The sequence below is a fragment of the Spiroplasma chrysopicola DF-1 genome (genome assembly GCF_000400935.1).
GTDB lineage: Bacteria > Bacillota_I > Bacilli_A > Mycoplasmatales > Mycoplasmataceae > Spiroplasma > Spiroplasma chrysopicola.
Genome location: NC_021280.1, coordinates 980,415 through 1,038,085, shown reverse-complemented (window position 1 = coordinate 1,038,085; position 57,671 = coordinate 980,415). Strand labels below are relative to the sequence as shown.

Annotated in this window: 62 protein-coding genes and 1 riboswitch (2 of these 63 cut by a window edge); of the genes, 55 read left to right on the top strand and 7 right to left on the bottom strand. The window is 26.2% G+C overall.

Going from position 1 to position 57,671, the window contains the following annotated elements:
* The 5 genes from SCHRY_RS04880 to SCHRY_RS04860 form a co-directional block, all read left to right on the top strand.
* Positions 1-459: the 3' portion of a 5-formyltetrahydrofolate cyclo-ligase gene (locus SCHRY_RS04880; RefSeq protein ID WP_016339349.1), read on the top strand. It extends 96 nt beyond the left edge of the window; 459 of the gene's 555 nt are visible here — the last part of the coding sequence; the start codon falls outside the window, past its left edge; its stop codon occupies positions 457-459.
* Between the two features lie 34 nt (positions 460-493).
* Positions 494-654, top strand: a riboswitch (cobalamin riboswitch).
* 152 nt (positions 655-806) lie between these two features.
* The gene (locus SCHRY_RS04875; protein WP_016339348.1) at positions 807-1,601 is read left to right on the top strand and encodes a hypothetical protein; all 795 of its coding nucleotides are present in this window, start codon (positions 807-809) and stop codon (positions 1,599-1,601) included.
* A 55-nt stretch (positions 1,602-1,656) separates the two neighbouring features.
* Complete coding sequence (locus SCHRY_RS04870) at positions 1,657-2,646, top strand: hypothetical protein (protein WP_016339347.1); 990 nt, start codon at positions 1,657-1,659, stop codon at positions 2,644-2,646.
* Between the two features lie 53 nt (positions 2,647-2,699).
* Complete coding sequence (locus tag SCHRY_RS04865) at positions 2,700-3,065, top strand: hypothetical protein (RefSeq protein ID WP_016339346.1); 366 nt, start codon at positions 2,700-2,702, stop codon at positions 3,063-3,065.
* Positions 3,066-3,168: 103 nt separating this feature from the next.
* Positions 3,169-3,675, top strand: coding sequence for a methylated-DNA--[protein]-cysteine S-methyltransferase (locus tag SCHRY_RS04860; RefSeq protein WP_016339345.1), 507 nt, complete (start codon positions 3,169-3,171; stop codon positions 3,673-3,675).
* 1 nt (position 3,676) lies between these two features.
* On the opposite strand, the gene SCHRY_RS04855 is transcribed toward SCHRY_RS04860, so the two are convergent.
* Complete coding sequence (locus SCHRY_RS04855; RefSeq protein WP_016339344.1) at positions 3,677-4,798, bottom strand: hypothetical protein; 1,122 nt, start codon at positions 4,796-4,798, stop codon at positions 3,677-3,679.
* Positions 4,799-5,490: 692 nt separating this feature from the next.
* Here SCHRY_RS04855 and SCHRY_RS04850 point away from each other — a divergent pair.
* The 11 genes from SCHRY_RS04850 (at position 5,491) to SCHRY_RS04795 (ending at position 16,920) form a co-directional block, all read left to right on the top strand.
* On the top strand, positions 5,491-6,279 hold the full coding sequence (locus tag SCHRY_RS04850) for a TMEM164 family acyltransferase (protein WP_016339342.1): 789 nt from the start codon (positions 5,491-5,493) through the stop codon (positions 6,277-6,279).
* A 536-nt stretch (positions 6,280-6,815) separates the two neighbouring features.
* Positions 6,816-9,305, top strand: coding sequence for a pilus assembly protein N-terminal domain-containing protein (locus SCHRY_RS04845; protein WP_041611916.1), 2,490 nt, complete (start codon positions 6,816-6,818; stop codon positions 9,303-9,305).
* Positions 9,306-9,858: 553 nt separating this feature from the next.
* Positions 9,859-10,296, top strand: coding sequence for a 50S ribosomal protein L11 (rplK, locus tag SCHRY_RS04840; RefSeq protein WP_016339340.1), 438 nt, complete (start codon positions 9,859-9,861; stop codon positions 10,294-10,296).
* Entirely contained in the window at positions 10,296-10,982 is a 687-nt protein-coding gene (rplA, locus tag SCHRY_RS04835) for a 50S ribosomal protein L1 (RefSeq protein ID WP_016339339.1), read from the top strand. Before rplK ends, rplA begins: the two co-directional genes overlap by 1 nt.
* Positions 10,983-11,121: 139 nt before the next feature.
* Positions 11,122-12,333: an AEC family transporter gene (locus tag SCHRY_RS04830; RefSeq protein WP_016339338.1), complete on the top strand. Its 1,212-nt coding sequence runs from the start codon at positions 11,122-11,124 to the stop codon at positions 12,331-12,333.
* A 9-nt stretch (positions 12,334-12,342) separates the two neighbouring features.
* Positions 12,343-13,347 (top strand): NAD(P)-dependent oxidoreductase, encoded by a 1,005-nt coding sequence (locus SCHRY_RS04825; RefSeq protein ID WP_016339337.1) that lies wholly within the window; start codon positions 12,343-12,345, stop codon positions 13,345-13,347.
* Between the two features lie 555 nt (positions 13,348-13,902).
* Positions 13,903-14,094: a hypothetical protein gene (locus tag SCHRY_RS04820; protein ID WP_016339336.1), complete on the top strand. Its 192-nt coding sequence runs from the start codon at positions 13,903-13,905 to the stop codon at positions 14,092-14,094.
* Positions 14,095-14,479: 385 nt separating this feature from the next.
* Positions 14,480-14,884, top strand: coding sequence for a hypothetical protein (locus SCHRY_RS04815; RefSeq protein WP_016339335.1), 405 nt, complete (start codon positions 14,480-14,482; stop codon positions 14,882-14,884).
* A 16-nt stretch (positions 14,885-14,900) separates the two neighbouring features.
* Positions 14,901-15,344, top strand: a complete 444-nt coding sequence (locus SCHRY_RS04810; RefSeq protein ID WP_016339334.1) for a hypothetical protein — start codon at positions 14,901-14,903, stop codon at positions 15,342-15,344.
* Positions 15,345-15,346: 2 nt separating this feature from the next.
* The gene (locus tag SCHRY_RS04805; protein WP_016338982.1) at positions 15,347-15,778 is read left to right on the top strand and encodes a hypothetical protein; all 432 of its coding nucleotides are present in this window, start codon (positions 15,347-15,349) and stop codon (positions 15,776-15,778) included.
* A 503-nt stretch (positions 15,779-16,281) separates the two neighbouring features.
* On the top strand, positions 16,282-16,920 hold the full coding sequence (locus SCHRY_RS04795) for a hypothetical protein (RefSeq protein WP_016339333.1): 639 nt from the start codon (positions 16,282-16,284) through the stop codon (positions 16,918-16,920).
* Here the strand turns inward: SCHRY_RS04795 and SCHRY_RS04790 are convergent.
* Both SCHRY_RS04790 and SCHRY_RS04785 read right to left on the bottom strand, forming a co-directional pair.
* The gene (locus SCHRY_RS04790) at positions 16,898-17,644 is read right to left on the bottom strand and encodes a hypothetical protein (protein ID WP_016338979.1); all 747 of its coding nucleotides are present in this window, start codon (positions 17,642-17,644) and stop codon (positions 16,898-16,900) included. The genes SCHRY_RS04795 and SCHRY_RS04790 overlap by 23 nt on opposite strands.
* Positions 17,645-17,893: 249 nt before the next feature.
* A complete protein-coding gene (locus SCHRY_RS04785; protein ID WP_016339332.1) occupies positions 17,894-18,334 on the bottom strand; it encodes a hypothetical protein in 441 nt (146 codons plus the stop codon).
* Positions 18,335-18,392: 58 nt separating this feature from the next.
* On the opposite strand from SCHRY_RS04785, the gene topA reads away from it, so the two are divergent.
* From topA to SCHRY_RS04610, 37 genes are all read left to right on the top strand, one after another.
* A complete protein-coding gene (gene topA / locus SCHRY_RS04780) occupies positions 18,393-20,183 on the top strand; it encodes a type I DNA topoisomerase (RefSeq protein WP_016339331.1) in 1,791 nt (596 codons plus the stop codon).
* A gap of 256 nt (positions 20,184-20,439) precedes the next feature.
* Positions 20,440-21,228 carry a DNA adenine methylase gene (locus tag SCHRY_RS04775; RefSeq protein WP_016339330.1) on the top strand — a complete coding sequence of 263 codons (789 nt, stop codon included), beginning with the start codon at positions 20,440-20,442 and terminating at the stop codon, positions 21,226-21,228.
* 24 nt (positions 21,229-21,252) lie between these two features.
* On the top strand, positions 21,253-21,798 hold the full coding sequence (locus SCHRY_RS05300; protein ID WP_016339329.1) for a hypothetical protein: 546 nt from the start codon (positions 21,253-21,255) through the stop codon (positions 21,796-21,798).
* Between the two features lie 4 nt (positions 21,799-21,802).
* The gene (gene dcm, locus SCHRY_RS04765; protein ID WP_016339328.1) at positions 21,803-23,422 is read left to right on the top strand and encodes a DNA cytosine methyltransferase; all 1,620 of its coding nucleotides are present in this window, start codon (positions 21,803-21,805) and stop codon (positions 23,420-23,422) included.
* 126 nt (positions 23,423-23,548) lie between these two features.
* A complete protein-coding gene (locus tag SCHRY_RS04760) occupies positions 23,549-23,743 on the top strand; it encodes a hypothetical protein (RefSeq protein ID WP_016339326.1) in 195 nt (64 codons plus the stop codon).
* A gap of 229 nt (positions 23,744-23,972) precedes the next feature.
* Positions 23,973-24,266, top strand: coding sequence for a nucleoside triphosphate pyrophosphohydrolase family protein (locus SCHRY_RS04755; protein ID WP_016339325.1), 294 nt, complete (start codon positions 23,973-23,975; stop codon positions 24,264-24,266).
* A 3-nt stretch (positions 24,267-24,269) separates the two neighbouring features.
* Positions 24,270-24,527: a hypothetical protein gene (locus SCHRY_RS04750; protein ID WP_016339324.1), complete on the top strand. Its 258-nt coding sequence runs from the start codon at positions 24,270-24,272 to the stop codon at positions 24,525-24,527.
* A 201-nt stretch (positions 24,528-24,728) separates the two neighbouring features.
* Positions 24,729-26,096 (top strand): P-loop NTPase fold protein, encoded by a 1,368-nt coding sequence (locus SCHRY_RS04745; protein ID WP_016339323.1) that lies wholly within the window; start codon positions 24,729-24,731, stop codon positions 26,094-26,096.
* 111 nt (positions 26,097-26,207) lie between these two features.
* Positions 26,208-26,501: a hypothetical protein gene (locus SCHRY_RS04740; RefSeq protein WP_016339322.1), complete on the top strand. Its 294-nt coding sequence runs from the start codon at positions 26,208-26,210 to the stop codon at positions 26,499-26,501.
* The gene (locus tag SCHRY_RS04735) at positions 26,494-28,767 is read left to right on the top strand and encodes a type IV secretory system conjugative DNA transfer family protein (RefSeq protein ID WP_016339321.1); all 2,274 of its coding nucleotides are present in this window, start codon (positions 26,494-26,496) and stop codon (positions 28,765-28,767) included. Before SCHRY_RS04740 ends, SCHRY_RS04735 begins: the two co-directional genes overlap by 8 nt.
* A 46-nt stretch (positions 28,768-28,813) precedes the next feature.
* The gene (locus SCHRY_RS05435) at positions 28,814-28,984 is read left to right on the top strand and encodes a hypothetical protein (RefSeq protein WP_016339320.1); all 171 of its coding nucleotides are present in this window, start codon (positions 28,814-28,816) and stop codon (positions 28,982-28,984) included.
* A gap of 314 nt (positions 28,985-29,298) precedes the next feature.
* The gene (locus tag SCHRY_RS04730) at positions 29,299-29,928 is read left to right on the top strand and encodes a hypothetical protein (RefSeq protein WP_016339319.1); all 630 of its coding nucleotides are present in this window, start codon (positions 29,299-29,301) and stop codon (positions 29,926-29,928) included.
* Between the two features lie 524 nt (positions 29,929-30,452).
* Complete coding sequence (locus SCHRY_RS04725; protein WP_016339318.1) at positions 30,453-31,181, top strand: hypothetical protein; 729 nt, start codon at positions 30,453-30,455, stop codon at positions 31,179-31,181.
* A 2-nt stretch (positions 31,182-31,183) separates the two neighbouring features.
* A complete protein-coding gene (locus tag SCHRY_RS04720; protein WP_016339317.1) occupies positions 31,184-33,856 on the top strand; it encodes an Mbov_0397 family ICE element conjugal transfer ATPase in 2,673 nt (890 codons plus the stop codon).
* Positions 33,857-33,975: 119 nt separating this feature from the next.
* Complete coding sequence (locus tag SCHRY_RS05430) at positions 33,976-34,152, top strand: hypothetical protein (protein WP_016339316.1); 177 nt, start codon at positions 33,976-33,978, stop codon at positions 34,150-34,152.
* Positions 34,133-34,441: an HU family DNA-binding protein gene (locus tag SCHRY_RS04715; protein ID WP_016339315.1), complete on the top strand. Its 309-nt coding sequence runs from the start codon at positions 34,133-34,135 to the stop codon at positions 34,439-34,441. The genes SCHRY_RS05430 and SCHRY_RS04715 overlap by 20 nt, the downstream gene beginning before the upstream one ends.
* The gene (locus SCHRY_RS04710) at positions 34,416-34,889 is read left to right on the top strand and encodes a hypothetical protein (RefSeq protein WP_016339314.1); all 474 of its coding nucleotides are present in this window, start codon (positions 34,416-34,418) and stop codon (positions 34,887-34,889) included. Before SCHRY_RS04715 ends, SCHRY_RS04710 begins: the two co-directional genes overlap by 26 nt.
* Positions 34,889-35,464, top strand: coding sequence for a bZIP transcription factor (locus tag SCHRY_RS04705; protein ID WP_016339313.1), 576 nt, complete (start codon positions 34,889-34,891; stop codon positions 35,462-35,464). Before SCHRY_RS04710 ends, SCHRY_RS04705 begins: the two co-directional genes overlap by 1 nt.
* 299 nt (positions 35,465-35,763) lie before the next feature.
* Positions 35,764-36,480: a hypothetical protein gene (locus SCHRY_RS04700; protein ID WP_016339312.1), complete on the top strand. Its 717-nt coding sequence runs from the start codon at positions 35,764-35,766 to the stop codon at positions 36,478-36,480.
* 141 nt (positions 36,481-36,621) lie between these two features.
* A complete protein-coding gene (locus tag SCHRY_RS04695) occupies positions 36,622-37,116 on the top strand; it encodes a hypothetical protein (RefSeq protein WP_016339311.1) in 495 nt (164 codons plus the stop codon).
* A gap of 119 nt (positions 37,117-37,235) precedes the next feature.
* Positions 37,236-37,787: a lipoprotein gene (locus tag SCHRY_RS04690; RefSeq protein WP_016339310.1), complete on the top strand. Its 552-nt coding sequence runs from the start codon at positions 37,236-37,238 to the stop codon at positions 37,785-37,787.
* A 1-nt stretch (position 37,788) separates the two neighbouring features.
* A complete protein-coding gene (locus tag SCHRY_RS04685; RefSeq protein ID WP_016339309.1) occupies positions 37,789-38,184 on the top strand; it encodes a hypothetical protein in 396 nt (131 codons plus the stop codon).
* 94 nt (positions 38,185-38,278) lie between these two features.
* Positions 38,279-38,644, top strand: a complete 366-nt coding sequence (locus SCHRY_RS04680; RefSeq protein WP_016339308.1) for a hypothetical protein — start codon at positions 38,279-38,281, stop codon at positions 38,642-38,644.
* Between the two features lie 161 nt (positions 38,645-38,805).
* Positions 38,806-39,342, top strand: a complete 537-nt coding sequence (locus SCHRY_RS04675; RefSeq protein WP_016339307.1) for a type II toxin-antitoxin system antitoxin SocA domain-containing protein — start codon at positions 38,806-38,808, stop codon at positions 39,340-39,342.
* The gene (locus SCHRY_RS04670; RefSeq protein ID WP_016339306.1) at positions 39,332-39,772 is read left to right on the top strand and encodes a hypothetical protein; all 441 of its coding nucleotides are present in this window, start codon (positions 39,332-39,334) and stop codon (positions 39,770-39,772) included. The genes SCHRY_RS04675 and SCHRY_RS04670 overlap by 11 nt, the downstream gene beginning before the upstream one ends.
* 100 nt (positions 39,773-39,872) lie before the next feature.
* Positions 39,873-40,133 carry a hypothetical protein gene (locus SCHRY_RS04665; protein ID WP_016339305.1) on the top strand — a complete coding sequence of 87 codons (261 nt, stop codon included), beginning with the start codon at positions 39,873-39,875 and terminating at the stop codon, positions 40,131-40,133.
* Between the two features lie 11 nt (positions 40,134-40,144).
* Positions 40,145-40,348: a hypothetical protein gene (locus SCHRY_RS04660; protein ID WP_016339304.1), complete on the top strand. Its 204-nt coding sequence runs from the start codon at positions 40,145-40,147 to the stop codon at positions 40,346-40,348.
* Between the two features lie 13 nt (positions 40,349-40,361).
* The gene (locus tag SCHRY_RS04655) at positions 40,362-40,709 is read left to right on the top strand and encodes a hypothetical protein (RefSeq protein WP_016339303.1); all 348 of its coding nucleotides are present in this window, start codon (positions 40,362-40,364) and stop codon (positions 40,707-40,709) included.
* A 5-nt stretch (positions 40,710-40,714) separates the two neighbouring features.
* Positions 40,715-41,347 carry a hypothetical protein gene (locus SCHRY_RS04650; protein ID WP_016339302.1) on the top strand — a complete coding sequence of 211 codons (633 nt, stop codon included), beginning with the start codon at positions 40,715-40,717 and terminating at the stop codon, positions 41,345-41,347.
* Between the two features lies 1 nt (position 41,348).
* Positions 41,349-41,663, top strand: a complete 315-nt coding sequence (locus tag SCHRY_RS04645) for a pilin (protein ID WP_016339301.1) — start codon at positions 41,349-41,351, stop codon at positions 41,661-41,663.
* A 3-nt stretch (positions 41,664-41,666) separates the two neighbouring features.
* Entirely contained in the window at positions 41,667-43,274 is a 1,608-nt protein-coding gene (locus tag SCHRY_RS04640) for an Mbov_0396 family ICE element transmembrane protein (RefSeq protein WP_016339300.1), read from the top strand.
* Between the two features lie 89 nt (positions 43,275-43,363).
* Positions 43,364-43,750, top strand: a complete 387-nt coding sequence (locus SCHRY_RS04635) for a hypothetical protein (RefSeq protein WP_016339299.1) — start codon at positions 43,364-43,366, stop codon at positions 43,748-43,750.
* A gap of 7 nt (positions 43,751-43,757) precedes the next feature.
* Positions 43,758-45,716, top strand: a complete 1,959-nt coding sequence (locus SCHRY_RS04630) for an AAA family ATPase (RefSeq protein ID WP_016339298.1) — start codon at positions 43,758-43,760, stop codon at positions 45,714-45,716.
* 136 nt (positions 45,717-45,852) lie between these two features.
* Positions 45,853-46,554, top strand: a complete 702-nt coding sequence (locus tag SCHRY_RS04625; protein WP_016339297.1) for a hypothetical protein — start codon at positions 45,853-45,855, stop codon at positions 46,552-46,554.
* A gap of 215 nt (positions 46,555-46,769) precedes the next feature.
* Positions 46,770-47,807, top strand: coding sequence for a DNA primase (gene dnaG, locus SCHRY_RS04620; RefSeq protein WP_016339296.1), 1,038 nt, complete (start codon positions 46,770-46,772; stop codon positions 47,805-47,807).
* Positions 47,800-49,119: a relaxase MobL gene (locus SCHRY_RS04615; RefSeq protein ID WP_016339295.1), complete on the top strand. Its 1,320-nt coding sequence runs from the start codon at positions 47,800-47,802 to the stop codon at positions 49,117-49,119. Before dnaG ends, SCHRY_RS04615 begins: the two co-directional genes overlap by 8 nt.
* Before the next feature lie 3 nt (positions 49,120-49,122).
* Positions 49,123-51,984 carry an Mbov_0399 family ICE element protein gene (locus SCHRY_RS04610; protein WP_016339294.1) on the top strand — a complete coding sequence of 954 codons (2,862 nt, stop codon included), beginning with the start codon at positions 49,123-49,125 and terminating at the stop codon, positions 51,982-51,984.
* 12 nt (positions 51,985-51,996) lie between these two features.
* Here the strand turns inward: SCHRY_RS04610 and SCHRY_RS04605 are convergent, their stop codons facing one another.
* The gene (locus SCHRY_RS04605; protein ID WP_016339293.1) at positions 51,997-52,425 is read right to left on the bottom strand and encodes a hypothetical protein; all 429 of its coding nucleotides are present in this window, start codon (positions 52,423-52,425) and stop codon (positions 51,997-51,999) included.
* Between the two features lie 189 nt (positions 52,426-52,614).
* On the opposite strand from SCHRY_RS04605, the gene SCHRY_RS04600 reads away from it, so the two are divergent.
* Together SCHRY_RS04600 and SCHRY_RS04595 are read left to right on the top strand one after the other, a co-directional pair.
* On the top strand, positions 52,615-54,120 hold the full coding sequence (locus SCHRY_RS04600; RefSeq protein ID WP_016339292.1) for an Mbov_0401 family ICE element transposase-like protein: 1,506 nt from the start codon (positions 52,615-52,617) through the stop codon (positions 54,118-54,120).
* A gap of 282 nt (positions 54,121-54,402) precedes the next feature.
* The gene (locus tag SCHRY_RS04595; RefSeq protein WP_016339291.1) at positions 54,403-54,873 is read left to right on the top strand and encodes a hypothetical protein; all 471 of its coding nucleotides are present in this window, start codon (positions 54,403-54,405) and stop codon (positions 54,871-54,873) included.
* A 47-nt stretch (positions 54,874-54,920) separates the two neighbouring features.
* Here the strand turns inward: SCHRY_RS04595 and glpK are convergent, their stop codons facing one another.
* The 3 genes in view from glpK to SCHRY_RS04580 are tightly spaced (at most 24 nt apart) and all read right to left on the bottom strand, a layout consistent with a single transcriptional unit that may run on beyond the window.
* Positions 54,921-56,432, bottom strand: coding sequence for a glycerol kinase GlpK (gene glpK / locus SCHRY_RS04590; protein WP_016339290.1), 1,512 nt, complete (start codon positions 56,430-56,432; stop codon positions 54,921-54,923).
* Positions 56,433-56,448: 16 nt separating this feature from the next.
* Positions 56,449-57,624 carry a type 2 glycerol-3-phosphate oxidase gene (gene glpO / locus SCHRY_RS04585; RefSeq protein WP_016339289.1) on the bottom strand — a complete coding sequence of 392 codons (1,176 nt, stop codon included), beginning with the start codon at positions 57,622-57,624 and terminating at the stop codon, positions 56,449-56,451.
* Positions 57,625-57,648: 24 nt separating this feature from the next.
* A protein-coding gene (locus SCHRY_RS04580; RefSeq protein WP_016339288.1) for an MIP/aquaporin family protein crosses the window boundary here: on the bottom strand, positions 57,649-57,671 show its end. Its footprint extends 727 nt past the window's final position; the window shows 23 of its 750 coding nt (coding positions 728-750); its start codon lies off the right edge, out of view — the gene reads right to left on this strand; it ends in the stop codon at positions 57,649-57,651.

The following is a 57,671-nucleotide window of genomic DNA, read 5'->3' as shown; positions in this document are numbered from 1 at the left end:
AAAAAAGTTTTAGCCCATCCACTTGTTAAAAAAGCTAAAATAATTGGCGTTTATTATTCTATTAATAATGAAGTTGGGACAGTTGATTTAATCAAAGCTCTTTTAGCGCAGGATAAAATCGTTTGTTTACCACGAATTGATGACCAGGAATTAATCTTTTGTGTAATTAATAATCTTTTAAATACTTTAGAACCACATCCAGTCTATCATAACTTACTTGAACCAAAGGAAAGTAATCCTAAAATAAGCGACAAAAATCAGTTAGATGTCATTATTGCTCCCATTGTTAGTTATGATGATAACAATAATCGCTTGGGCTATGGTGGGGGCTTTTATGATCGTTATTTTGCAGATTATCAGGGATTTAAATTAGGTCTAGCGTTTTATGAGCAAAAGCATTCAGCGTTATTGCCAACAGAGCAAACAGATGTCAAATTAGATGAGATTATTGTTGGGTAAAGAAAAAGTATGATATGATAAATAAGACAATTTAATAAAAATAGTTATGTTAGAACCAGGGAAATAAGTGAAATTCTTATGCTGTCCCAGCAACTGTAATACGGATGAAAGCCATTAGCCACTGAAAGTAATTTTGGGAAGGGGGTAAGTAAAGTGATGTTAAGCCAGAAGACCTCTCTAATAATAATTAGCCTATTATATAACTCCTGGGTGTGAGTCATGTAATTATTTTTTGAATAATTTAATGATATAAAGTTATATAAAGCATTTTAATTAAATGCTTTTTTCTTTGTTAGGTTATTAAATTGGTCGCTCATAAAAATATGATATTTTAGAAGGGACTTAAAATGAAATTACCATTACTCCGTGTTCTTTGTAAATATTGATTTACTTCGTGGCACACTTATCTATTATCGTTTGTTTTACCAGTTGCCTTATATTTTATTAGTACGCGTGTTACAAATATGTTTAATAGTAATGCTAGTTTTTTAGCATTGCCAGGTAGTATCCTTTTAGCGGTTGTTATTAATGGGTTGGTTGATTTACCAATTGCTTTTTTTGAGTTTAAACAAACAACCTTTGCTCGGCAATTACATTTGCTACGGGCTTCAACAGGACACTTAATTATTACGTTATTATTTATTAATTTTTGTGTAAGTATAACAGCGGGGTTTTGATTAATGTTAGTAGCAATATCCAGTTATTATCAAGCAATCCATTTGTCATGAATTAATTGGATAACATTAGGGTGAACAATTATTTTAGCAAGTAGTGTTAGTGGTTTAATTGGAATCATGATTGGCTATTTTCATCGTGATTTAAAAATAATTTTAGTATTAGCAATTAGTGTCTTTTTAATCTTGGCTTTTTTAACGGGAATGTTATTTCCGTTAGGAGTTATTCGTAGTGATCAAAGTTTAAATTTTTTAGGTTATTTTTTCCCGACAACTTTTTTAGCTAATTTAATGAATAGTAGTTTCTTTTGAAATGTTCCGAGCTGAATCTTGGATTCAAATTTATATCCGAACTTAACTTATTTTTCGCAATTACATAATATTTGGTTACCAACAATTATTATTTTTGCCTGAATCTTAGTTTTCACAACAATTATTTTCTGACAAAATAGTTACCAGGATAAATAATCAGACAAGAAAATTACAATAAATAATAATCTTTAAAATTAGAAGGAGGAAAAGAATGAAAAAACTTTTATTATTAATGTTAAGTACAACGATTACTGTCAGTCCATCATTATTATTGGTGGCATGTCAGACTAAAAAAACAGTTAATGATCAAGTTCCGATTCCACAATGATTAGGGAATTTAAAAACATCAGTCACAAATGGAATTGGGGTTGGTTATAATGGTTATTTATTACCATCAGTCACAAATCCGTATCAACAAACTAATTGGGTTGATCTAGAGGATAATCATTATCTGTATTTATATTTAGAACAAGCAACAACGTTATCAGAAGCGGCTAAATATTTAAAATTTAGTGATTCTGCTAATTTAGAATTAACAACGCATATTTTAGAACCAATTATTTTGCAAGAGAATGAAAACTATTATGGTTCTGAGTCCTTTTTAACTCAAAATACATGAGTTAATGGCCGTTCAGTTTTTCCTAATCAAAAATGAGCAGATATTAAAAATAGTAAAAATATGAAACAGTTAAATGATAAATTTCAAGCAGAATTTAAGAACCATGGAACAATTAGTGATGGTCATCCAATTCAACCGGGTTCAGATGGTGAACAATTTGTTTGGTGGAATTCTAATAAATGAGACAAGCTTTTAACAACAAAGACTCAGCAAGATATTTATGGGGTTTGAAGTAACACAAGTAACCCCCTAACTGTTGGAATGAATGTTCCGCTTAGTTTAATTACAGAAGATTCAATTAAATTACAAATCACCCCAGAAGAGCATGTTTTTGCCTTAACGCTTAATTTTAAGGAGCATTGAATTGATAATAACTTTAACATTGTAGAATATGATTCACCACACTGGGGATATTATTTTTCAATTTTAGATGCTAAGGGTGAGAAAGCTTATACTTCAAGTCAATTAATTCCTTATCGTTCAAAAACTTTTGCTTCTACAGAATTTAATCAATATTTGCAAGAACGGGATTTTTATTCGTTTAATGCCAAAGGTTACCAAAATAGTACTAGTTTAAAATAAATTGTGCTCTGATTGGCTTTGCGGTATAATTAAATATTAAAGGAGAAAAAATAATGAAAACACTTACTTGACCAAAAATATTGATGCTAATTGGTGCTACTTGAATTATCTTAATTGGAATTTTATCAGCTGCCGGGGTTGCGGTATCATTATCAATTTACGGATGGGGAAATGACAAAGTGTCATTAATTTGACCGTTATTATTAATTTTAGGGATTTTATATATTTTAATTCCATTTTCAGTTAAACCGGGCATTTGATCATTTATTTGAGGATCAGTTATTACTGGCTTAGCGATAATCTTTTTAATTGGTTTTTTTGTTAATGCCGATTATAAATCAGTATGAACATATTTGGGAGCAGTTCCTAATTTACTAATTGGAATTGGAGCTCTTGGTTGAGTTTTAATTCGTAAATAAAAAATTAATAAAAATTAAAATAAAAAAATAGATGATTATAAAGATCATCTATTTTTTTATTTTGATACAATGTATTTAATTATATTATAAAGGTGGGATAACAATGCAACCAGTAGTATCATGATATTATCAAAAAATAACAATTAATACTGAGCCTTGAATATTAGCATGTTCGGAACAAGGATTGACTTTTGTTGGTCAAACGGAACAAGAATTAATTAATTATGTGAATAAGGTGAAAGGCCAGGAAATTGTTTTAATCGAAAATGAAAGCAAAGTAGCACCATATATCCAACAATTTGAAGAATATTTTAATCATCAACGTCAGTCATTTACTTTACCATTAGATTTAATTGGAACAGGATTTCAAAAAGCAGTTTGAAAAAGTTTGTTAACAATTCCATATGGGCAAACACAATATTATCAAGCAGTTGCAAAAACTATTAATCGTCCACAAGCAACTCGTGCTGTTGGCCATGCGATTGGGACTAACCCTCTTTTGATTTTTGTTCCTTGCCATCGTGTAATTGGAAAAAATAAGAAATTAACTGGTTTTCGTGCTGGCTTAGGTTTGAAAAACTGGTTGTTAGAATTTGAAAAAAATAATTAATTTAGTGGGGTACTAATTCTGATGTTTCTGTTCCTTTTAGAATTTTTACAATACTAATAATTCCTAGAATTGGTCCAATTACAGTGAACCAACTAAAAATTGTTAAAATAATCATTAGGATTGCAATTAAATTTTTTGCTTGCAGAGAACCTTTTTTAGTATATATAACTGCTGGGATTAGAATTATTAAAATAATAAAAGATATGGCAGCAAGAGAAACTGCACCATATCACATTGACTCTCCGGTTGCAATATCCTCACCAATGGCTAACAATGCTCAAAATAGAATCAAAACAAGATTGATAATGAAGATTATAATATTACAACTAAGAGATAATCTGATTCCTACTTTAATTTTACGATCAAATTTTGATATTAAGCGAATATTATTTGGTGGAATTCATTCGTGGACATTTTTATTTTTATGGTTTTTTAAATATACTTTGTTATTAATTCAAATATAGAAGTATTGCATTCCAATGGTAATTGTTAATATTGCTAATAAGGCTAATGTTAATAAAAAAAATCAAATCTTAGAATAGATATCTAAGAAAAAATAGGGAAAAATAATGTCACTATCATATTGAAAATGGTGAAGAATAATTCCTTTAATTAGAGTTGTTATTAGGAAGAAAAACATATAAATTAAAATTAACCATAGATTTTTTTTTGCATGATCTTCTCAAAAATAATAGGTTTCGCCACTAGTAAGACAAAAAAATGTAATCATTGTGATTGGAATAATTAAATGTAAAACAACTGTTCCTATTCAATGCCAAACATCATATTGATTAAGTTCATTTCCTTTTGAAGCAATCCCCCCTCAAAAAACAATCATTGTAATTGTAATATAGGTTGTGATTGCTAATAATAATGGGAATTGTGGATATTGATTCTTTTTATGCATTTTAATAGCGACAATGTAAAAAAAGATTGTGACAAAATAATTAGTTTGAATTGTAAAAAAAGAATAGTATGTCAGAATTCTTAGACCATAATGTAAGTGCGAAAATTTTGGCATTGGGTCAAAAACAGCAAGAAAGAAATCATATATTAAAAAGGTTGAAGCTATAATTGCAATGCTAAGCGTAATCTTAAAATACTTGTTATTAATTTTTGACATTGTTCTTTTCCTCCAAAATTTTTAATGTTCTATGAGAATTAAAAGTTTAGGGTCATTTCAGGATAACCTTTTCTAGCAGTCATAATTTTCTATCCTAATTCTAACAAAAATATTTTTGTTATTCAATTTTATATTTTTTCTTTGTAACACTTTTTATAGTTTATAATTAAATAAAAAAATATTTATTAAATGGAGCAATAATGAATGCAAAACTGATGAGGAACAAAATTTTAAATGATAATTTTGTTGTTAAAAATATCGTAAAACCGTTAACAAGATCAAGTAATATTCAATTACTCCGTACACTATTTATTATTTTTGGTTACAAATTTTAGTCTTATTTACCTTAGAGACAAGTAGTGTTATAGTTTTGGGGGCTATAGTAACATTTATTCAACTGTATTATGCTAAATTAATTGATCTTCCAGTTAAAAAATAATAATAAAAATTGCCAAAACAAATCAAATTAATTAAATTTTTAAAGATAAAAATAAAATTCAATTGTAAATTATTTTTTTTATATACTATAATTACCTTGGATAACAGTTTTATTAAATTATTAAAAATATCAAAAATTATTAATTTATAAGGGAGCAGTTAAAATGATGTTAAAACAATTGGAACCATTTTTAGAACAAAAGAAATTTTATGTAAAAAGAAGAAAGCCACAAAAAACAAAAGACTAAAAAATAATGACAACTTTTTATTGATTAATTGCTATTGTTCTAATTGTTTTTGCTTGTTTATCTTTAAATATGTTCCCAAAATTTTATGCTAAAACAACCAAAAAGCTTTATTTGAGAGGAATTATTTTAATATTAATTATTATTGTCCAAGTTTCACATTTTATTAGTTATGCAATGGAAAAAGGGTTTAATAATATTATTTCCTATTTTTATTTGCAAGTTTGTACTATTACAAGTTTTGCCTTAATAATTTTATTAATTTATCCAAAAAAAATTTTCTTAGAGTGTTTTGGTCCTTTAGCAATTACCGGGCCATTATTTGCCTTAGCGGTACCATTAAATTATTATCCAAGTAGTTTTTGATATTATGAATATTATTTTGGTCATGGGTTGATTACTTATGGTTATTTATATGTTTATTGGTATGGTATTACTAATTATAAATTTGACCATCGGACTGTTTCAAGGTCAGTGATTATTTTAATTATTATCTACTTATGTGCTGAATTATTTAATAACTATTTTGGAACTGAATATATTTTAGATACCTATTGATATATGACATGTTTATTTCCAGAAGGATGACATATGAAAGAATGGTCACGACCAGCTATTAGCGCCGTTTTCTTTTTTGTAATTGGTCCGGTTGTCATTCTGATTGGGGTTTTACCACTGTGGTTTTTTAAACCAATCTATGATTTACAACAAAACCAGTTTTTACATCCAACATGATCAAATGTTGCTTGAGCAAAAATTAAAAAAAGAAAAAAGCCATCAAATAAAGTTTTACATTAAAGTAAAAAGATAGGTTGAATTTATTATTTAAATAATTAATAAACAATGTAATAATTTATCCGTTGTTTGGCAATATTATTGTGATATTAAGAAAGTTAATTATTCTATTTATAGGTAAATAAGATTATTGATTTTTTAAATGCTTATAATATGAAAATAATCATTTAAAAATAGCTCTTAATAACCTTATAATTTATTCCATCCTAAAATTCTTCTCATTTAATAAAAAATTTTTCTATGATATAATTAATCCATAGAAATATATTAGAATATTAACTAGAAAACTAAAACTTTATACTAAAAAGATCTAATAAATAATTTAATAATAACTTATAAAAAGCATTTTTTATTAATAATTTAATTATATTAGAAAGGAAAGGAAATATTTATTTAAAATATTTCTCACTAAAGCTATGCATTATAACAACGGTATGTTAAAGTTATTAACTTTATTGTTCATGACTACATTATTATCTATTGTTACTATATTTATTATATTTTCTTTAGCAATAAACTCAAAAAAAGAAGAAATTATATTGGACTCAACAAGAGTTGAACTTCTTGAGAAACAAACAGATGAAGTTACTATTAAAAATTTTAATGATTTAAAAAATGTTAAAATAGTAAATTGAGATGAATCATTAATATCAGTATTTTTAGAAAATAATAAAATATTAATAACAGGTATTAAAGTTGGTGAAACAACTATTAATATTGTAGCTGATAATAAACAAATGGTAGAAGTTAGCGTTAAAGTCCATGAATTAATAAAAAAACAAATTATTTTAGATAAGAGTGCAGTTTCAATGAAAGAAGGATTTGAACAAAATGTTTTAATTACAAACTATAGTCAGTTTGTAAACATTAGAGTTAGTCCAAAAGATTATACTATTGTTGATTCAAGTTACAAAAATGGAACTATTAATATTTTTGGCAAAAAAGTAGGAACAACAATAATAAATATTGTAGCTGATAATGGTTATCATTCATTAGTAACTGTATCAGTGAATCCTAATCCTGATATTAAAGAGAATATTATTTTAAATGCAAATTCAAGTGTGGTTCGTATTAATACAATTTCAGTAGTTAATATTTTAAATTATAGTGATTTAAAAAATATTCAAGTATCATCAGACAATAGTTTAATTGCTAGGGTAGCACTTTTTAATGATGATATAATCATTATTGGAGATTTACAAGGATCAACAATAATTACTGTTACAGCTGATAATGGTAATACTACTTCAATTGCTACTAAGGTAGTACAACAATTACGAGGGGGAATTAATACCAGTTCTGATTCAATTATAGTTGAGGTAGGAAAAAGTACTGATGTAAAAATTACTAATTTTATTAGTTTAACTAATGTTAAAGTATGAGTAGAAGATATAAATATTATCAATTATTCTATTTTTGATAATGCAGTTATTGTTAAAGCTATTAATGTTGGTTCAACATCATTATTAATTAGAGCTGATAATGGCTTTATTAAAGTTGTTACAGTAAGAGTTATTCCAAAATCTAAAATTAATATTAATTTAGATTCTCAAAATGCTAGTGTCCAAACAAGCAATATAGTAAATGTTAATATAATTAATTTTATTGATTTAGAAAATGTTGAAGTATCTACTGACAATTCTTTGATTGCTAATGCTGAATTAGTTGATAATGTTATTAATATTATTGGTATAGCACAAGGAACAACTAATATAATAGTAACTGCTGATAATGCTTATGATAATCAAATTGCAGTAACAGTAGAACCACGCGCTAAAATAAATATTGATTTATCAGCATCATCAGCAATAGTTGATGTAGATTCAAGCACTAATGTTCAAATTCTTAATTTTATTGATTTAGTAAATCCTCAAGTCGCAGTTTTTAATTCATCAATTGCTAGTGTCACATTGGAAGGAAGTAATATTTTAGTTACTGGTATTTCTTATGGAGAAACTACTATCACAATAACTGCTTCTAATGGGATAAGTAATATTTTAAATGTAATTGTTAACCAAAAACAATTTAAAACTATTAATTTGGAGCGTACTGAAATAACAATTACAGAAACAGCAAGTGCTAATATTGTAATTACTAACTTTGCTGATTTATCAGAAATTAAATTAGTTGCTCAAAATAATTTAATAGCAGATATTAGTTTAGAAGATGACACAATTATAATTAAAGGTTTAACTGTTGGAACAACCTCTGTATTAGTAGGTGCTAATGATGCTTTTATTGCAACTATTGATGTTACTGTTAATCCAAAAGAAAAAATAGATATTAATTTATTAACTAATTCAACAACAATTGAAGTTAATTCAAACACTAATGTTGAAATCATTAATTTTAATGAATTGGAAAATATCCAATTATTAATTGACGATTCTTCAATTGTAAATGCTAGATTAATTGATAATAATATTAATATTACTGGTTTAGCAGAAGGAACAACAGTTGTAAAAGTTAAAGCTGATAATGGTAAAACTACTTCATTGACTATTATTGTTAATTCAATTCCAAAAATTAATATTCAATTAAGTTCAACTTCAGCTATTTTAACAACAACTAAACCAACTAGTGTTTCTATTCTTAATTTTGATGATTTAATAAATCCTCATGTATGATCAAACAATGAAGAAATTGCAATAGCACATCTTGCTAATAATAAAGTTAATATAAATGGAAAAAGTTTAGGTATAGTAATTATTACTGTGACAGCTGATAATGCTAATTCTGTTAATATTGCAGTTACTGTAACAAAATCAAATACAAAAATTAAAGTTGATTATTATAATCTGACTGCATATGTAAACAATATAGAAATTATTAATATAATTAATTTTGATGATTTAGTAAATGTTTGAGTCCACTCAACTGAGCAAAAAATAGGCTCAGCTATTTTAGAAGAAGATAGAATAGTAATTATTGGTTATAAGCCTGGAACATTCAAAATTATTGTTAATGCTGACAATGCCTTACCAATTGAAATAAATATAACTATAATTAAAACAAAGAATATTTATTAATAAGATATCCTATTGAAATTATTATAAATTACTATAATGATGAAATTAAAAATAGAAAGAATTACTTTTTCCAAAATATTTGAATAAAAACACTTACATTATTAATGAAGAGTATATCGCAAAGTAAGATTATGTGCCAATTTTAAAATCAAGGAACAGTGCATTTGTCAAGGCAGTTTAAATACATTAAATATTAAAAATTAAAATATTAATTTAAACCTTTAATAAAATTATTAGCTAATTTATAAAATTAGCATTTTTGGCATTGTATTTTTTGTTAAGGATGGTTTAATAAATGTAAGTAAAAAAGACTATTCATCTTCTGAATACTTATTTTAATAATATAAGCATTCAAAAATATGCCTCAACAACCACATAATTTATTCCATCCTATTTTAAATTTCATTTGCATTTCTTCTGATTTCTTGTTATATTTATATAGGCACTTATTTTAAATAAGTATTTTTACTGAACAAAATGTGCTTAAATGTGGTAGCAAATTATTTATTTGCGTTAGGACCACAGCGAGAATGCAAACAAGGAGGAATTGCTCGTGGCAAAAATTACAAGAATTGCAAAATTAGAGTTTAATGCAGGACAGGCAAAACCAGGGCCAGAATTGGCTTCATTGGGAATTAATATGCCTCAATTCTGTACTCAATTCAATGATGCAACAAAAGACCGAATGGGAGATGTTGTTCCCGTTGTTATTACAGCATTTGACGACAAGTCATTTAAATTTGAGTTGAAAACAACTCCAGCAGCAATTTTATTAAAAAAAGCGGCTAAAATTCAAAAAGGATCACCAAAAGCGAAAGAACAAAAAGTGGCAACGATTACGGCTGATGATGTGCGTAAAATTGCGGAATATAAATTAGTTGATTTAAATGCTAATGATGTTGAAGCAGCAATGAAAATTATTGCGGGAACTGCTCGTAATATGGGAATTGTCGTTGAAGGAATGCCTTCAAATGAAGGGAAGAAAGCATAATGGCTAAATTTGGAAAAAAATATAACCAAGCAATAAAATTAGTGGAAGCTAATAAGCCTTATCCAATTTTAGAAGCTTTAGAACTTGCTAAAAAAACTTCAACAACTAAATTTGACGCAACAGTTGAAGTCGCTTTTAACTTAAATGTTGATCCTCGTCATGCTGACCAACAAATTAGAGGAGCTGTTGTTTTACCAAAAGGAACAGGAAAAACTCAAAAAATTTTAGTCTTAACTAATACAAAAGAAGCTGATGCAAAAGAAGCTGGGGCAGACTTTGTTGGGGGGAAAGACTTAATTGAAAAAATTCAAAAAGAAAACTGATTTGATTTTGATGTTATTATCGCAACCCCAGATATCATGGCTGAATTAGGAAAAATTGGGAAAATTTTAGGACCAAAAGGTTTAATGCCAAACCCTAAAACTGGAACAGTAACACCAGATGTTAAGAAAGCAATTGAAGATGTTAAAAAAGGGAAAGTTGAATACCGTGTTGATAAAAACGGGAATATTCACGCAATTGTAGGAAAAACATCATTTGCAACAGATGCTTTAAAAGCTAACTATGATGTTATTTTTGACACAATTCGTCGTGCTAAACCAGCTGCTGTTAAAGGAGCATATATTAAAAATATTGCTGTTTCAACAACAATGGGGCCAGGAATCAAAGTTTTAATTGAATTATAATTCTGTATACAAAATTACTAAAATCTTTTAGTAATTTTTTATTTTTTATCCAAGTTTTAATCAAATTCGGGCATATAATATATTTAAGTACCTAATACGTACCAAATTTATTAAAAGTGTTAAGAAAAGGAGACAAGATATGCAGTGATATCTACAAGCAAATGTGGGCGAAGCAGTTGTGACAACCTTGAAAGACTGAGCTTTTTGAAGCGCAATCTTAGCGACCATGTTTGTTATTTTTTTAGGTTGATTTTTAACAAAACGGGGAACTTTTAAGAAAGACTGAGAAGCAGTATTAATTAAAGTGGTAATGGTCGTGGGACTACCAGCCTTAGCATTTAATGGATTTATGAGTGATACTTCAGTTGGGGAAGTTAAAACCCAATTAGCTATTTTATTAGTTGGATTTTTATTTTATATAATATTAGGGATTATAACAAAGTATTTTTACATTAAATACGAAAAAGATGTTCGTGATGCCTTAACAATGTGTACAGTTTTCGCATCAACAACATTTTTTGGAATTCCAATTGTAACAGCTTTATTTGGGAAAGAATCATCGGTACCAGCCAATATTTTCAATATTCCGTACCGTGTTTTCCTATATTCATTAGGATTTATTGTAATGAGTAAACCAGTTGCAACTTTAGTTGCAACAGAAGCCCAAACAGTTAAGTCAACAATTGTTGATGTTGGGCAAAACAGTGCTATGGCGCAACAAACAGTTGGTGAAATTAAAGCAGCAAAGAAAAAAGCTGTTGTAACGAATTTAAAACAAATCTTTTTAAACCCAATTTTAATTGCAACATTAATTGGCTTTACATTCTGAGTAACGCAATTAATTCCTGGAATTAAAGTTGTCCCAGATCAAACAACTATTGGCTCAGGAAAATTGTTTTCACCATTACGATTGGACAATACTTTCCCACCATTATTTAAAGTAACAAAAACCTTAGAAGGAATTTGTACCCCATTAGCATGATTAGCAATTGGGATTACATTAGCAAAAGGAAACTTTAAAGAAGCAATGGCTGATAAAAAAGTATGATATGGGACAATGATGAAAGTTATTTTTGCCCCAGCAGTTGGGTTATTATTAACAATTGTTTTTGCCGCTATTGGAAAAACAACAGGAGCATGACATTTGGATACAATTGGTCTATCAGTAATTGTTATTATGTTAGCAGCTCCACCAGCTTCGGTTATCGTGGCTTATTCAATTAACTATAAAAAACAACCACTATTAACAAGTAATTTAACATTAACAGCAACCTTGTTCTCAATTATTGTGTTACCAATTTGAGTAATTGTAACAACAGCAATTGGGGCAACAAGCTTATTTACATACTAGGAGGTTCGGATGAGTAATAAGATTAAAATGGTATGTTATGGGGTTCGTAAAACTGAACGCCCATTATTTGAAGAACTTAATAAAAACTATGGTTATGAATTAACATTATTAGAAGAATATTTAACAAAAGATAATATTGTTACAGCGAAGGGCCATGATGCGGTCATGGTCCGTGCTAATTGTGATTGTGAAGCGGAAAACTTGTTAAAAATGCAAGAATATGGCATTAAATACTTATTAACAAGAACAGTTGGTTATAACCACATTGATTTAGACAAAGCCCATGAATTAGGCTTTAAAATGGCTTATGTACCAGGGTATTCACCAAATGCGGTTAGTGAATTAGCTGTCGCAATGGGGAATGCTTTATTACGAAACTTATTTTATATGGCTGATCGTCAACATCATACTAATTTTAAAGTTGATGACTTTATGTTTGCTAAAGAAATCCGTAATTCAACAATTGGAATTATTGGTACAGGGCGCATTGGCTTAGAAGCTGCCAAAGCATGAGCTGGAATGGGTGCTAAAGTCTTAGGATATGATGTTTATCAAAGTGATCAGGCTAAAAAAATCTTAACTTATGTTGATTTAGATACTTTAATTAAAGAAAGTGATTTGATTTCATTACATTGTCCTTATATTAAAGAACAAAATCATCATTTAGTTAATAAGGAATTTTTAGCAAGAATGAAACCAGGGTCAGTTTTAATTAATGCTGCTCGCGGCCCATTAGCTGATTTAGAAGCAGTTTATGAAGCGGTTAAGAGTGGGTATTTAAAAGGAGTGGGGCTAGATGTTTTAGAAAATGAAGGAGCAGTTTTCTTCAAAGACTTTAAGGGTCAACCAACTTCGGATGCGATTACTAATAAATTATTAGAATTATATCCCCGAGTAATTATTACTCCGCACATTGGTTCTTATACTGATGAGGCAGTTAAAAATATGATTGAAATTACTTATGAAAATTTAAAAGTTATTCTTAGTGGGCAAGAATGTAAAAATAAAATATAAAAAATTTTAATTAATAAAAGACATTTAATATGTCTTTTTTATTTAATAATTATTAATTAAAAAGAAATTTTAATTAATAACGCTGTACCTGATTTTGGTAACGCGCAGAACGTTTTAGTCGGCTGTCATTTTATTGTAGAATATAACTTTAATATTAGCTATTAGAAGGTTATGCAATAGTAAAATTTTTTTGTTTTAAAAGACCGAATAAAAAAAGTGGTTGTTGTAAAACCCATATTTTATAAGCATTCTAGAAGACTGAAATCATTCAGTCTTTTTTACTGCTTAAATTGTATATACACTAAATTCTTGGGATTAGCTAAAGCACTTAATTATCGATATGTTCCTATTGATAATCTCCTTTCTAGTCTATCTGATTGAGTCCATTTAGAATCTTGCTAATAATAATATGGTTAGTCTCAAGAATTTAGTGTATATACGTTGAAGGGAAGTGCAACAGGAACATTACTTTTTAACTATAAATAAAATTAAATACAACTATAAATATGTGTCAAAAAGTCAAATACAAACTATATTAATTAATAAGGAGAAAAAATGGCAAGAGAAATATTTATTAAAATATCTACTGAAATTGTAAAAAAAATAAACGAAGAAAATATAAAATTAAATACATGAGAAGAAACACACAAATATATTGAAAATTTAAATAGTAAGACCGGAAATAATTGAGGGACAAAAATGATTGGTTCAATTATGCAAATAGTTTTAGAACTAATTAAAAAATAATACTTAATTAATTATTATTTGCAGCTTCATCTAATTTATATAATTTACTATTACAATGATCATTCAACTCGTAGTGACTAATTTTGATTTCTTTAATTACCATTTTAAATGTTACTTATTTTAAAAATTATATTACAAAATTATTTTATGCGCGCAATTTCAAAATTAAACATATCAAGCTTTAAAAATTAGGACGAAAGGAGTGTCTAATTATGAAAAGTGTTTTTTATTGCGTAAATTTTGATTTTTTTCCCTGGCGACACATCAATGATTAAAACAAAGATTTTTAAATTGATTAAAAAACAGTGAGTGGGTGTTGCTGAAAAAATCAATGATTCCAATCAGTGACAACAACATTGATTGGGGCTTAGTTAGGAGTTTTAACATGGCAAAGAATATTTACAATCTATACATACTAAATTCTGAAATTTATCATCGTTTAGAAAATAAGCAGGGTAAATTAATAGGTTATTTCATAAATAATCCATGTGTTAATTTGGAAGTATTTTATGTAAAAGCTAATTGAGTTTTTAATGATGAAGGATTTGCTAACTGTTTAACGGTTGGTATTAGTAATACAGATCTGTATCCAATATTTTTAAAAACAGATTTACAGAATTTGAACGATTACAAACCAGGTAGTGAGATTATTAAAAATTTCATTAATTCAAATAGTAAAAAACAAAATAGAATTGATGAGTTTAATCAAATGTATAAAAAAACGAATAATTCATTAAATAATACAAAAATAGATATGGAACAATTATTAAAAGATTTAGAAAATTTATAGAAAGGAACATTCTAATTTGGAACAAATTAAAAAACAAGTTTTTTTAAATAAACGTTATTTAGTTAAATGAACTGAAAAGAAAACAGCTTTTGCAGTTCAATCGCCAGTTAATCCTAAAGCTGTTATTTGGTGATCAAGAGAATGATTTCAAATCAGCAAAAAATGGCCATGTGGAAGTGAAAATACATGTTTAGGAGTTGGTGAAAATAATCCAGGGCATATTTATTGTCCGACAGGGTATTTTGCGACAGCCTGCGTTTTTAACAGAGATTATGAACAAATAGTATATGGAGAAAAAGGAGTTGAAGAAATTATTTCGATAAATGGTAAAAAACTTTTTGAAGCATTTGAAGAAATGAAAAGAAATAATTCAAAACAATACTTACAGCAAGCAATGCAATTACAAAATGCATTAGCTAACAAAAGTGATACTTATTTAAATATAGGAAGGTTTAATTAATTATGAGTAAAATACTTAAAGAAAATATTGATGGTAAAAAATTAAAACAAATAATTAGTAATGACAGTTACCGTAATGAAATTTTAGAACGACTTAGATATGCTGAAGTAATTAGGAAAGAAACCAGACAAAATTCAGAAGGAACAAATTTCATTAATTTAATAAATATTTTACATAATACATTAGATCAACTACAAGAATGGTCTATTGAAAAATATGGAGTAAATAAGGAAGAAGTAAAATTAACTCAAAAAGATTTTTTTAAAGCATGTCCTTATACTAATACTGAAAAAATAGAAAACAAGGATATTTGTAAGAATTGTAAATCCCCAAGCGAATTTGATGGTGAGGAAGATATTCATAATCATATGTATGAGTGAATAGTTACGTCAGATGGTTTAGGAAAAATAGATCAATTACCAGAAGGAGAATAAAGTTATGAAGAAATCTGAAATTTGTAATTTTTGTAATAAAAAAATAAGACATGGTAATACAGTTAATAAATTTAATATGATAATGCATTATTTATGCTATAAAAAAATACAAAAGTGAAAGATATCTTTAAGTTGCTAATTAATAGAAAGACTGTACATTAAATGGAAAATTTAAAAAAAGAAAATAAAAAACAACAATTTTGTGAGTTATGCATTGAAGCTGGGGCAAAAATAAGACCTTTAGCTTTTAGAAAATTTGACGCGTTAAATATGTTTCTATGCTCTGAATGTTATTTGGATTTATTAAATTGTCCAATGGAAGATGTTATTGGACAATGTGAAATATGCAACAAACAAATAATAAATATTTTTTTTATTAAGGACAATTATTTATGTTGCATTGAATGCAAAAATAGTTAAAACATTTTTCTTAGCAAAACAGAACTTTAAAAATTTAAAAATATTTAAATATTAATTACTAAAATAGAAAGAATGTATATTAAATGGCAAATTTAAAAAAAGAAAATAGAAATATGACTAAAAGAAATTTTTTAAAATTAAATAAAATGAGAAAAATAGCAAAGTATAATTCAAGAGACATTAAGAACTCAGAATTTTTTAGAAATTTGGGATCAACAATTTCAGTTTCAATATTTATCTCTTCAGAGTATAAAATATTTCTTTTAAAACTAATTTTTGAGAATTATGACTACTGGTCAAATATAAAAATATTTTTAAAGAAATTAAAAATACAACAACAAAAAATTTTAAAAAATAAAGAACTTATCTTAATAAGTAATTATAATAATCAAAAAATATTAAGTATGTTTTCTTTTATTAGAGATGTTATAGAGTTAAATTTATTTAAAAATTCTAGTTTTTTTGAAAATTTGGAATCAGTAATTTCAAAATCAATCCTTATTCATTCTGGCTATAAACCTTTTATATTAAAATTAATTTCTGAAAATAAAAAATATTGATCAAATAATCAAATATTTCTGGAAGAACTAGAAAAATCATATAAAAAAATTATAAGAAATGAAGAATGAATTTTAGCAAGTGACTATAATAAAGATGAAATTTTAAATATGTATATTTTTATAAAAACATTAGTAGAATTTAATCTATTTGAAATCTATTAATTATTTTTCAATCTTTGTTAAATATACAATTAAACAATATAACAGCAAATCAAGGCCATGTTTTAATTATTCCTTGTAATCTATGTAATTGTTCATTTGTATCTTTATTTATTTCTATATCTTTTAATACTAATCGATTTTTATTGAAATAAACTTTATCCAAAATATATGAAACATTTTTAAGAGAATATGTTTTATATACTGTATCTTTTATTTTTTTGTCTACAATTGATTCTTCAAATAAAATAAATGCTGTGTGATTATGCTCCGTTCTTGTTAAAAGTGGAAATGGATAATATAGAGTTCCTCCAAAGTTATTGTTTTTATCTAATGGATTTGAAAATGTATTAATTCTATTTGTTCTTGTAGGTTTTCCTGGTGCAATTTCTAAGTATTTAGATTTACTTCAAGGTTTGATAATAGGCACTAAATCCCCAATTTTTGAATAGATATCTATTGTTATTTCATTTTCACTATATTCATTTTTTCATAAACTAAAAAAATTAATAAATTCAGCTTGTAAATCAAGTAAAAAACTTTTTGGACTATTTGAATTTCCATATCCATCAGATAATCTAATTTCTTCAAGTGTCTCATCAATAATGATTTTAGTAATTTCGTGAATTGAAATAAATCTTAACTCAGCATAAATTAAACGAATTATAAAATCTTGTTTAGAAATATTATTTTCAAATAAAATCCTATTATTCTTGTTTTTAAACATAATTTATCATCCTTTTAAAAATTATATCAATATTTTATATAGAAAGTAGGTGCTAAATTGAAATATATTAATATTATTTATTTTCTAATTCCTCAAATAATAAATTTATTAACCATTATATTTTTATTTGCGTTTGATTTTAAAAATAATTATTATACATTAATTATTTTGGGATCTTTAAATATAATCTTGTTAATAATTATTTGTATAATCGTTTATTTCAATAACAAAATAGTTAAATATAAAAAATTATCAGATTAATTTTTCTTTAGATGAAATTGCTTTATGCTTAAAAATTTTAAATGAAATATAAGTTAAAAAAGTTACTACATAAATGGAACTAAAACTAGGAATTAAAGCTTCAATAAAAAATATTCTAAATCATAAGTAAGAAATTAAAATTGATTTATTAATTATTAGAACTTTTTCAAAAACAATTATTATAAAACTGAATGAAACATAAAATGCTGTATTTATGACTATTTTTCTTATGTAAATTTCTTTCCTTTCTTTTCATAATTGTAATTTCCATAGATACTTATCAACTTTAACTCCAGTTTTAAGTTTTTTATTAATATAAATTAGGTAAAAATCTATAAAGAAAAAACCTGTGTACATTAAAAATAACATGCCTAAGCAAATTCATATATTAGTATTAACTGATTTATTAGCTATTTCATATATATCCATATTTGTTCCTCTTTTAACAAAATTATATCAATAAATCAAATAGAAAGTAGGTGCTAAATTGAAATATTTAGTAGTGTTAGAATCACCTAACAAAATATCCAAAGTAAAATCTTATCTAGAAAAAGTATTTCCTCAGCATAGTTTTCTTGTAAAGGCCTCAATGGGTCATATTACAGAATTAGTGATAAAAAATGAAAAGTATCCATTGGGAATAGAATTAGATACTATGACTCCAATATTTAATGTTGTGGAAAACAAAAAAGATACTATAAAACAATTAATTAGTTTCGCCAATGAAGTTGATAAAGTTATTTTAGCAACTGACCCCGATCGAGAAGGAGAAGCTATAGCATGGCATTTACAAGAGCAATTAAAATGTCAAAATAAAACAATTAGATTAACTTTTAATGAAATTACAGAAAAAGCAATTGAAAATGCTTTTAGTAATCCAGGGCAATTAGATTATCAATTAGTTAATGCTCAACAATCACGACAAATGATTGACCGTATTATGGGGTTTAAATTATCTAATTTATTACAAAAAGCAGAAAATTTAAAATCTGCTGGGAGAGTTCAATCAGTAGCTTTAAAGTTAATTGTAGATACTGAGTTAGAAAGAAAAGAACACAATAAGTTAGAGTACTGAACTATTAAACAAGAATATAAAGATAAAAACGAAATTGAATTATATTTAGATCAAGATGGTAAAGAAATTGTGAAAGATAAAGTTCTTAATTCACAAGAAAAAGCAGAACAAGTTTTATCTAAAATTACTAATAATCTAGTTGTAAAGGAAATCATTGAAACCGAATTCAACAAAAATATTTATAACGCATATACAACATCAGGTATTTTACAAGATGCAAATATAGATCTAAATTATTCTAGTGAAAAAACAACAAATCTATTGCAACATTTATTCGAAAATGGATATATTACCTATCCACGAACAGACTCTACAAGACTTAATGATGATTTTGTAGTAGCAGTACATAAATTTATTGCGACAAATTATGGCCAAGAATATGTTGGTCAATATAAACTCGGTAAGAATAAAGATAATGTGCAAGATGCTCATGAAGCAATTCGGCCAACAAATATTAATTTAACACTAGATAAAGCTAAAAAAGAAATTAGTAATCATGATGAGTTTAAATTATATGAATTAATTTATAATAATACCTTATATGCTTTAATGGCAAATGAAACTGGTGTTAAATATAAAGTATTATTTTCTAATAACGGATATACTTTTAAATTAAATTTTAAAAAATATCACTTTACTAGTTATTATGATTTACAAGAAATTGTTTTAGATAATTTTAATTATCATTTTAAAGTTGGAGAAATGATAACTTTAGAATCAAAATGATTAGCTGAACAAAATTTTACAAAACCTAGTTCAAGATATACAGAACATTCTTTAATTAAAAAACTTGAAATTAAAGGTGTCGGAAGACCTTCAACATATGCCACAATTATGAAAACCTTAATTAATCGTGAATATATTAAATTTGATAAGAAAAGTATTTATCCTACTGATGATGGTATTAAAGCTCATAATTTATTGCAAAAATATTTTTCAAATATTATTAATGAAAAGTATACGGCTGATATGGAAAAAGTTTTGGACAGAATTGCAGATGGAGAAATTAATCATATTGAATTTCTAAAATTATTTTATAATAACTTTATTTTAGATTTTAATAATGCAACTAACATGATATTTAAAGATTCAGTTAAATGTACTAAATGCGATGTTGGTTATATTATTCAGCGCAAAAATTACAAAGGTAATTATTTCAAAACATGTAATAACTTTCCGGCTTGCAAAAATATCGTAAGTTAATATGGCATTAAAAGATTATTCAAAACCTAAATCGTATGCTAATGGAATAGTTGTTATTGATTGCATTAGGAGTGATAGAGAATTTAAGATAACAAATTCAGAGTGATTAACAATGAACAAGTTTTATAAATGTAAGCAATGTAAAGGAGAAAACAATAATGAAAAAGAAGTGAAGTAAGTTATCAAGCAAACAGTTACATCGTAAGAAAGTTATTCGGAATAATAGAGTGAAATATGTTAATAAGGAAAATAAATAGTGAAATTTATTAGTCCATTAACTTGGCCGGGTGGAAAAGCTAAACATTTTGATAAAATAAAATCATTTTTACCGGGTAATTTTGATATGTTCATTGATCTATTTTGTGGGGGTGCCTCAGTTGGTTTAAATGTTTTAGACCAAAATTTATGTAATCAAGTAATTTTAAATGACTTACATACTGAATTAATTTCTTTTTGACAAGAAGGAATCCATTTAATAGAGTTAAATTATTTAAAGACACTTGCATATCCTAATTCAAAGACCATTAGTGAAATGAAATTAAAACTAGCTAATAATTATTGCTTAAACCAAGGAGAAAAATTTTTACTTAAAAATGCTTTAACTTTTAACGGTAAAGAATGGGGAACATGAACAGATAAGAGATTACAGCAAAACTTTAATACTAACAAATTGATAAGAGTCCAAAATGTTAGAAAACTATTGGTACATCCTAATTATGATATTAAATTTTTTAATTTTGATTACAAAGTGATGATTAATAGATATGGAAATAATGAAAATATTATTTGATATTTAGATCCCCCATATTATTACAACAAAGGGAAACCATATAAACATTCAAAAATTAATTTTGAAGAATTAAAAACATGGATTATGAAAATCAAAGGTAAATGAATAATGAGTATAGATAACTCCGATTTTATTAAAGAATTATTTAAGGAATTTAATATTTACGAATTTGAATGATTTTATTCATCAACTAATTGTCATAATCGTAAACCTAAATTAGGCAAAGAACTAATAATTACAAATTTCAGAAAATAATTATTGAAAGGAATTTTAAATAAAATGAAACAACTTAGATTGTTTGAGGAACTTTATGATGTCAAAACTACTGATGAGTGATATACTTTCCCCAAAACAATTGAAGCCTTAAATATTTATTTACCACAAAATAGTAATATTCTTTGCCCTTTTAGTTGGAAGGAAAGTAACTTTGTAAAAGTATTAAGTAAATATCATAATGTTGTTTATTCTCATTTATCAAAAGGAACTATTTTGAAAAACTTTTATTCTTATACAAAAAATGATTTAAAAAATATTGATTTTATAATTGATAATCCTCCGTTTAGTACAAGAAATGAAGTATTTATGAAATTATATGAACTAAATATTCCGTTTGCAATGTTAGTTCCATTAGTAACTATTACTAAAAAATGTGTACGGGATAGAATAGAAGACTTAAGCATATTATTTTTTAAAAAAAGACAAATTTTTTTTAATCAAGATGGAAAAGTTCAAGGTAGTCCTTACGATACAGTATTTATTTGTTATGGGAATGTTTTGCCTAAACAAATAACAATGTCAGAATATCAAGGAACAGGGGAAAATTAAGGTAATGAATAAAACTATTAAGTTAATTGAAGCATTTGGTGGAATTGGAACATTTCGAAAGGCATTAGAAAATATTGGTTTTAAAGTTGAAACTCGTGATTATATTGAATGATGAAAATATGCTGTTGATGCATATAATGCATTACATAATAATAATCAAGTTACAAAGGATATCAAAGAATATGATTGAATTGTTGATATTTTTGCACATGGATCACCATGTACCGATTTTTCAAATGCCGGAAAGCAAGACATTACTAAAGGACGTTCCATTTTATATATGGAAGTTCTAAGATTAATAGAAGATTTACCTTTTAAATTAAGACCAAAATATATAATTTGAGAAAATGTTAAAAATTTAGTTTCCAAGAAATTCAAGAAATATTTTGACTATTATATTAATAAATTAAAAGAGTTAGGATATAGTTCAACTTGAAAAGTTTTGAATAGTAAAGATTTTGGTATTCCTCAATCACGTGAACGTGTATTTGTCATTTCAATTAAGAATGGTGAAGATAATACTTTTAATTGAGATAATTTGACCAAACAAGAAATGAAACCTTTAAAACAGTTTCTTCATCCAATTACTGATGTTGATCATAAATTATGATTCACAAAAGAAAAATTATCAAAGGCAATTGATAAAGGCTATTACAAAACTACTGAGTGAGTTTTTAATGAGAATGGCTTTTGCTATTTGCCTTTAAGTAGCCGTAAATCTGACAATAAGGTTGGTAATAATATTACAGCACCATTGCAAGCTCATAATACTCAAACAAAAGTTCTTATTCCATTAACTAGTTTTAATTGTGCAAATGATATTGGATTAACACAAACTAGAACATTATGTGCCAGGGATTATAAGTCACCAGTTCAAATTTTAGTTCCGTTAGAATATGAGGAATATTCGAATTATTGACAATTACCACGAGAAAGTGATGGTAAAGCCAAAGCTATTAATAAAGCTAATGGAGCATATAACCGCTATTGGAAAGATGACAATTATCTTTGTGCTATGCCTTCAAGTGATGTTAGAAAGATTTTAATTCCAATTAATAATCCTAAATTTAATGATAGGGGTAAAACTGAAATTAACGTTGAAAATGATTATCAACAAGAATCAAGAATTTATGATAGTTCCAACTACAAAACTTTTATTGATACATTAACAACTAATTTAAAGAGTTCTAAAATCGCATTTCCAATATCATTAAAAGGTTTTACTAATCAAGGTAGAATTAAAATTCCTCATCAAAATTATTCCCAAGTAGATACAGTAGTTAATGAAAATGGAATCGTTCCAACATTGACAGAAAATCATGGTTGAAGTCAAAAAATAGCAAAAGAACTTGATAATGAATTAACAATTGAATATTGTCAAAAAAACAATATTGCAATTTTTAATATTAATAATAAATTATATGCTATCCGGCATTTATCTCATATTGAATATTGAAGGCTAATGGGATGGGAAGATAAAGATATTAATAAAGTAAACTTACCAAAAACAAAAATGTATTTTTTGGCAGGAAATGCTATTGTGATACAGGTTTTAGAGGCAATTTTTAAAGAACTATTAAAAGATAAATATCAAAGTAGAAAAGAGGTTTTAAAATATGGCTAAATCAACAATAAAAATGATTGAAGATATTAGAGCTTTATTTTTATTAAAATGACATATTATACATTTACAAAAAGGAATAATTAATGATAAAAAATGTCTTATTTGTAAATAGGAAAGAGGTGCAAAATGGCAACAGTTAAACAAAAATCAACTTTTTCATTATTTATGGAAACATTAATTGAATATAAACCAAGTTTAAAACCAGAATTATTAACATTAATATTTCAAAGTGTTGAAAATATAATTGATGAAAAAAAGAAAGAAATTGAACAATTAAAAGAAAAAATTAAAAATAATGAAGAAATAGAATTATCATTTTAAAAATGAAAACGAAAAACTAAAACAAAATCAATTATTTCAGAAAGATTTTGATGGGGTTGAAACATATTTTGGTGAAGGAGATTGGTTGGGTTATACAGAACAAAGACCTTGGATTCAAATGTATAAAATAAAAAATTTCCCGATATGTGATTGTTTAAAACCTTGTGGATGATATTTAGGCCATTATTGAACTCATAGTGAATATTTGAAAAAGAAAGGAAAAAAATAAATGGATAAATTATTAGAACCAATTGTAATGCATTATGGGGATAAGCAAATTACCCAGACAATTGAAGAACTATCTGAGCTGATTAAAGAACTTTGTAAAAATATTAAAGGAGCAAATAATAAAGAACAAATTAAAGAAGAAATGGCAGACTGTTATGTAATGTTAGAACAGTTAAAATTATTATTTAGTTTTGATTCAGAAGATATTAAAAATATCATGCTTAAAAAATTACATCGAACTATTAGACAAGTTGATCAAGAAATTCAAGCGCGAATTAAAAAGGAGAGTAATTAAAATATGGAAAATTTAAATAATAAACTTGATCACAGACATTATTGATGGATAAAAAATACTTTATTTCGCCTCTATACTAAAGAACAAATTTTAGATGCTTTTAATAAAATAAATATTGCAGTTGAAAAAGCAAAAAAGGGCCAAGAAATTATGCCCTGAGCAAATGATACTGAACTAGACCGAAAACACTATTGATGAATTAGAAGTACTTTGTTTAAATATTATGAATATGAAATTTTATTAAGTTTAATTAATAATTAAATTAAGATATTAGGGACACATGTTAAACATGTGTTTTTAATTAATATTCTAAAATATTTTAAAAATTATAAATTTAAACATCAAAATGTTATTCACTTTTAAAAAATGAATTATATAATTACATTATAAAAAATAGTTTTTCTATTTTTTTGAAAAATAATTCAGTTTAGATTATTAACTAAAGTTAGGAGAAGAAAATTTGTGAATGAAAATGATGTATTTGAGTTAATTAATGATACGGTATTAAATTATTTTAATAATCCAAATAGTAATGATAATAATCTTAATATAAAAGGCAAATGGGGATATGGTAAAACAACTTTTATTAATAAATTTAAGGAAAATTATAAAGACACTTATAATTGTAATGTACTTAATTTATGAAAGTATGAAATATCAGATAATGTATTTATTTCAATATTATCAGATATATTAAAAATTTTAAAATATGAACCAAGTGCTAACCCTAATATTAAAAAAATTTTAACAGGAGTAGTTTTAAGTTTAACTAGAACAAAATGAATAAAAAAAGAAATTGATGAAGCAAAAGAAATAGATGATTTATATTCTTTAGATTTTTTTAATGAAAGTTTACAGGAAATGATAAACCAAATTAATAGCTTAACAAAGGCTCAAAGTGAGGTTAAAAAAATAATAATTATTTTTGACGAACTAGATAGATGTACATCAGAACAAATGATAAAAATATTAAGTACCATTAAAAATGTTTTATTTCATATTGAAAATTTGTTTTTTATTATATGTTCAGATTCTGATCATATAAATCAAGTATTAAGTTCCTCGTCTGCTGAAAATTATACAAATAAAATTTTTTCAAATACATTGGATATAAAATATATTACTATGTTTGATAAAAGTTTAATTCCCAATATTATTGACAACATTATTATTGATAAATGAATATTAGATAAAAAAGATTTTCGTTCAATTGAGTATGCATATAATAAAACAAATAAGTATTTCCAAAAAAATTTGACTTTATTTTATGAATCTATGCATAAAAATGATAGATTAATATGAGAATCTTTTATATTTGTTATATATTATTTTAAATTTTTTGATAGTAACTATAAAAATATATTAAATAACTTAGAAAAAATTGCTATTAATCCTAAAAAAATTATTGATTCTTTAGTTGATGCAAAAAAAGAAAAAAATGCAGTTATAGAATCTATTTTATCAAGTATATCTAATCTAGAACAAGAAAAAAATATATTTACTAAAAAACCAGCTAATTTTAATTTATATGTCTATTTTAATTTAAAAGATCTTTCTATTGAATATGTAAATGTTATTTATTTATTACCGTTTGTTAAAGAACTTGAAAAATTAGATTTAAAAAATAGTATAAGTGAATTAGAAAGAGATAGTAGAACAATAACTGCAAATATTTCTTATGATAGTATTAAACCTTTTATAATGGAAGAGTTTTTAGAATATTTAAATATTCTTATTTCTTTTAATTTAAAACATGATATATTTTTATTTGATAATGGTAATTATCCAAATGATTATCATTTAATAATTAAAAAAACAGTTATTGATTAATTTAGTTTATAATATTTGTGTAGATGACCAAATGACACATGCTACGATTTTTATCGTATGTATGTGTTTTTTTATTTGGTAAAGAACAAATTAGAATGAAAGGATATAAATATGACTTATCAAACAACAATGTCGGCGTTGATGTTTTTATCAATTGTTTTAGTAATTTATGAAATTATTATTTTTGTTAAGTGAAATAAGTACTGTCAAAAAATATGATCAAAATATTTTCAAAAATGAGTTAATAGCAAACCTGAATTAAAACAAGAAATTAAAAAGTTAGATGAGGAGCAAATTTGCAAAGCTAAAAGAGAAATAAAAATTAGATTAATTTTTAATTTAACAGTATTAGCAATTGCAATAATTGGAATTATAGTTTTTGGAGTGTTAAGTTTTAATGGATAATCAAGAAAAAAAGAAATTTTGAAATAAACCTAGAAAAGAATCTTTAATTAACTCTATTATTATATTTCCTTTTGTTTTAGGAGTTGGGATTGTAATAATTCCGTTTTTGAAAGTATGAAAAATGGAAGGGTTTAAATTATTTAAATATTTTGATTTTTTATGATTGTTTATTAAAACAAATCCGGTTTTTATAATTTTGCTATGTGTAATTCTAACTACCATTTTTTGAACTATAGCTTTTACGGTTATTTTAATTAAAAAAGAATTGGAAAAAGTTTATATCAAAGAAGTAGATTCAACTGAATATGGAGCAGCAAAATGAATTGTTAACGAATTAAAAAACAAAGGTAAAATAGATAATTTTAATGAACTATATCCTAGTCATAGTCTTATAAATTCTGAGCAGCCTGGTTGAGCAACAAGATTTATTAAAAACAAAAATGAGCTAGTTTTCAACATTCGAGATAATACTCATGCTGTTTGTTTAGGGGCGACAAATTCCGGAAAGTCTCAAAAAATAGTAATGCCCTCAGCAATTTATAATGCAAATTTAACCTCTGAAAAACAACCATGTATGGTTTTTACAGATCCAAAAGGGGAATTATATCAAAATCTTTCTAAACCATTGCAAGAAAAGGGATATGAAGTTTTGACCTTAAATTTACGTGATGCTAAATTATCATCATCTTGAAATCCACTAGCTATTGCATTCAAATATTATTATGATTCAGTTACATTGCATGAACAAATTAAAAGAGTTAATTTTAATAATTTAGAAGAGTTAAAAGAAAAATTGAAAGGCATTAAGTGTTATGATCATGAAGAAAGTTTTTGTTATGATTGTTTAAATTCACTAGAAGAAAAAGGACAAGTCGCTATTTTTGAAAAGATGTGATTTAGAAAAGTAAGTAAAGCTGAGTTGCTTTGCGAAACAATGAAACGAGAATTAAAGTCTTTTGCTATTGAAGAAATTAATGATCTAGTTTTAACAATTTGGCCATTAAAAGGGAGCGATAACGACCACTTTTCTACAATGGCCGGAAGCATTGCTAAATGCTTGATGCTAGGAATGCTAGAAATATTGGATAAAGACCCTAACGAATTGACACTAGAAATGTTTAATTTACCAACTATTGGAATTTTAGTTGCTGACCGCCAAAAAATGAAACAATGACATAATTCCTTATCTTTAAAATCAATGGCCCGAATAGTAGGGTCAAATGCTTTGAAAACAGGAGATAAAGAACTGGGTTCTATTCTTTCAACTTTAGATCGGGGCTTACAAATTTATCAAGATATCGGAATTCAGACTATTGTCTGTAAAAATGATATTAATTTATTTACATTTACTGATAAACCAAAAGCGTTATTTTTAATAGTACCTGATGAAAAAACTAACCGCCATATTCTGGCCAGTTTATTTGTTTCGCAGTTGTACAAAGCAAATGTTTTAGTTGCAAATTCACAATCTAATAAACGTTTGCCAAGAGATATTCAATTTTATTTAGATGAATTTGGGAATATGCCGATGATTCCAAACTTCCAAGGATTCGTAACGGTTGCTCGAAGTCGAGGGATGTTTTTCTTACTTATTCTACAAGATTTTTTACAATTAGATCAAAAATATGGCAAAGAAAACGGGGGAATTATTCGCTCCAACTGTAACTTAAACATTTATATTCAAACAAACGATACACAAACTGCCGAGATGTATTCAAAAATGCTAGGTGATCAAACAGTAGAAGTTGTCAGCTACACAACTAGTCGCGATCCAAAAACAAAGAAAATTATTAAAAATCCACCACAAACTAGATTAGAGGGAATGCCATTGATTAAACCCGGGGATTTAATGAAACTAAGAAATCCTTATGGAATTATTTTTAGTTCGAAAGAAAATCCAGGATTAGTTTACATGGAATCAGCTTGAAAATTTGCGAAGGAATTTAATCTAGGGAAAGAGCGAAAAGAAAAAGAAATCAATACTGTTGATTTCTTGAATGATTATTTCTTTAATTTATTTTCATATGTTCCCGGTAAAAATAATATTGATGTTGATATTTTGGTCAAACATGAAACCGAAAGAGAAATTTCACAAAGCAAAGAAAAGATTGAATTACCAAATATTACAAGTTTACTAGCTAAAGCACCAAGTGAAAGAACTCCGGAAGAACGTGAAATTGTTGAAAAATATCGTAATATTCAAACCAAAATAAATAAGGAAGAAAACAAAAATTTAATAAATAAAAGTAAACAAGATTTGAAATAAATCTTGTTTTTATGTGTAAAATAAAGTTAGAAGTGAGGTTTTAAAAATGGAAATTTGACAATCCATATTAATGACTATTGGAGTTGCAATTATTACTGCAATTTTTACAGTACATATACCAGATATTATAAAGAAAATTTTTAATAGAAAAAAAGATAAAGATTATTATACTAATAAAATAGAAAAAAAGATAAAGATTATTATACTAATAAAATAGAAAAAAAGATAAATAAAATTTATTCAATTAATATATCAAAAAAAAATTATGAAATAATAATTTTTAAAGAACAAGTTATATTATATTTAGACTGATTACATGAATTTTTTTTTGACAAAAGTTCAAGACAAAAAGAAAAAATTCTAGACATTATTAAAAAAATTAAAAAATATTTATTAGAAGCTAATAAATATTATCCAAAATTAACTAATATTATTTATTCAGTCTCTTCAAAAAAAGGTGGAAATTATCCGGCGGGCATTAATTATAGATTTAATGTTATTAAAATTTCTAAAAATGATTTCATTAAAAAAATGGAATCTTATTCAACACCTAGATGAGTTGAAAAATTTTTAGAAGATATTGAAATTAAAGTTGATTATACATTCTGACTTGAAATTTCTGATGCTTCATATGATTTAAATACTGATTCTATATTAAAGTTTAATTATGCAACTATATTAGAAAAAAAGAGATTTAAAAAATTATATTTAGAAAATATTAAAAAATCAAAACACAAAAAATTATTAGAATATTATACTAATGATTATGAAAATATGATAGAAGAATGAGCTAATAAAATGAATGTGCCACTTTTTTTAGAACTAGATTGTTCAATTCATGGTAAAGATAAATGATTTTTACAAAATAGATTATATGATAGAACTATTAATAATGATTTATATATAAAATACAAAAATAATAATCACAAAGGATTTGATGGATTATATTTTAATTCTTCTAAAATTCCAAAAGTAAAAATAGATTTAAATAATTCTTATTATATATTCATTGAACTGGAAGAGCGAATAAATAATTATGATAGTTCTGATCCTAAATATTTAGTTTCTTTAATAAAAATAAAAGAATTATTTAATAAAAATAAACAATTTTTATTAAGAGAAAAAATTGATATTTTGTTAGATAATTTAAAATATTTTTAAAATAATCCTCGGCTGTCCGAGAAAGAGGGCAAAAAGAAAAGTGCGCGCACTTTTGCGCCCACGAAAAAGGCTGTAAATACAGTCTTTTTTATACTTTAGCGCGCACTTTTATGCCCTCTTGTTGAGTGAGTGCGCCCACGATTTTTCCGATATCTATCGGAAAAATTGGGGTTGTGCGCACACTTCTTATCCTGCTTCTGAAATTACTCCGTAATTTTCGAAGAAATGGGGTATAATGTTAAGGTAGATGACCAAATGACACATGCTACGATTTTTATCGTATGCATGTGTTTTTTTATTTGGTAAAGAACAAATTTGTAAAAGAGGTAGTAATGTCAGGATTATGAACTAAGTAACGAAATGGAATTATAGAAATAAAAAAAGAGCCGGGGTAAGGGCTCTAATAATTAATTTACCTGAATTAATCAGGTAACGAGGTCTCATCTTATAAGTAAAACTTATAACACTAAGATATTTAAATAATAGCATAGTTTAAATTAAAAACAATAGGAATGAGGAAAAAAATGAAAATACGTACATGAAAAGTATATGAAGTGCAAAATCCCGGAGATTTAGATCAATTTGGAGTTCAAAAAAGAAGAGCTTTTATTGCTTTAGGACGAGGTAGTAATCCATATCAAACGTATGGAATATTAACAACAACTTCGTATAAAACTAATGAAATAACTAATCAATTAGTCATAAAAGATTTATTGAATAATAAAAAAGAAAATAAATTATTACCAAATAACTTAGTTAGAATATTCAATTCAAATTTAGTAGCTCCGTATTATCAAACTATAAAGGGTAAAAAGATATTCATTGATATAAATGCAGAAAATAGGAAGAAAATCATTGAACATTTTAACTTGCAAGAATATCGCACTGTTAGAGAGTTCAAATTCCATTCATTAGATCAAGATGAGAAAATTGACTATTTTTATCAGGCAAATACTTTGTTAAAAGGAATCAACAAAAATCTTGATCAAGCTTATGATGCAACCGGGAATTTGATCGATGAATTAGCTAATAAGCATGTATCAGGTGAAAAGGGGGTTGTTTTAGACATTGAAACATATGCTCACTTAAATAAGGGTTATGAGGATGCACAGTGGTTAAAAACCGAATTATCTAAGGCTCATCAAAAAATAAATCTGCTTGAAAAAGAAAATGAACAATTAAAATATGAAAATGATAATTTAAAAAATAATCAAATTAAACAAAAAGAAGAAGATTATGAAATGGAGATATAAAAATGAATAATAGTATCATTGCCCCTCAATTGAAAAAACAGAAGTTAAAGTTAAAAGATAATTTTACCCTTGTTGATTTAGTATTTACGCTTATTTATGCTACAACGGCATTTCTTATTGGCTATAATTTAATATTTTTATCAATGTCAATTCGAATAATTATTGGCATCAGTGTTTTTATGTTTTTAATGCTAACTTTAATTAATTCTGAACGATATAATGCCAAAATTTATATGATCGCAATTAGGGGTTTCATCTTTTGAAGTAAAAAGAAAAAGTTTAGTATTGATTCAAAATCTAATAATACATCCTTATTAATGCCCTATCGAAAATTATATGATGGTTATATTGAGACTAGTGTTTTAGAGGGTGGTAAAAAATGATATATTAGTGCCTTAGAAATTAAAGGAATTAACATCACAACATTAGATCCCGAAGAACAAATCCTAAAGTTAGAACAATTATCTAATATGTTTCGTTTAACTGATTGCCAATTAAGTTTAGTAAAAATAGAGCGTCCGCATAATTTGAATAAAAACTTAAAATTTTTACAAACAGTCATGAATAAATTGGAACACTTAAAAAAGTCTAAAAAATTATCTAAACATGGTTATGATAGCAGAACAAAACAATTGGAAGGTTATCAAAACTTATACTCTGATCAAGAAGGAATTTTAGGATATTCGCAAACGGCAAAGACTTTTATTTTATTTATTTATGAAACAGAAGTTTCAAAACTATTTAAAGCTGTTAAATTAATTAAAAATAAAATTAATGAAATAAATTTGCGAGCTGAAGAAATTAGTAAGTATGAATTAGTAAATAACATTAAACTTATTTTTAACCCATATGATGAACCGTTTTCTAATGAAAAAATAGATGAGTATAATAACAAGTTAAATGAACTATTAGCAATTGATAATATAACATTTACTCAAAATAACTTTAAAATTAATGATGTTTATTATTCAACAAAAGGAATTCGTGATTATCCAATTTATCCTCAGAATGGTTGAGCAGCTAAATTATGTGCAACCGATAGTACAGTTATTATAAACATTGCTAAAACTAATTTAGATGCTGTTAAGGAACAATTACACCGGGCAATGGTCAATGCTCGGACAAACTTGTTTTCTATAAAACGTACAGTTAATCGTTCAGAAAAAGAAAATGAATACCAATCTTTTGAAAACTTAGTAAATTTGATTTCTTGTGGAGAAGAAACAATTAAAAGAGTTAATGTTTTATTTTTAAATTATGGTGTTGATAAGAAAACTTTAAAACAAGCAGAAGAAGGAGTTGAAATGCTTTTAAAACAACAGAATATGAAAATGGATTATCTATTATTTAAACAAATAGATGGATATAGTGGAATTTTACCCAAACCAACTGACCCAACAGCATATACAAATTCTTTCGAAATGCCGTGTGTAACTATTGGTAATTCATTTCCATTTCTAAATAATGCTTTAGAAGATGAAAAAGGTTTATTTGTTGGTTATAACTCAACTGGTGATGTTGTTTTTTCTGATCAGTTTAAGCGAGGGGGAGATTACCAAAATTCTAATGCCTTTTTTATTGGAACAACCGGGGGAGGTAAAACAACAACTGTTAGCAAATTTCTAAATTACCATATTGCACTGGGTCGGAAAGTAATTATTATTGATCCAAAACGTGAATTTGGCCATTTATGTAATTACCATGATGGAAATTGAATTGATGCTGGGAGTGGAACAAAAGGGAATTTTAATCCTTTGCAAATTCAAACCCCGGTTGATAAAAGTATTAGTATTGAGATGATAATTGGTGATCATTTACAAATTCTAGAAACATTCTTTCGTTTTACAGAACCATCTTTTAATGAAGAAGAAATAAAATTCTTATTGCAAAAAATATTAGATTTTTATTTATCTTTAAAGGTTAATAAATCAAATAACATCATAAAAATGAAAAATAATGATTGGCCAATTTTTAGTGATTTAGTTATCTTTTTAAAAGAACAAATTCCAAATTTGGGTGAAGAAATCCTTTTAAATAAAATTATTAAAACAATTGAATATGATTTTACCGGGTATGGGAAATATGCGGCTTTATGAAATAAGCAGTCATCCGTTAGTTTAGCTAATAACTTATTAAATGTGCTAGACATTCAAACCTTATATTCAAAATCGCAATCTAATGTTTTAAAAGCTCAAATGTTCTTAATGTTAAATTTCATTCGAAATGAAATTAATAATAATCGTTTTAATGATAATAATGAAATCATTCTTGCTGTTGATGAGGCCCACGTTGTTATTGATCGAGATAATCCACAAGCTTTAAAATTCTTATTTGAAACAGTCAAAATGATTAGAGGATTTAATGGGGGTGTTATGTTGGTTACTCAAAATTTATCAGACTTTAAAACAACCCCTGAATTAGAACGTGAAGCAACAGCAATTTTGAACAATGCTCAATATGTTGGAATTTTAAAACTAAAACAAAAAGATTTACAGGATGTGAGCGATTTGTACCAGGCAAGTGGTGGATTATCATCAGCTGAAATTAACTTTTGTGCAACTGCGCAAAGGGGAGATATGTTATTTATGGCAACGGATTACAATCGTCATTGCCTACATGTTGAATTAACTGAAATTGAACAAGAAGCAATAGGTATTAAACTAACAGAAAATTAAATAATGACATAAAAAGACAAAAATATGACATTAAATGACAAAAAGTGAGCATAAAATGCTAAATTATGAACACAAAATACTAAAAAGTGAACACTTAATCAAAAAAAGTGAGGTAAAAAATGGGAAAACAGAGTAAAACAACAACAAAATCAAATAATTTTAGAATCCAACTAAAATTACCCCCGGAAACATATTTTGAAGTTAAAAAATATACTGATGAAGAACATTCATTGGGTAATGTAATTCGATATTTTATTACTGAGGGACTAAAACAAAATGAAAAAAGTGATGATTAATGACTTGGCCAAACAGTTAGCATCAAAAACTAATCTAACTCAAAAGCGAGCAAAAGAGTTAATAAATTTAACTTTTGAATTAATTAGTGATGAATTAATTAATGATAATGAGGTTTTAATATCTAACTTTGGTAAATTTAAAACAACAAATGTAAATCGTGAAGAAACTGTTTTAAAACAAGCCCCATATAAAATAAGGGCCAGTAAAACAGTTAGTTTTTCATCAGCAAAGAAATTTAATCAGTATTTTAGGAGAATAAATCATGAGCAAAAAGATAGTAGAAGTTAGATTTAAATTAAGACATTTAAACCAAATTCAAGAACACAAATTATTTGTCGAAAGTCATAAAGATAAATACAATTCAATTAATGAATTACTAGCTAATACATATATTTCTTCTATTCAAAAAAATAACTTAGAAGATAAAACTGACATGATAGCAGATATAGTTCGAGAAGAAATAAACAAATCAACAAGTCTTTTATTAAAAGCTACAAAAAATTATACCGATGATTTAGTTTCTTATTTGTTATCGCAACAAATAATTACTGATCAGCGAATTAAAGTAATGCAAAATATCTTAGCCAAACAACTTGCAATTGATTTAAACACTTTGAACAATCCAGATAGTGAAATTTTACAAGAACTAGATTATATAAAAGAATTTTCACAACAAATTAAAACAGATTATGAAGTTTGAAAAGAAAACCGCCGTAAAGAAAGAGGTAAAAAATAATGAAAAAGTTTAACTGAGAAAAGTTTTTACAAGTATTTTTAGTTATTTTCCCAATAACTATTGGTACAATTTTACCAATCCTAAATTTGTTAAATGTATTTATATTTAATAAAAAAGTAAATACTAATATGACAACACATGAAATTATAGATATAGTATCAGCAATTATTGTTCCAACACTAGTAGTGATAATATCAGTAATATTTATCTGGATAATTTTAAAAATAAAAAATAACAATATTAACAATAACAATGCAAAAAATTTAGAAAAAATTATCGGTACTGGTGAAGGTGAAAACCTAAGAAAAATTGTTAATGATAATACTTTAAAATTAATACATGGTCATAATAAAATTACAGAAATACTACTTATTTTAAAAGATAGAAGTGACTATTATGAAAAAAATAAAATTACTGAAAATATAGTAAATAATTATGATGATATTGATAATACTATTATTCGAATAAAACTAAAACTTAAAATAGATGAATTAGAAAAAGAAAACAAAACATTAAAATTAGAAAATCAAAAATTATCAAAACAATTAGAAAATAATGATAAACAAACTTTTTAACTGGATATCACATTAAAAACAGACTCGGGTTTTTAACCCGAGTCTGTTTTTCTTCTAGAAATTACATGGTAATTTCAGAAGCAGGATAAGGAGTGTGCGCACAACCCCAATTTTTCCGATAGATATCGGAAAAATCGTGGGCGCACTCACTCTACAAGAGGGCATAAAAGTGCGCGCTAAAGTATAAAAAAGACTGTATTTACAGCCTTTTTCGTGGGCGCAAAAGTGCGCGCACTTTTCTTTTTGCCCTCTTTCTCGGACAGCCGAGGATTATGTTACTATATAATTAGAGGTGAAATATGGAAGACATTAAAAAAATATTACCTAAACTTAATAAATGATACGAAAATAAATTTCTTCTTGATGAATCAAATGAAAAATTGATTAATTTTTTAAATAATTCTTCTAAATTGTATATTGAAACAACTCAAGTCGTAGGTAGTTTTGTTTTAAATTTCCCTAAAAATTTTATGAAATATAAGTGTGGTTTTATTTTGGACTATACTTATCTTTTAAGTGAACTTTGCTTTGTTTCTAATTTAATGAATGAATTAGAAACAAATTATAATAAAAGAGGTTATTTTGATAGAAAAAATCAAATTTTACTTATTTCTACTAATGATTTTATTTTATTGCCTAATTCATATACTATTTTGGATAAATTTGTAGTTTTAGAAAAAATAATAAAAAATACTAAAGAAGGTAAATTAAATACTGATTTAAATAACTTAAGAAAATTATCTTTTTGAAAAAAACACAAAAATAAATTACAATTTTCTATATTTAAAATAATTGTGGGTATTAGAAATTTAATGGTTCATTACCCTACTGCTAATATATTTTTAAATGCAGGTTTAGCCGAAAATGAGGAAGAAGAATATTGGATTAAAATATTATACAATTTAGAAAAAGAAGAAAAAAATAATTTATTAGATAATCCATTTAATTGTTTAACTAAAATAATTTTTTTACTTGCTGCTAAGCTAATTTTAAATAAAATTTTAGAATATAAATAAGTTTATAGTATAATATTTGTGTAGATGACCAAATGACACATGCTACGATTTTTATCGTATGCATGTGTTTTTTATTTGGTAAAGGACAAACTAACCTAAATATTAATTTTTATTTACAGAAAGTATAGAGGAAATTAATATATGACAGATCAATTACAAAATACAGAACAAAATTTAAAACCAAACTATGATTCTTTTTTAATTAAAAAAGAAAGAATTATAAAAGTTATGGACGCAAAGGAAATTACTTTAGCAGATGGAAGAGTTAAAGTAATGAAACCAAAATTCCTGGTAAGATTATCGGAAAAAGAAACATTCTTTTACCCACAAAATTCAGTCTTTCTTAAACAATTGGCAAATGATGGTGAGCATTTAATCAAAGAAGCAGATTCATTAGAAACAGCTGATTATGCACAAATGACATTTCCAAAAGACAATAAAGATTGAGATAGAATTAAAATCTCAACTTTTGAAGGACATGATGAAGCAGGAAAACCTGTTTATGGTGATAGAGATTGTGCATTAACAGGTTTAAAAACACATTTTAAAGAAGAAACAGCTCAAATTTGAGAAGAAATGCGCCAGGCAAAACAAGAATTTATTAAAAACAAAGACGTCAGTAACAGCATCGAATAACGAAACTGATGTAATCTCATTTGATGGTGATGATGCCATTTTATGAGACTAAACAAAATATTTAGGTTAGTAAGACTTTGTAAAATACAAAGTCTTTAATTTATTCAAAAGGATAGAATATGAAAAAATTACTAAGTTTTTTAGGAGCAATAGTTTTAACATTCCCAATTGTTAATACAGCCATTGCATGTGAAGGAACAGGGTGAGGAGTTAACCCAACTCCACCAACACCGCCCAATCCAGAACCAGAAAAAGATATTGAATATTATCAAAAGTTATATGAAGCAAAACAGAAAGATTATTTAAAAACCAAAGCAGAAATTGATGAATTAAAATCTCCGGAAACAATTAAAGAACTTTGTGGAGGCGTTACAATTTGTGCAGATTTACAAGAACTAATTGATTTAACGACAATTGAATTATATCGATATAACGTAATTATGGATGATTGTTTATATCAAATTCTTTATTTAGAAAATAATAAAAATATTACCAATCCGGAAGCAAAAGTAAAAGCTGCTGGAATTTTGACAGATGAATTAACTACTTTAACCACGATTAAATTAATTATGAAATTATATCCTGATAATTATAAAGAAAAAGATCTTAATGAAGTAAACGACCAAATTAGCAAAGTTCAACAATTAATTAGTGAATTGAGTAAAGAGTAATATGCTTAAATTATTTAGATTTGATGAACCAATAAATAACAAAATTAAGCTATTAGAAACAACTAAAATTGATTGAAATGAACTAGCTAGTGAAAATTTTGTAAATGTTGAAAATATTTTAAAGGAATTTGCTAATGAATTAATAGGATATACGGAAGTAAATAATAAAGTTAGTTATTTAGTATTTGCAGATAATTATGATCAAAATTATTTGGAAAATAAAGACATAACATTTAGAATTTTATCTAATGCTAAAATAATCAATGAACGATATGAAACATGAGGTATTACATCATTAAATAGACTATTCGAAGAATTAAGAATTTCAAAAGAAGAAGTATTGTTAAATAATGAGCCTTATCATTTTAAAAATGATAATAGTTATGAATTAGAATAAAATTATTATTTTATTTAAAAATGAGGTAAAAATTAAAAAACCAAAAGAAACATTATCTTAAAAAAGATAAGTGAAATAGATAGGAGATAAGATTATGGAAAAAGAAATGTTAAAAAATGAATATTTCGGCGAAAAAACGAAAGAAGATGTTTTTAGAAGATGGAATAAACATCTAGCTCTTAATGAAAAGGATGGTTATAATAATTATCATGAATATAAAATCCATGAACGTAAAACAAATGATAAATTTTCTTCATATGTATTAAGTGAAGATTATTACGGTTACGATGTTGAATTTGCATTTTTTGATAAAAAAGATAACTTAATCTTTACAACTAATGATGAGATGAAAGTTTATTTTTTTGACCAATATGGATTAGATCCTAATATCCATAAAGATGAGTTTAATAATTATATAAAACAAATAGAAGATGAACGTGAAGAAGAGTTTTCAAGATAAAATTAAAATAAAATTATTATTCAAAATTTTAACTTAATAAAAAATAAAAATTTAAAGTCACAATATTGATATTTATTTCAAATTATTATTTTTTTCATAGGATAATAAAAATAAAATTTGAGGTATAATTAAGTATATAAATATTATTTTGGGGTGATGAAATGAATGCAATTACAGTCGCAAGATTCTTAATAAAAGGGAATAAAGATAGATTTAATAGTAAAACACCTTTAGAATTTAATGGTGTAAATGTAACTGAAGGAAATTTAATTTTAAATAAACATTTGCATTTAGCACAAATACTTTTTCTCGGAAAATATGGAATGGAATTATTTGAAGATAATTTATTTGCTTATATTAATGGAGCAGTAGTTAATACAGTTCGCCTTAATTATTTATCATTAATTGATGATAATAGTCTTATTTTTAATCAAGATAATTTTGAACAATTAAATGAAACCCAAGAAAAATTTTTAAAAAATATAATTATTTTTTTATCAGGAGCTTCTTTTGAAGAATTATCAGATTTGTCACATGTAGACCCAGCGTGAATCGATGCTAGAAAAAATTATATAAAAGGTGACCATTCTTCACAAATTATGGACATTAAAAAATATAAAGATGAATATAAAATAAATTTTAAAGATGCATTAGAAGTTATTGAAAATATAGAAAATTATATTGATAGTGAAAAATAAAATTCTTAGATGCCATATTCCTTATGATAATGGAGAAAATCCAGCAACTTCTAAAAATGATAATAAACCTAGAAGATTATTAATTTATGAAGATACTTCTAAATTTTTAGTTTGTTTTAATATTACTAAATTAACTCAAAATAATATGTACAAATTAATTCAGTATAAAAATATGTTAAAAATTTCTAAGATTAAAAACCCGTCTTTATTAAAATGCGATTCTATTCTTAAATTAAATAAAATATTTGTTATTGAAAAGTTTGATGGAATTGAAAAATCTTTGTTTTCAAATGTGGAATTGGCTATTTCTGATTTAATAAGAATTGAGGAAAGAGTAAAAGAAATATATAAATCAGATCTAGACCAAGAAATAGTTAAAATATCAAAGAAAGTTTTTCAATTTTTAAATAACGATTTGTATGAAGTATAGTATAATATTTGTGTAGATGACCAAATGACACATGCTACGATTTTTATCGTATGCATGTGTTTTTTATTTGGTAAAGAACAAATTTGTAAAAGAGGTAGTAATGTCAGGATTATGAACGATTAAATCATCGCAACCTTTTTCACAACAAGAAATTAAAAATAACTATATTAAATATGATTATAATTTAAAATCACGATATCAAATTAATGAAAATTTTAAAGCTAAACAAGTTTTAAATAATAATTTTAAGATCAATAAATCATATTGGAATATGAACCGTTTTAATTTGTTAGTGCACAAAGGTAAAAAATATAAAAACCAAAAGAAGCATTATCTTAAAAAAGATAAATGAAATAGATAGGAGATAAGACTATGCCAAATTGTGAGCATGAACAAATAAATATAACAAAAACTTTCTTTGATAGTTTTAATAATGTTTGTATTAATTTTGAATGTCTTAATTGTAAAGAAAATATAAGTAATTTTACAATTGCCGAAATTAAGGATTTACAAACAGGATTAGATGAACAAATTGAAAGTAACATAAATAAAGAAACAGATTACGAAATAGAATAAGGAGAAATAAAATATGAGTACAAATAAAATAAATATTGAAGATAAATTAAAAGAAAATGTTAATGAAATTATAGAAATTTTGCAAAATGAAAATCTTACTGAAAAAGTTAAAAATAGGGAATATGATATTTCAGAGTTGGTAAATGAAACTTGTGATTCAGAATTTATATATTATGAAGACCAAGATGAATTAATTAAATATTTTGGTTTAAATGATAGGAATAAACCGGCAAATGAAAATTTTACAGAGGCATATCTAGAATATATTTCAAAAGTTGAAAATAAAGTCATCAAAAAGCTTAACGAAATTAGTTATGATCAAATTAATGAAACTAATGAAGATTTTGAAATGGAGATGTAAGAAAAATGAGTAAACGAGAAACAATATTTGAATTACATGAGGTTATTGGATTTGATGATAATGGTAATTATGATGAAAATTATGATAAATTACTTTATACATTTACTAGTTATGAGGATGCTCAGAATGAATTAAATTATCAAGTTGAGCATGGATATGCGCCAAGTGAATTAGAAATTCAAGAAGAAGAAATTGATTATGATATTAATCAAAATAAAAACTATTTAGAAACACTTGAACACTTAAAAAGAGTTGAACAAAACTATCAAAAAGAGGTATTTAAAGATGCAATTTCTGATTTGGACCAAGAGTTTAGAACAAATGAAATTGGCATTGTTGGGATTAGTTCTAAATTAATAAAAATAGGTTTTAGTGCAGAGCAAGTATTAGATTGAGAAACAAAAGCTAAAACTTTAAATACAAATAATGAAATTCTTATTGAACAAAACGAAAATGAAGAATTAAGAGTTCCATTTGATAATTATCTAAAAAGTTTAAAACCTGAATATGGATTACAACTGTTTCAAAATGAAGGTGCATTTAAAGAATACGAATCTGAGTTTAAAAAATATTTAAGTGCTAAAGAAATTCAAAATAAAGAATTTGAAGCAAAAAGAGAAGAAATGGAGTGAGAATAAAATGGGATTTTTATTAAATATTTTAGCAGATGTGCCCGATTTTAGTGGAACAACAAAGCTAGTTGTTACTTTACTAAATGCTATTTTAACCCCAATTTCAATTATTGCGGGAGCCATTTGTGTTTTATATATAGTTAAACATGCCTTAAAAATTAAAAAATTTGCTGATGATCCTGAACAGAGAAACATTCAAATCTTTGCGATTGCTTGATGTATATTTGGGTTGGCACTATGTATTTTTGCCCCTATTTTTGTAAATACTATTTTACCTGAATTAATGAATGGGAGTGGGGGTTATCAACCTCCAACTAGTTAATATATGTTAGAGGCTATTAATAGTTTAAATTTAAATCTATTCGGATTTGTTGATTGAGTCCAGGACGGAATTTTAAAGGTTGTTTGAAATATTTTTATTTGAGGGCCATTGGGGTTAGTTTCTGTTTTTGATCAGGTACTAATATTTTTATCATCAGGGATAGTATTTGATTTATTGTTTAATTCAAATAGTCAATTTTCGTGAGAAAATATTCCAACAGCATTTTGACAGTTTGCAATTGTGGCTGTTGGGCTACTTGTTATTATTTTTATTTCACAGTTTTTAACTTTACAGTTTAAAGAAGCTGATCAAATGAAACCAAAATTAATGAGTTGTTTGCGGTTTACCGGGTTAGCGGGAGTATTTGTTTTCTTTATTCCATTAGGATTTTTCTTTGTAAATGCAATTATTGTATGATTTGTTTCAATTTTAAACACCATTTTTGGAACAACTGGGGTTAAAATAGCTGATGCTCTATACTGAGCAGGAAATATCCATGGTGGGAGTGGGTCTGTAAATGATTATATGGCTCCTGAAAATATTCGGGATTGAAGTATTATCGTTGAAATGTTTGCGGTATGATTTGTCTTGATTGCCGTTGCAATGTTAGGTTTAGCATTAACTCAAAAAGTATTTGAATTATTGTTCTTATTTCTAATTTCCCCATTAGTAATGGCTGGAATGGTACAAGATGAAGGGAAACGGGCTCTAACCTGAAAAGACATGGTTATATCCAAAATGTTAGCTGCATCAGCGACATTAGTGGCATATTATATCTATATGGTTTATACAAGTATTGTGTCTAAACCAAGTTTTGGGCCAAGTAATTTTGATCGATGAGCGCAAATGCTTTTAAGGTTATTATGTCTACTTGGTGGGGCATTAGGAACATGAGGAATTACAGTCATTATTGCTACCTTTATTGGTGAAGGAGCCGGAGCCATGGAGGGAATGAACTCAATTCGAACAACAATGGCCGCAGGATTCTTTGCAGCTGGTTCGGCTAAAATGGTTGGAAGAGCCTTAGGATTTGCAAAATCAAAAAAACAATTGAAATATGAACGAAAAATGGGGATGGGCGGAGCAAATCCACTATCAAGTCCATTTGATGAATCGTTAAATTCAATGTTAGGACCCGATGCAACCGGGGCAAGTAGATCAGGTATTCCACCAATTAGTGCACCAACTAGAATGGCTGGTCGCAGTGGCATCATTGGAGGATTAGCCACTATTGGAGGATTAGCGGCAATTGGTGCTGGAAAAAGTATATGAGCTATTAAGAATGGTTGAACTAGTGCCAAAGATACTAGTGGAATTGTTCCAACCAAAAATGGAATTGATGTTAAACGAAAAGGTAAAGCCGGAACATATGCTCGTAAATTTGGTAAAGCAATTGGGGCTGGTTTAGCATCACCATTTGTTGGAATCGGAAGAACATTTAAAAAAGGCGCTCGTATTGGTTGAAATTCAGCCGGAGAAGTATTTGGTGGTGAAGCCAGAAAAGGTTATAAACGTGCTGAGGAAATTCCACAAGAGATTAAAGATGCTAAAATTAAAAAAATTAAAGCACGTGATAATAAAAAATTGGAAAAATCTAAAAAAAATAACTAGAATTTTATTATAAATTCTAGTTTTTTATATTATAATAAAATCAAATATCAACTGTATTAACCATTATTAATTTATAAAGGAGATTTAATATGGGTATTAAAAGTTTACTTGGAGGCGAAACAAACTACAAGGCAATTAATAAGCATTATCAAAAGGAATATAAAAAATTAGCTGAAAAACAAAAATTTATTAGTGAATCTGATTCAATTTATTTTAAAAGATTAGAATTGGTAGGACCAGAAAACTTTGTAAAGAGTTTGCTTGATTCTGTTGGACCAAAATATTATGAATTAGAAGAAAAGTCTATAAAAGATTTCCTTAGTCGTTATCCTGATGCAATTCCACCTGAATATAACCCTTATTATATTCAACCAGAAATTAACCAAGATAGTAGTAAAGATCTAGAGGCATTAAAAATTGAAAAAGAAATCCTTGAAATGAAACTAAAGTTAAAAGAGCTAGAAAATAGTAAGTAGGATAAATATGTCAGAATTAAAAAAAATAGAAATTCATAACACTTTTTTGGGGAATATGATAACTCCATTTGGAAATGATATGTTTTTTAGAGTGAATTCTTTTAATAAAATTTATCAATTAAATCAATTTGATTTAAATTCTATAGATTATAAAGTAGTTTTAGAAAGTGGAATTTTGGACTTAGATAATAAAATAATTAGTTTTATTATCAATGGTATTATTCATAAGTTCAGTTTTATATTGATAGATAATAATGATTTTTTTGCTCTTTTAGAATATATAAAAGAAAATGATGAATATAATGTTTATGAATTAGTTTGTTTATTAGAAAATCAAAGATCAGAAGTTATAGATTTTTTTAAGAAAACATATAGTAAAAATTTTAAATCTTCATATTTAGCTGATTTAATTTATAATAAAAAATATGTAGAAATTAAAAATTTGTTATTTTTAATTAATTTTTTGATATCTTTTAATGAATTTGAAGAAAATGATCAACTTGCATTTATTCTTGGCCCAAATGGTGTTGGTAAAACTAAACTAATCAAATTTTTAGTAGATAATATTTTTTCTGATATTAAAATTAAAGTACTGCAATCTAATGTTTTTTTAAATTATGTCCAGTTATCATCAGCAGTAGAAACATATGAAAAAATTGAAACAATTAATAATAAAAAAATGTATGACAAAAATTATGAACAACATTATAGTCAAATAGTATATGATGTATCAAAAATTTTGTCTGCACTAATAAATGATGCAAATGAAGCAAATGATATGGAAAAAAATAAAGATACTATTTTACTCTATAAAATAATTAAATTATTTGAATCAATATTTGGCGATATTAAAGTAAAAAAAGATATGATAAAAAGAAAGTTAAATTTTTCAAAAAATGACTCAGCTGAATATGGTTGAAATGAATTAAGCGATGGAGAAAAGAAAACGCTATGAATGATTGCTAATATTTTAATTGCTGAACCAAATAGTTGAATTTTTATTGATGAACCAGAAACTCATTTAAATCCAGCTTTATATAAAAAAATTTGAAAAGAGATATTTAAAATTAAAGTGGATTCAAAATTTATTTTTATATCCCATAGTCCTGAAATGGTTAACATTTTTAAGAAAAATGCAGTTTTTTTTAGAGTTAATTCATTCAGTTTTCCATCCTTTTGAGATATAAAAAAAGTTACAGTAGAAGAATTAGATGCTGATTATTGAATGAAAATATATGGTTCTAAGGAAAAAATTTTATTTTGTGAGGGAAAAACCGACAAAATAATATTTGATGAATTATTTTCAGAATATCAAGTTATTCCATCTGGTGGAAAAAAAGAGGTAGTTAATAAGGTAAAATTACTGAATGACCAGAAATTATATAATTTGGAAGCATATGGAATAGTAGACAGAGATGAAAATAAAGATACTTTTGAAGAAAATATAAAAATTTTAGATTGTAATGAAATTGAAATGTTATTATTTGATGATTTATTTATTGAAGAAGTATATAAAGATTTGTATCCTTTGTGGAAAAAGAATGATATAAAAAATAAAATAAAGGAAATAAATAAAAATTTCTTTAATTATATAAATAAAAATTTAAATAAGATAATAAATTCTTATAAAGAAAATAAAGTACAAAGATTAAAAAAAACTTTTGATTTTGATTTATCTACACAGGAAACAATTAATTGTTCAAGTGAAAAGCTAAAAGAAATTATTATTAATGAAATGAATAGATTAGAAGAATGAAAATTAAAAGAGATTACAACATTTGTTGAAAATGAAAATAAACAAGAGTTATTAAAAATTTGCAATTTAAAAAACGAAATTATTAATAATCCTAAGATAATGCTTATAAAAAATTATGAGAAAAAAGTTATAAATATAATTCAGAAAGATTCTAATAACATTAAAAAACGTATTTTAAAAAAATATAATTTAGATTTTTTTAATAAGTAAGGTGAAAACATTATTTTTATAATCAAACTATAGTACATGAAATATCTTTGGCTATAGTTGGAGAATTTAAGTTTGAAAAACCAAACTGTATAAAATGCTTTACATCAAGTATATAGAAAGTTAGGAAATAGTTAATATGAAAGAATATTTTATTAATATAGTAGATTCTTTTTTTGTTAATTTTCAAGAATTTAATTGCTCAATCAATAGAGTTAATGTTTCAAATGAAGAATTTCAAAATTATTTAAAAATTTCTGGACTTGAAAAATTAGTAAATAATCTAAAAAAACAATATAATCACATTATGAAATGATTAGAAGAATATTTTTTTGAAAATTTTAATTCTAATTTTCAAGAATTTATTTATGATATTAAATATATTAATTTTTTTATTAAAAATAATGAAACTATAATGGACAGAGCAATTTTTTGATATGAATTTGATAACTATAAAATGAAAGGATTTTTTTTGTTTTTGTATTCATTGTTAGATAAAATAGTATTATTAAATTATTTAGATAAAAACCAAAATAATTCTGAGTTAATTAAAAAAATTTCAGAAGTAAAAAATCAAGAAGATGCCGAAAAAACTTTAAAATTTTTCAAAAAAATCTCTTTTACTAATAAAAACTATAATATTCATTTAGAAGCTTTACAAAAAAGCACATTATGATTATATGGAATAAATATTAAAAGAAATTGGGATATGCACTGACCACAAGTTGCACAAATTATAAATCCAAATGAAATTCATAACATAGCTGATAATTATTACATTAATATATATTTAACTTTATTTTTATTTCTTTGATACTTAAAGACATATGCATTAAAATAATAAGTAAAAATTCATTTAAGTATATAAATGTATTCTGCTTAATTATAAAAACAAATTAAATAAGAAGTGATTTATTTAAAAAATTAGAAACAAGTATATAAAAATTTGTTATATAATATTTGTGTAGATGACCAAATGACACATGCTACGATTTTTATCGTATGCATGTGTTTTTTTATTTGGTAAAGAACAAAAATTAATAAAGGTAAATAAATATGTTAGAGGTATTTCGCGATTATTTAAAATTATCTAAAAGAGGGCGAAATTATGTTGCAATTTGTCCTTTTCATAGTGATTCGCATCCTAGTTTATCAGTATCGGTAGAAAAACAAGTTTGACGTTGTTTTGTTTGCAATGTTGGTGGATCAGTTGAATATTTTGTTGCTAAAATAGAAAATCTTTCAATTAATGAAGCTAAGCAATTAATTTCAGCTAAATACAATTTAGATCAGCAACAAACAATTTCACAACCAAAAGTAGTCCCTCAAAGTGAAAAAGATAAATTATATCAATTGAACAATTTGACCATGTTGTATTTTAAAAATAGTCTAAATACAATAATTGGCACAACAGCAAAAGAATATTTACATAATAGGGGATATTCTGAACAAATAATTGATGAATTTGATTTAGGATATTCAAATAGTGATGATCTAATCAACTTTTTACTAAAAAAAGGATATAGTCAAGAAGAATTAATTAAAGCTAATTTAGCTAGATTAAACTATAAAGATGAATTGTGCAGTGTTTTTAAAGACCGTGTTATGATTCCGATTAAAAATGAAAACAATCAAGTTGTTGGTTTTTCTGGCAGAGATTTATCAAATACAAGTCAAATAAAATACTTAAATTCAGCAGAAACAGATGTCTTTATTAAAAGTAATGTGCTATTTAATTTAAATAAAATTCCGGAATTTCAAAAAGAAGTTACGATTGTTGAAGGTTATATGGATGCTATTTCATTGGCCCAAAACGCAATTCCAGCAGTTGCATTAATGGGAACTAATTTATCAAAAAATCAGATTTCGTTATTATCAAAACGTTTTGATAAAGTTAATATTTTTCTAGATAATGATAAGCCTGGAAGATTAGCTAGTGAGAAAATAAATAGCTTATTGGTAAATACAGGAATAACTATAAAAACTATTGACAATAATAGTCAGTATAAAGATGCCGATGAAATTTGCCAAAGTAAAAATTTTGATTTATTAAAAGAATTATACAAAAATGAGGCGGAATTTGAACTTGGATAAGCATAGTAGTTATAGTCATGCTGATCAAAGTGTCCCGGTAATTTGAAAGATAATTCGGTTTTCAAAAAACAGTGAGAAATTTCAGTCCAAACGAAAATATTACAAAAGTGGGGATTACTGAAAATATATCACTAGGTCGGAAGCGTTATGTAAATGCTGTTTAAATAATGATAAGCTAAAAAACTTAAAAAATGCTGAATCAGCAAAAGACTATACTAAAAAAATTAATGAAATTGCTAAAAATGAAGATAAAAAAGATACCGGGATTTATGCTAATGGTAAAAAACTAACTTCAACAGAAGCAGATGAAATAAATAGCAAAATAAAAAATTTAGAGGAAAATCAATTACTGTGGGATTGTGTATTAAGTTTTTCAAATGATTTTGAAAAAGAATACAATTTGCATAATCGTGAACAAATTGCTGAAGTAATTGATTCTAATATTAAAAAGTATTTTCGTAAAGCTGGGTTAGATCCAAACAATTTAGACTATTGATTTGTTGTTCATGATAATACTGAAAATATTCATGCACATATTGGTTTTATGGAAAAAGAGCCAAAATCATTGGCAAAAGGGGGTAAAGAATTTAAGTATCGTGAAATGGGTAAAATATCAGAAGAAGCTAATGAATACTTTCGCTTTCAGACTCAACAATACGTTGAAAACAGGAGAGAATTTTTTAAAGAATTGCGAACAAAACGAGATGAAATAACGCCAAAATTTCGGATGCAAGTTCATAATGATATTAAAAATAATTCCGATGAATTAACTAATTTAGTTAAAACTTATTTAACAGATTTACCAGCGCATAAAAATGGTAAGCATTTTAAATATGGAGAGCTATATAAAGCTGCTCCCGAAAAACAACTACAACTTCGCAATATTGTTGATTATGTTATTCAAAATAATGATGATCTTAAATTTCAGTTTGATGACTATGTAATAAGTTTGCAAACTCACCGTGATCAATTAATTAAGGACAGTGAAAATAATAAAACAGCATTCGATAAAGCAACTAAATGATATTGAAAAGAAATTTATGGCGATGGATTGTATCGGAGACTAGCTAACGCCTTCTTAAATACTTTGTATTTCAAACCAAAGCGAAAAAGAAAATCAAAATATCCACCAGGGTTATATGAGGGAATGAACAAACCTTTTAATTGAAAATATAATTCATTATCAAAATTGACTTATGAATTATCTCAGCAATTTGGTGGTGCAATGCAAAATGCCATGAATAATTTTAGACAATTACAGAATGAAATTCATAACGTTAATAGTTATGATATGAAAGCAAAGGGGGAGTAAATTTTGAAAATATTATTATCAATTTTAACAACAACTACTTTATTAACAACACCAATCTTGCCCTTATCAACAAATAATTTAATCAGTTTATATAGTAGTTTACGTGGGGCACCTTTTTATCCGAATATAAATGTTAATCCAAATGTAAATCTAGAAGTATACAAAGGAACAAATTCATGATGACAAACTTTGCAAGATGAAGATAATAAGGAGTATATTTTTAATTATTTAGATTATGCCAAAGATAAGACCACTTTTTTAAAATATTATAAATCGGTCACTTTTCAGTTTACCGCCTTATCTGGTTCATCAGGGTTTGGTCGTAATCAAAACTATAATGATCCTGTTACAGTAAATTTATCAACAAATAATAGTAATCATACTTTTTTTACTTGATCACAAAAGGGAAAACAGAATCAGGCATCAAATAAAGCATGAGTTGATATGACATGATTAAATAATAAATTATATTTTAATTTTAAAGTAAATTGTTGGATGTACCAGGGTGGAAATTCACAGTGAACAGATACTACTAGTAAACTACAAGTTTCTAAAATAACTTTAAATTCTAATCAAAATTTAACCACAATTAAAAATAATTTAAAAACAGCTTTAAATAATGAAATTACCTTTGTTTCGAATTATTCAGGAAGTTTAATTGATCAACGTAATATTCATGATCCAACCGGGAAAAATAATGATTTGACATCATTATTAAATGCTAAAATTTCAAATGTATTGGGTGATGAATATAATAATTGAAAACAGTATATTCAACCGTTTGCATTTAGTGATTTGACACGAAAAGCTACAACAACGATTAAATTTAAAAATCCTACTACCAATCAACAAGAAGTCTGAACCTTTGAAACCCCAATCAAGATTACGTTATCAAAAGACTATTGAAGTAATGAGTTAAATGAAAGATTGCATATTTTACCTGGTAAAGTAGTTAATCCAGATGATTCAACAAAAGGAATGGTAACAGATGACCCCGAGCAACTTGTCCCACCTGATACTTCAAAGAATTATTGGGGTAAATGACGTTATCACACAACAGTTGGATTAGAATTTGATGCTTTAGAGCAAGCAGAAGATGGCACAATTAATCCCGAATGAGTTGAAATAAATGGCGTTAAAATCGATGTTTTAGATAATAAATTTATTGCTACACTAGAAGATAATCGTATTAAAGGAGAAAATAAAAATGATTATTCTATTGTAATTCGTCATAAAGATAGCAAATATGATATTACGTATACTATTGATATTGTTATTGAAACATTAGTGCCAAATTTAAAGCTAAAATGGCATGCTTGGGATCCAGAACACAATCCAAAACAAAAAGAACTAATTACGCCGAATTTGGAAAATGGTCAACCTAATCCTAAATATGATAAAGAAATCAATCCGGATACCGGGACAAAAACACAAATTATTTGAATTAAACAAAAATCAACTGTGCCTTTTCCGTTAGACCCTTTAAATAAAAATGGCGAAGTTATAAACCCAGAAAAGAATCCAGAGGAATATGATTTAGGTTTTATTGCCGAAGGTTCGGTTGTTGGAAAAGGGGTAAACCAGACTTTTTCAAGTGAGGCAATAAAAAATGTTTATCGGGAAGGAATTGATGAAAAATCATTTAAGTCTTTTGAAAATCCAGATGATAGGCAAAGAAACCAAAAAATAACTTCAAATACAGCAACACAGTATTGATCAGACAGTGGAATTTGGCATTATACAGTTGAAATGTCTGACAAAACTACGGCCCAAAAATATGCTATTATTGGCCCTGAATATCAAAATCAATATCCCCGTTTTTTAGATATTGTTGAAAATAATCAAGCAGTCAAATTTTGAACAACAATTCATGGTGTTCATTTAAAAAACTACTTAGCAACTTATAAAAATTTAGATTCTACCGGGATTGTGCAATTGAATTATGAACAAGTTGCAGCTTATTGAAAAGATTATACAAGTGATATAATTGCACAAAAAATTCCACCAAATCCAACTCCTGAAAATTACCAAGATATTAGTGGGAATATAGATGTTTTAAAATTAAATGAAGAAGAGGTTAATCCAATTCGCGATGCAATTGTAGATAAAGTTAAAAAATATATTGCTAAATTTAGTAATAAAGCTGTTCTTGGGATTGATTATCAAATCAAAACTCCTGATGGTAAAGATATTACAGTTGATGCATCAGGCTTAGAACCGTTGTTAAATAATCAAAGTGAAGCACAATATTTAAATTTATCAGTTAATACATTGGTTACATCCACAATTTTAATTGGAAATGCAACTTTGCAAGTAAGAAATTCATCAACTTATAATCCGGAAACTAGTTATGATTTAAGTAAAATTAAATTTAAAGACTATAAATATGATTTTTCTGAATTTAATGCGGAAGATTTAAGAAATTGGATTTACAAAGATGTTGAAAATTATTTGATAAGTTATGGGTATAATGATATTTTCTTAAACCAAGACTACGGAATTTCAGCAAATCAAATTCCTAATGCTGATCCGGAAACTCATGAAAATACTCCAGGAGATTTATCTGACAGTATTTTAAATGATTTTTTAAGTTCACAAAATGAAGTTAAAACATTAAAATTATTTGTTTATTCTTCTTCAACTAGTGATAAAACAACTGGTTATTCAGAATATAAATTGATAAATGATCCTGAGTCTGAAATTGTTCCGCCAGAGCCTCCAACTCCACCAGACCCAAATAAGCCTGATGTTAATTCCCAACATAAATATTTATCATGGTTATTACCAATAATTTTATTGCCAATTCTAGGTTTGGGAATATTTATGACATGGTTTATTATTCGCCTACGTAAAAAAATTAAGTAATGTTTAATCTACTTAATTTTTTTTATTTTGGCCTATTTTTTCTAGTGTTTTAGGAGAGAAAATCAGTTGTCGCCAGTTTTTATATGGCTCAAAATATTTGATATCTTCTTTATTGTTGAATAAAAATCATTTGTTATTTGTATATTCATAATTATAAATTTCCAAAATTTCTTGATACGTAAAAATTCTTAAATTTTGCTGTTCCAAAATTTTAATAAGTTCTAATTTAGTTTTATTTCCAACATTACGAACATCATTAGTAAAAATATATAAACATTGAATTAAGTGTCTTACTTGGATTGTATTAAAATCAAATAAAGAAATAGAATTGTGTTTAAATTTAGTTTTAAGAACATTAAGAACTCGGGCTGGTAATTCTAAAGTTTGAGCTGGGGAATTAAATAAATCAATCAGTTCATTACTAAAATATTGATGTTTCATCAATCATATTCCTCTCTATTCATATAAATATTTTGTAATCCTGAATACTCAATAAAATCAGGGTTTTTTATGATATAATCATAACATAATCTTAATTTTAAAACATATTAAACTATTAATTAAAAAGTATCATCAAAAGAAAATAACATATTAGGATTCAATCAGATCAGAATAGGGGTAAAAAATATTATGTACCAAAATAGTATTAATTTTTCTTTGTATCAAAATGACTATACCCAAAATATTTTTAAACAAATTAAAATGTTTGAAGATATTGAAGAAGAAGTTAAAAATAAAACTAGAAAAGCTATTCAAGAACACTATGAAGAATTGGATTTACGTTTGCGACAAAAATATTCAAATAACAATAAAGGTTATATTCTTTATGGTAAACGTCCCGCTACTTTAATTACTGAGTGAGGGCAAGTTACTTATGAAAGAACAAGATTCCGTTACTATGATCGAAAATTGTATAAACATAAATATGTTTTTTTGTTAGACGTTGAAATTGGCCGTAAACCTTATCAGCGACTACACTTTGACTTATATGTTAAAATATTGAAAGAATTAGATAGTGGTAAGCGCTACCGGGATATTTTAGACAAATATAAGTATTCAGAAATTTCATTAATGACAATTTCAAACATTAATCGAAGTATTAATTTGCAAGAGTATAATAATTTTTGCGCTAATTTTGATAAGAAAAAAATTAAGTTTAAAGGAAAATATTTGTATGTAGGAGTTGATGATACGTACACCAATATTTTTAATTACAACAAAAAATCACGAAAGAAAGAAATTAGTAAAAGTACAATCCGAATGGCGTATGCCCATACCGGTTTTGATAAAGAAAAGTCAATTAATAATCGTAGAGTATTAAAAAATAAAAAGCTGTTTATGATTTTAAAAGATAATTGAGAACAGAATTTAAATAATTATCATCAAAAATTGTATAAGTTTTTAAATGAAAACTATGAGTTAAAAGATAAAAAAGTTGTTATTCTTGGAGATGGGGCGACATGAATTAAAACAACGGCATCGCAACTTCATGGTGATATTGTTTTAGATGAATTTCATTTAAAAAAGTATTTGCATAAATGTTTCAATTTTCGGCGATTTAACAGAAAAAAAGAAGGATATTTAAATTCACTAGAAAAGCAAAAGAAAGCAATTTATTATGATTTATCGGCTTTTATTAAAAATGGTGATGTACAAAACTTAATTAAATATATCCATGATTTGTTAACTCCAACTTATCAAAAGAAATTTGATTTTTTAAATCATAAAAAACCTCAAATTAAAGAGCTTTTAAAATATGTGAAAGGTAATAAAGAGGGGATTAGCAATTATAGTAAAGAATACTATATTGGATCACAAACGGAAGCACAAATTTCACATAATGTTAAGTCGTTAAAATCCTACGGCGCTAAGGCATATAGTAAATTAACGTTTTCAAATATGCTAAGTATGCGGATGGCCAAAGTAAATGGATGAGATCCAATTGAAATTATAACAAATGACTATAATGATGAACTTAAAGCTAGAAAAAATTACTTTTTCCAAAATATTTGAGTAAAAAATGAATATGATGTTGTTCAGCGTTATGAACCCAAACAAGGTACGGTACCGATTCTGAGGTCAAAAACTAAGGGTTTAGTCAGAGCAGTTCGAGGTATTTTAAGTACTAAAAACTAATATATTTATTCAAAGCTTTAATAAAAAAATTATTAGCTAATTTATAAAATTAGTGCTCTTTTGTATTGTAATTTTCAAGAAAGGTGGTTTAATAAATATAAGTAAATAAGATTTTTCATCTTCTAAATGCTTATAATGCAAAAATAAGCATTTAAAAATATGTCTCAACAACCACATAATTTATTCCATCGTTTTAAAAAGTAATGTTGTATTTTTTAATATAAGATTTATAATAATTATGAAGAACTATTAAAATGTTTGGGTTAGATCAGGAGAAATGATATGAAAAAATTAGTAGTAATGTTTACTGCTGTTTCTATGATAACAACTACCTCGTCATTAGCAGTTTCTTGTAGTACAGATCGAAACCTATATGTATTAAAAAAAAATAAAGTTGTTTTTAATAAATATAATTTTCAATTGGATGAAGACTGTATTTATGCAACTTTAATTTTAGGGAATTTATACTATAAAAACACCGATATAACAAGTTTTATAAGTTCCTTTAAAGATAATAGTGGTAATTCCATTTCTTATTTAAAAATTAAAGAAGAGTTACCAGTACAAGATAAATATGATAAACGGATTTATCATTTTACAATAGTTAGAGATTCTAAAAGGGAAGCATCAATTCAATCAGAGACTAGTTGCAATTTTTCTTTTTGAATAAATAACACATTGGATTTTAGTGGTAGCAATTTAAAAACAAGGCTAACTATTTTACCAGCGCCATTAAAATTAACACAATCTTAAATATTTTTAATATAATAAGTAAAAAAATAGCCATAATAGGCTATTTTTTATGCGATATCTTTTAATCAATTAAATGTTCTTGTTACAGAAACTTTTCAACCTTTCAATAATTTTTTAATAATTGTTTTGTCCAGTTTTGGCTGATATTTTTTATCAACAATTAAAATATCTTTAATATCATCAATTGATGCTCAGAAGTTTAAAGCTAATCCTGCTAAGAAGGCTGCTCCCATTGCTGTTGTTTCAATGTTTTTTGGTCGAACAACTTCAACTTGACTAATATCAGCTTGGAATTGCATTAAATAATTATTGCGACTTGCACCGCCATCCACTTTAATTGTTTTAATAGGTTGTTGTAAATCTTCTGCCATTGCCATAATAACATCATATGATTGATAAGCTAATGATTCCAGCGTTGCTTTAACAAGATGTTCTCGCTTTGTTCCACGTTCTAAACCAAAGATTGCTCCTCGTGAATATGAATCTCAGTAGGGTGACCCTAAACCAGTAAAGGAAGGGACAACATAAACTTGTTGGTCATCATTCACTAAACCAGTATATCAATCAGTTTCACTTGCATGGTAAATAATTTTTAAAGCATCTCGTAATCATTGAATCGCCGCCCCAGCAACAAAAACTGATCCTTCCAAGGCATAAGTTATTTTATTATTGTAATTCAATGCTATGGTTGTTAAAAGACCATTGTTTGATGTAACAGGTATTTCTCCAGTATTCATTAAAATAAAACATCCAGTTCCGTAAGTATTTTTAACTTCTCCTGGTTCTAAGCATAATTGCCCAAATAACGCTGCTTGTTGGTCCCCAATTGCACTAGCAATTGGAATTCTAATTTCGGTTTTTTTGCTTAATAAACCAGGGAAGGTTTGACCATAAACTTCGGAAGAAGATTTAACCATTGGTAAAATGTTTTTTGGAATATCGAACAATGTTAATAAGTCTTCATCTCATGTTTGGGTATGAATATTAAATAACATTGTTCGACTAGCATTTGTTGAATCTGTGACATGAACTTCCCCTCCAGTTAAACGATAAATTAATCAAGTATCAATTGTTCCAAACATCAAATTATTGTTAGCTGCTAAAGTACGAGCCCCTTCAACATTATCTAAAACTCATTTAATTTTTGAAGCTGAAAAGTAGGGGTTTATTATTAAACCAGTTTTTTCTTGTATCATTTTGTTTTTTCCCGCTTTAATTAATTCATCACAGTAATCAGCTGTTCGTCGATCTTGTCAAACAATCGCGTTATAGATTGGTAAACCAGATTGGCGGTCTCACATTACAACAGTTTCTCGTTGATTTGTAATCCCGATTCCCACAATTTCTTCAATTTTAATTTTTGCTTTATTAACAGATTGTACTAAGGTTGTTCGCTGGGAGTTTCAAATTTCAATGGCATCATGTTCAACTCACCCCGCTTTCGGGAAAATTTGACTGAACTCTAAGGCATCACTAGCAACAATTTCTCCTTGATGATTAATAATTAATGTTCGACAACTAGTTGTTCCTTCATCTAAACTAATAATATATTTTGCCATTAATATTTCTCCTTTCTTAAATTGTCGGAATAATTTCGGTTTGTATAGGATCAAAGGTTGGATTAGGTAATAATGTTAATCCAGCTTGTTCTAAAAGGGTTATGATATATTTTGCAATTGCTGGTGCCGAACTTAGTCCTGGTGATTTTGTTCCTGCCACATTAATAAATTTTGAATTATCATGAGCAGGGGCTAAATAAAAATCTTTTGTTGTTGGCTCTATTGGTCGTGAACCAGCAAAACGATAACAAGTTTTGGCCATTTTAATACTAGGAATAATATGTTGACCAATTGCCCTAATTTGGGGTTCCATTGCTGGTGTAACTAACCGAGTTTCATCTTTTGGAACATCTTCTTGGGCAGTTGGACCAACTAATAAGTGACCATCTAACATTGGTGCAACAATAACTCCTTTACCATGAATTGTGGGAACCATAAAAACAATATTATTAACTAAGTGTCCTTCACTTTTTTCTAAGACACAGTATTCACCGCGTAAGGTGGTTAATTGAAAATCAGGATACCCAGCTTTTGCGGCAATTTCATCACAATAATGGCCTGCCGCATTAATAATGTATTTTGCATAATAAGTTTTAACAGTATTTTGAGTATTAACGCTAATTGTAAAATAATTATTTTGATAAGTAATATTAGACACCATATGGTCTAAGCAAAGATTAACGCCATTTTTAATACTATTGGAAAAGAAACTCTTTGTTAAAATAACTGGATCAACAACATAAGAGGAAGTGCATAATAGCCCGCCAATTACATCTGGGTTAAGATTTGGTTCAAGGAGATGAACGGTTTTTTGATCAAGTAATTTTAAGTGTTCTGGTTTAACTTGGTTTGTTAACCCCCTTTGGTATAGTAATTCTAATTGCTCTTGTTCATCTTTATTAAAGGCAATTACTAATGAATTTACTTGCTGATGGGGGAAATTTAATTCTTGAAAGAGTGTTTGATATAAATAGTTTCCGGTTATGTTAAATTTAGCTGTTCATTTACCAGGAGTTGGGTCAAATCCACCATGGATAACCCCGGAGTTTCCTTCGGAAGTTTCCATTGCCACTTTTTTATTTTTTTCTAGGACGATTACTTTTAAATGATAGCGGCTTAATTCACGGCTTATGGCTCCGCCAATTACACCAGCCCCAATAATGCAAATATCATAAATTTCTTCGTTAGTCATTATCAGTTATCCTCACTTTATTGGTTAAAATAGTAAAAATATTGCTC